Origin of the sequence: Streptomyces sp. NPDC000345 (assembly GCF_042898825.1) — a bacterium.
Classification (GTDB): domain Bacteria; phylum Actinomycetota; class Actinomycetes; order Streptomycetales; family Streptomycetaceae; genus Streptomyces.
Genome location: NZ_JBIAZE010000015.1, coordinates 56,652 through 112,951, shown reverse-complemented (window position 1 = coordinate 112,951; position 56,300 = coordinate 56,652). Strand labels below are relative to the sequence as shown.

The following is a 56,300-nucleotide window of genomic DNA, read 5'->3' as shown; positions in this document are numbered from 1 at the left end:
GCTCCCTGGACAGCGGAAACGACCAGCACCAGGGCGCTGACCAGGGCCCTCGTCCAGGGCACCAGGTGCGAGGACGGCAATGGTGGTGAGGGCCCAGAACCAGTGTCGCGCGCCGGACGGCAGCGCGGTCATCAATGCCCCTTCGGATTGGCGATCCAGACCTGGAGGGTGATCGCGGCGAGCGCAGCGCCGTGATGGCCGTGGAGACCGACCGCACCTGCGTCGACGCCGAGACGGAGGGCTGCTGCTGACCATGACCGCCGAGATATCGATATCCCTCGGGCCGTCCCCGGCCCGCCGCGAGGCGCTCGCCAAGCGCATACACCTGCTGGTCGCCGCGACCATCACCTACAACGTGATCGAGGCGATCGCCGCCCTCACCGCCGGCACGATCGCCTCCTCCACCGCCCTGATCGGCTTCGCCCTGGACTCGATCATCGAGGTCTCCTCCGCCACCGCGGTCGCCTGGCAGTTCTCCGCGGCCGACCACGCCGTCCGCGAAGCGCGCGAGCAGCGCACCCTGCGGATCATCGCGGTGTCGTTCTTCGCGCTCGCCGCGTACGTCGCCTTCGACGCCGTCGTTGCTGATGCCGATGGCGAAGTCCCGGCACAAGAAGCCGGAGAACGTCTCCCGGTACTTCAAGCCCTCCCCAAAGGCCATCGCGGAGCTGACCAGCCTGCTCGCCCCGGGGGACGCCCGGCGCTGATCCGCAGGCATCAGGGCTTGCAACCGGTACCCAGGTACAGGTTTACCGTCGGAGGTGTCCCCACCACCGGGGATTGACGACGGGAGCGAGCGCGATGAGTGATCTTGCGTGGGTGCCGCAGTCCTGCACCCTGCCCACCGAGGAGCAGCCCCTGCGGGTCGCCGAGTGGGACGCGCTCTTCGCCGAGCAGCTGACCTCGCTGTCCCGACCCCAGCCACTCCACCTGCGCCTCGACCTGGCCGACGAAGAAGGCGTGGAGGACCGGGTCCGTGACCTGGTGGAGCGCGAGAGCGGCTGCTGCTCGTTCTTCACCTTCACCACCACCCCCGGCCCGGACCTGATCCGGCTGGACATCTCCGTGGACCAGGCGCACGAGCCGGTCCTGGACGCCCTCGCCGCCCGGACCGCTGCCGCCGGGGAGCAGCGGTGAGCTCGGGCCTGCGCAGCGGACAGGTCGCCGAGGCGGCCGGAGTGAACATCCAGACGCTGCGCTACCACGAGCGGCGCGGCCTGCTGGCCGAGCCGGAACGCAGCAACGGTGGCCACCGCCTGTACGGCGAGGACGCGGTGACCGCGCTGCGGGTGATCAAGGCCGCCCAGCGGCTCGGGTTCACGCTGGAGGAGGTCGCCGAGCTCCTGGAGGCCGGCCGTCACCGGCACGGCCGCCCCGTGGCAGGGCTCCAGGACCGCGCCGCGGCCAAGCTCGCCGAGGTCGACGCGAAGATCGCCGACCTCACCACCATTCGCACCACCCTGGCCGCCGCCGTCGAGGCGGGCTGTGACGACCTGACCGTGTGCGCGTCCAGCACGTGCTGCCCCCCGAAAGCGCTCGGGGGGCTTGCCGCGCTGGCCTGTGTGGCGTGCTGCGCGCTGCCCGTCCTGATCACAGCCGGGGTCGTCGGGGCCGGGGCCGGGGTGGTGGTGGGCTGGCTGCCCGCCCTCGCCGTCGTTCTGGCCGTGCTTGCCAAGGCATCCGCGAGCACAAGGGCTGGATCTGGATCGGCGCCGGCGTCGTCGCCCTCGGTCTGTACGGCGTGGTTGCCACCTGGCAGCACGACGACAATTTCGGCCGCATCCTTGCCGCCTACGGCGGGATCTTCGTGGCCGGGTCGATCGCCTGGGGCATGGTCGCCGACGGCTACCGCCCCGACCGCAACGACGCCACCGGCGCCCTGGTCTGCCTCGCCGGGATGGCCGTGATCATGTACGCCCCCCGCAGCCACTGACCGGGCAGCAGCACCTCTAGGCTGCCCAACGACGCGTGGACGGCTTCCTACTCCTCCTCGCCGGCGTCCTCGACGGCATCCGGGTCCCGGAAGGGCCGCAGCCCCTGGCCGGGACCGCTGGCCTTGTTGTTGAACAGGTAGCGGCCCAGGAAGTCGATGTGCCGGTCCTTGAGCGGGGAAAGGCGGGCGACGTCCTCGTCCTTCAGGTCGTGACCCTCGGCGCGCAGCCGGGCAACGGCGGCGTCCAGGTAGCGGGTGTTCCACAACACGACGGCGTTGAGGACCAGGCCGAGCGCGGCGAGCTGGTCCTCCTGGCCCTCGCGGTACGCCTGGCGGATCTGGCCCCGGCCGCCGTGGCAGATCACGCGGGCGAGCCGATGGCGGGACTCCTGCACGGTCAGCTGCCGGTTCATCAGCCACCGGTGGGTGTCGTCGACCGGGTCGACCAGGGCGAGCAGGTGCACGGTCTTGTCGATGCGGCCGTACTCGGCGAACGCGGCCCCCCTGGCGGGGTCGGGTGGCCCTCGCGGCCGCACATCCGCAGCAGGTCGTAGACGCGGACCTGGTTGGTGATCAGCGATCCGGCGACGCGGAGCATGTCCGGCCAGTGGGTCTCGATCCTCTTGAGGCTGACCGTGTTGCAGGCGATGGCCTCCAGCGGCCCGTACCCGCCGACCGGCTCCTCGCCGTCCGGCAGGTCGGCGTGCCAGAACCGCTGATCGGCCAGGTCGCGAAAGCGCGGGGCGAAACGGAAGCCCAGCATCCTGTACAGGCCGAAGGCCATGCCGGAGTACGAGGCGTTGTCGGTCGCGACCATCTCCGGCTTCACCCCGCCCTCGAGGTTCAGCAGCGTGTCCAGCGTGTAGAGGCTGTCGCGCGGGGTGCCGCGTACGACCATCGCGCCGATCCCGGCGACCTGGTCGTTGACGGCATTGAGCCAGGTCACGCCTCGCTTGTGGCCGTAGTTACTTGGGCGAGGGCCCGGTGTTGATGCTCTTGACGAAGCGCAGGCCGTCTACGGAGGCAAGCAGCCCGCCGCCCCACAGCTGAGCCAGCTCGATTGCGGACTGCGCGCCGATCAGCGCGGCGTTGGCCGCGGCGATGGTGTCGGCGCGCACGTAGTTCTGGTCGACGTGCGAGAGGCGCGAGCGGGTCAGCAGGACCGTAGCCAGCACCGCGACCGTCCAGGATCCACACGAACAGCACCAGCACGGTGCCGTTGACCGAGCTGGTGACGAGGGTGCCGATCAGTGCCCCGATCGCCAGGTAGATCACCGCGTACATCAGTGTCCCGGCCAGTACCCGCCCCGGATCGTCACCGGTACCGGTCCGCGCCGTGAGGGCCAGCAGGGCCGCCGCTGTGGCGATCAGCGCCAGGGCCAGGCCGGTGGCCATGCGGGCCGCCACCAGCCGTGAGGGGGCGAGCCCGGCCAGGACCAAGCGGCGGTCGGCGGCGCGGGCGGCGCGGATCTGGAAGTACATGGCGATCGCGGCGATGAACCCCGCGGCCCAGCCGGCCGTGGCGGTCTGCACCGCCGGCCCGCCGGGGCCGCCGAGCAGTTCGGCCGCGTCCGCCAGTGGGCGGGCGGCGACCACGACGAACACCACCGGCACCAGGATGAGCACCAGCAGGTTCACCGGGGTGCGGGCGGCCTCGGCCAGAAAGCTGCGCGTGAACAACAGGGTCGTCATCTCGGCACGGCCCGTCCGTCGCGCAGTTCGATGATGCGGTCAAAGCGTTCTTCGTCGGTGACGAAGTGACTGATGATCAGTACTGAGCGTCCCGCCTCGCGGCGTTCGCCGACCAGCTCCCAGAATTTCAGGTAGGTGTCGAAGTCGAAGCCGGCATAGGGCTCGTCCAGCAGCAGCACCTCGGGGTCGGCCAGCAGCGCCAGGCCCAGGTTCAGCTTGGACAGGGTCCCGCCGGAGATGAGGTCGGCCCGGGTGGCGGCGTAGCGTTCGAAGCCCAGGAAGGCGTAGATGTCCCGGCGTGAGTTGCGCTCCGCCTCCGGGGGCAGACCGTAGGCGCGGCCGAACAGTTCGAAGTGCTCGTCGCAGGTGAGGCGTTCGTAGACGACCGGCTCCTGCGGGCAGTAGCCCAGCCGCCCGCTGCGGGTCACCGTACCGGCGTCGGAGGACAGGGCCCCCACCAGGATCTTCATCAGGGTGCTCTTGCCGGACCCGTTCTCCCCGACCAGGCCGACCACCTCGCAAGGGGCGAGCGCCAAGTCAACGCCGTGCAGAACCCGCACCCGCCGCTGGGCGGGCCACACACCGCGCCGGTAGGTCTTCTCCATCCCGGCCGCCGCCAGCACAGCCCGGTCGCCAGGTGCCCTGTCGTCACGACGGGCGCCCACTGCTGCCACGTGCCACCTCCCCATACGGGATGACGTCGCCGACCCTTCACAGGCCAGGGGCGCCCCACAAGGGGAACCAGCGGCTCAGGTCCTGTTCGATGCGCAGGTCGTCCTTGATCACTGCCTTGACCTGGAGTTCCAGCGGGTTGTCGCGTTTCTGCCCGGGCAGCGGAGCGAAGGGGTAGAAGGTGCCGCGCTTGTAGAGGTAGACCAGTGCCAGGGGGCGCAGCTCGGCATCGCGGAAGGAGACCAGGGAGCACAGGAGTTGGGGGCCGAAGCCGCTGTCCTGCAGGGCGGTGTTCACCGCGTGCAGGTCGCTCACCAGCGAGGGCAGGCTGTCGGGGTCGCGGCGGGAGAGCAGCCATGAGTACCCGTAGTCGTCACGGCTGAACTCCACGGGCATACCCGCCCGTTCGGAGTCGGCGTCCAGCAGGGCCCGTACCTCCTGCTGGACTTGGGCGAACGCCCCGCCCTCGATGGAGGCGAAGCACACCGAGCCCGCGCCGGTGGGGGTGAAGCCGATGGCTGCCTGCAGCGTGATCGCCGCGGAGGGCAGGCCGAAGAGCTGGTCCAGATCGGGTTTGACCGGCCTGGACCGGCCGAGCAGGGAATCCAGGAAGCCCACGGGGTCTCAGCTCCTTCTCATGGCGTCCGGCTGCCCGGTTCGCCCAGTTCGGCGGAGATCTCCGCGAGGGCTTCGAGGCGGCGTTCCAGGCTGGGGTGGGTGGAGAACAGATTGGCCACCGCCGTGCCGGGGCCGAGGGCGGGGGTGAAGAAGAACGCGTTGAACGCCTGGGCGGTGCGCAGATCCTGGGTGGGAATGCGGGCGATGTCGCCGCTGACCTTGGTCAGCGCCGAGGCCAGTACGGAGGGTTTCCCGGTCAGCATGGCCGCGGCGCGGTCGGCGGCCAGCTCGCGGTAGCGGGACAGTGCCCGAATGAGCAGGAAGCTGAGGGCGTAGACGAGCGCGGAGACCGCCATGACGAGCGCGAGCAGGGCGGCGGTGTTCTGGTCGCGGTTGCGTCCGCCGAACAGCTGGGAGTAGAAGGCGAAGCGGACGATGAGCCCGGCGATCACGCCCAGGAACGAGGCGATGGTGATCACCGCGACGTCGCGATGTGCGACATGGGAGAGCTCGTGGGCGAGGACGCCTTCCAGTTCATCGGTCTCCAGGCGGCGCAGTAGCCCGGTGGTCACGCAGACGACGGCGTGGTCGGCGTTGCGGCCGGTGGCGAACGCGTTGGGCAGGTCCATCTCGGAGACGGCCACCCGGGGTTTGGGCATGTCCGCGGTGGCGCACAGCCGGTCGATGACGCCGTGGAGCTCGGGTTGTTCCTCGCGGCTGACGAGGTGGCCGTGCATGGCGTACAGGGCGATCCGGTCGGAGAACCAGAACTGCGCGACCAGCAGGGCGGCGGCGATGACGACCACCAGGACGACGGACTTGAGCAGCACGATCAGCGCGGCGATGAACGCCACGTACACCAGCCCGAGCAGGAACATCGTGACCGCCATGCGGGCGGTCAGCTGCCGGTCTGGCTCGAAACGGCTGCGCATCGTCATCACCCCGGGATCAGGCCCTCGTCGGAGAGCAGTTCGCGCACCTGCGTGAGGCTGGTGTCCGCATCGGGCAGCACCAGATCGGACGGTGTGATCCTTTCGTCCGGTAGTGGTGTGCCCAGGCTGCGTACCGCGTCCAGCAGGTCTGACAGGGCGGCGGTGAACGCGGTCTCGTCGTCCGCGTCCGCGGCCGACTGCAGCGCCGCGTCCAGCTCGTTGAGCCGGTCCAGGTGCTCTTCGGTGATCTCGTACTGGCCTTCGCCGAGAATCCTCATGATCATGACGTTGCCTCCTGGTCCGGCGGTGCCTGCCTGGCCCCGCCGCCCTCCACGGCCGGCGGGGTGGAAGCCGCCGGGAGCTGCGCCTTCATCATGGCCAGTTCCTTGTCCACGTCGCCGGCTGTGGTGACGCGCTCCAGTTCGGCCTGGATGTCGTCACGGCCGGCGGGCAGGGTGGCGTCCTCCAGCGCGCCGGAGGCGAGCAGTTCGTCCAGCGCACCGGCACGGGCCTGCATCTGCTCGGTCTTGTCCTGGGCGCGCTGCATGGCCAGGCCGACATCACCCATCTCCTCGCCGATGCCGGTGACGGCCTCGGTGATCCGGGTCTGGGCCTCGGCCGCGGTGTAGGTGGCCTTGATCGTCTCCTTGCGGGTGCGGAAGCTGTCGACTTTCGCCTGCAGGCGCTGCGAGGCGAGGGTGAGCTTCTCCTCCTGGTCCTGCAGCGACGCCTGCTGGGTCTGCAGGTCGGTGATCTGCGAGGTCACGGCCGTTCGGCGGGTGAGCGCCTCGCGGGCCAGGTCCTCACGACCGGCCGCGAGCGCCTGCTGTGCCTGGTCCTGCAGCTTGCCCGTGGACTGCTGCAACTGGTTCACCTGCAGGTCGACGCGCTTGCGGCTGGTCGCGACATCGGCAACGCCACGCCGTACCTTCTGCAGCATCTGAAGCTGCTGTTCGTAGGAGTAGTCCAGGACTTCGCGTGGGTCCTCGGCCCGGTCCAGTGCCTTGTTGGCCTTGATCCGGAACAGGGCGGCGATACGGTGAGTGATGCTGGTCATGACGACCGCCTTCCTCTCGCCTCTCGGATGGTGGGTGATGCGGGAGAGAGTGGCCGGGCCGTCTGCGGGCACGTGTGCGACAGCCTCCCCCGCCGCAGGTCACAGCCCCGACCATGGTTCATCCATTGTCCGGGCACACTCCCGGCCCGGCAGCTCCACCCGCCCCGGGCCGACGCCTGCCGCGGGCCGGTCACGGCATCCTCCCGGTGTGGGACTGGGAGGAGCCGGCCATGTGCGACGGCTGCCGCTCCTGCCCGGATGCGGCGTGGGGGCCCGGTGGGGGCGTGGTGTTGCGGAGGGGGCGGTGGCGCGGAAAGAACGCCGGGGTGCGGGCGGCGTAGGCGTCCCACTGCTCGCCGAACTCCCCTGCGACCTCGCGTTCCTCGTTGCGGGCCAGGCGTACGTACACGTACACCAGGACCGGGAACATGAACAGAGTGGGGATGGTCGGCCACTGCAGCAGGAACCCGATCATGATGAGCAGGAAGCCGTCGTACTGCGGGTGGCGCACCCACGCATACGGGCCGGTGGTGGCGAGTTCGTCATGCTGGGCGGCCTCGTGCAGGCGTTTCCAGGCGGCGGCGATCAGCCAGAACCCGGTGCCGATCGCGACGTAGCTGGCCAGGTGGAAGGGACTCAGGTGCGGGTCACCGGACCAACCGGTCAGGTCGTTCCACAGATGCCCGCCTGCGTGGGTGTCCTTCAGCAGCGGGAACTGGGAGCCGAGCCAGCTGCCCAGCAGACAGATGGTCAGCGGGGTGCCGTACATCTCGGTGAACAGCGCCACCAGGAATGCGCCGTAGGCGCCCATCGCACGCCAGTCCCGCTTGCTCTTGGGGTGGAAGAAGCTGGCGGCGAACACCACGAAGAGCAGGGTGTTGAGGATCACGAGCGGCCACAGGCCGTATGCCGCGTCAGCCATGACGCCCTCCTGCGGCGTTGCGGTTGGCCGGTCCGGTGGTGGTGCGGCGCTGTCCGCGGGCGAGGGTGCTCATGCGGCGCTGGTAGGTGGCCGCGTCGACACGGTTGTGAAGGCGCAGGCCCACAAGCCACCGTTCGGCTTCCTCCAGCGCGGCGCGTCGTCCGCGCAGGCGGGCCAGCGGCGGGCGGCGCGCCTCGTCGGGGGTGATCAGGCGGGCGATGTCGTATCCGATGCCTGCCAGGATCAGCGCCCCGACCATCGAGGCGATCACAGCGGCCATGGTGCTCACCCCCTGCCGGGCCGGGGCGGTCAGGGCCGCCCGGGACCGGTGTGGTGGTCGTGCTTGCGCAGCGGGTCTTCGTCCTGGTCGTCGCGGTGTTGATCGCGACCGTCGTGCATGCCCTGGCCGTGCATGCTCTTCATCATGAAGAACATCATCAGCGGACAGGCGGCGACGAGGGCGAGCCAGACCAGGCTTTGCAGGGACGCGCCGACGACGAGTGCTGCGACGACGACGATCGCGGCGGCGAGAGCGTACATGCCGTAGTTGCGCTTGTTGTCGTGCATCACGGGCCTCCTTCAGCGGAGGGCAGAGGCCGCAACGGTGTGCGGCCGGTGTTCAGGGTTTGGTGAGAGGGCCGGCATGGAGCGCGGCCACGCGGCGCCGGTACTCCTCCTCGTCGATCTCACCGCGGGCGAACCGCTCTTCGAGGATCTGCTGGGGTGTGGGTGCGGCGGGGGTGTGGGTGTGTTCGTGGGGCCGGTTGGCGGCACGGAAGACCAGGACAAGGGCTGTGATGATCAGCGCCCAGAAGAGGACCATGCCGACCGACATCCCGAACCAGCCCCACCCGCTGACATCGTGGTCGTACCAGAACATCATCGCCACTCACCTGCTTCGGCTTTGTTCGGCGGCTGGTACGGGCGGCGGAGCCCGTCGCTTGGGCGGGTTGCCGCCCTCACCTCCATTGTTCCCCTGCACGGGAGGCTGTCTGGGGCCGGACGGTCCAGGACCAGTGGACCGTGCAGCCCCTACCCGGCAGGGGTAGCCGGTCGCAGGCTGGACGTGGACTGAAGTGGGAGGCGAGCGAGTTCATGAGTGCCGTCGACGTCGTTGTGGTTCTGGCCTCGGCCGTAATGGTCGCTGTGCTGGGGTGGTACTTTTTCGGGCCGCGCCGGGCCGGTGCCGCCCGGCTGGAAGACGGCGTGCAGCGGGTGGAGGTGACCGTACGGGGCGGCTACAGTCCCGACGTGATCAAGGTCCGCCAGGGCACGCCGGTGGAGCTGGTCTTCGACCGGCAGGAGGCCGGCGAGTGCACCGCCCGTGTGGTCTTTCCCGATCTCAAGGTCGGCGCGGGGCTGCCCGCCCATACCCGCACCACCGTGCGGCTGAGCCCGGACCGGCCGGGCACCTTCGGCTTCGCCTGCGGCATGAACATGATCCACGGCACGCTGCTCGTCGAACCCGCGGAAGGCACCGCACCGCCCGCCGGGAACGGCGCCGGCGCCACGGCCGCGCCTCCTGCTGCCCCTGCTGCCGCGACCGGCGGGCCGCCGCCAGGTGAGGAACGGACGGCGGCCGAGGCGGAGGCCGCGGACGCCGCCGAGCGGCAGGCGGAGATCAAGGACCTCACCCGCAGGGTGCTGACGGGCGCGGTGCTCACCGCTCCGGTGCTGTTCGCCGTGATGGCGCACGAACTCTTCGGCGCGGACTGGGTGCCCGGCTGGATGCTGAACCACCGGCTGCAGCTGGCGCTGATCACGCCGGTGATGTTCTACACCGGGTGGCCGATCCACGTGACGGGCTGGCTGACCCTGCGCCACCGGGCCGCCGACATGAATTCCCTGATCGCCCTCGGCACCAGCGCCGCCTACGGCTACAGCCTGCTGGTCACCCTCGCCCCCGGCCTGCTGCCCGAGGACCTGCGGGAGGTCTACTACGAGGCCGTCGGCGTCATCCTGACCCTGATCCTGCTCGGACGGCTGCTGGAGGCCCGCGCGAAGGCCGGCACCGGCGAGGCCATCCGTGCCCTGCTGGGTCTGCAGGCCCGTACCGCACGGGTGGTGCGCGACGGGGCCGAGTCCGAGATTCCCGTCGAGGACGTCGTGGTCGGGGACGAGATCGTCATCCGGCCCGGCGAGAAGATCCCGGTCGACGCCGAGGTTCTCTCGGGTTCTTCGGCGGTGGACGAGTCGATGGTCACCGGCGAGCCGATGCCCGTCACCAAGCACAGTGGGGACGCCGTCATCGGGGCCACCGTCAACGGCACCGGGTCCCTGCGGGTACGGGCGGCCAAGGTCGGCTCCGACACGATGCTCGCCCAGATCATCCGCCTCGTGCAGCAGGCCCAGGCATCCAAGGCCCCCATCCAGCGGCTCGCCGACGCCGTGTCGGCATACTTCGTGCCCGCGGTCATCGCCATCGCGATCGGCACCTTCGCCGTCTGGTTCACCCTGGGCCCGTCCCCTGCTCTGACGTTGGCGCTGGTCTCCGGGGTCGCGGTACTGATCATCGCCTGCCCCTGCGCGCTGGGGCTAGCCACTCCGCTGTCGGTCATGGTCGGCACCGGCAAAGGCGCCCAGGCCGGCATCCTGATCCGCTCCGCCGAAGCCCTGGAAACCGCGCACAAGCTGGACACCGTGGTCCTGGACAAGACCGGCACCGTGACCGAGGGCAAGCCCGTCCTCACCGACGTCCACACCGCCGAGGGGTTCGACGAATCCGAACTGCTGCGCCTGGTGGGCACGGCCGAGACCGACAGCGAACACCCGCTCGCCCAGGCCATCGTCACCGGCGTCCGCGACCGCGGCATCCGCCCGTCCGCGGCGACCGGCTTCGACTCGGTCACCGGCAAGGGCGTGCAGGCAACCGTCGACGGACGCGCCGTCCTGGTCGGCTCCGGCCGGCTGCTGGGTGACGTCGGCATCGACACCACCGCGATGGCCGCCGTCGCGGCCAATCTGTCGGCCGAGGGCAAGACCCCCGTGCTCGCGGCCGTCGACGGACGCCCCGCAGGCGTCCTCGCCGTCGCCGACACCGTCAAGGACGACTCCACCGCCGCCATCGCCGCCCTCCAGCGCCTCGGCATCGACGTCGTCATCATCACCGGAGACAACGCCCGCACCGCCGCGGCGATCGCCGCCCAGGTGGGCGTGGACCGGGTGCTGGCCGAGGTGTTGCCCGAGCACAAGGCGGATGAGATCCGCCGCCTGCAGGGCGAGGGCCGCACCGTCGGCATGGTCGGCGACGGCATCAACGACGCCCCCGCCCTGGCCGCCGCCGACGTCGGCCTGGCCATCGGCACCGGCACCGACGTGGCCATCGAGGCGGCCGACATCACCCTGATCTCCGGCTCCCTCGGCGGAGTTGTCACGGCCATCCAGTTGTCGCGGGCCACGATGCGCAACATCCGGCAGAACCTGTTCTTCGCCCTGGTCTACAACGCCGTCGGGATCCCGCTCGCCGCGGGCGCCCTGTACCCGCTGTGGGGCCTGCGGCTCAGTCCGATCATCGCCGCCGCGGCCATGGCGCTCAGCTCGCTGTCGGTCGTCACCAACGCCTCCCGGCTGCGCCGCTGGCACACCCAGCCCCTGCCCGAGGCACACCCGGCCTGCGTGCAGCCCCGGGTCGAGTCCGCCTCAGACCGGGCCCCGGCCGACAGCACGGATGCCGCGGCGGACCCCGGACACCACCCCGCCTCCCACGGCGGCGACACCATGGTCACGGACCCGGTGTGCGGCATGCACGTGGACACGACCACCGCCGCCGAACACCGGCAGACCGAGCGCGGGACCTACTACTTCTGCTCCGCCCACTGCGCTACCGCGTTCGACGCCGACCCGGGCCGCTACATGGCCCCCACGTCCGGCAGTACGCGCGACGAGGGAGGTGAACACCGATGACCACCGCTCCGGCCGCCCGTGGCCACGCCCACGAACGGCACACCCCGGCGCCCGGTTACGCCGACCACAAGGCCGACCACCTGGCCCGCCTGAACAAAATCGAAGGCCAGATACGCGGCATCTCCCGCATGGTCACCGACGACCGCTACTGCATCGACGTCCTCACCCAGATCAGCGCCGCCGGCCGCGCCCTGCAGGAAGTCGCCCTCGGCCTCCTCGACGACCACGTACGCGGCTGCGTCACCGACGCCGCCCGCACCGACCCCGCCCAAGCCGAGGAGAAGTTCGCAGAATTCAGCGACACCTTGCGCCGCGCACTGCGTCTCTAGCCACCCTGCGGTGGGCACTGCGTCTTGCCATCACCGCGGGTGAGTACCGCGTCGAATTACCCCACCCGGGTATATTGACGGAGACGGCCGTTTCAGCTCGAGCACGGATGGAACCCATGGCGACAGTCGCTCACCGAGGAGGCGCCACTCACGGCGCCGTGCTCCGGTGGACACAGGCTGCCGTCATCGCGCTGGTGACGGTGCTTGCCGTTCTCGTCCATCACGAAACGGCCGCGGCCATCACTCACGTGGCGCCAACGGAGGTCCCGGACACGAGCAGCCTCGCGGGCATGCACCACTCGCCCCCGTCGGCCGTGCTCCTGCACGCGAACGGGCACATCGAGCCGCCCAGCGCCGCGGCCTCGACTATGACCCACGATGACGGGGCATGCTCCGGCACGGCATGGCAGCACTGCTCCGCCGCCGGCGTCGACAGCCTGAAGCTCGCGCCTCCCCACCAGCCCTCCACCGGCTGGGCTCCGGCCCTCCACCCCAGAGCAGCCGCCGGCCGGGATGTCCCGGGAACGACCGGCCGAGCCCCACCCGATCTTTCGGTTCTCTCTCGATTGCTGCTGTAGGCCGCACCCACGGCTGCGCGCGTCCACACCCGCGCTCAGCCATGCCCACGCGACCGAACTACAGCGATATCGAGACAAGGACACCCTCTGTGAACAGCATGAACCGCCGCTCCGTCCTGCTGGCCGGGCTCGGCGTCGCGGGCGCGGGCGCGCTCGCCGCCTGCAGCAGCTCCAGCAGCACGCCCGCCCTGATCAGCCCCTCCGGATCGGCCGTCGCCGCTGCCGACAAAAAGCGCAGCAGGACCGGCAGGACACACGGACTGACTCTGACCGCAGCACAGGCCAAGGTAGACCTGGGGGCCGGGATCACGGCCAGGACCTGGGCCTTCAGCGGCCAGACCCCGGGCAAGGAACTGCGCGTCTCGGCCGGTGCCACCCTCGCCGCCACACTGTCCAACCAGCTGCCCGACCAGACCACCACCTCCATCCACTGGCACGGCATCGCCCTGCGCAACGACATGGACGGCGCACCGCCGGCCACCCAGACCGCCGTCCGGGCAGGACGCAACTTCACCTACCGGTTCACCGCGGACGCCCCCGGCACCTACTTCTTCCACCCGCACGTCGGCGTCCAGCTCGACCGGGGCCTGTACGCCCCCTTGATCGTGGAGGACCCGAGGGAGCCGCTGTCGTACGACGAGGAGTGGGTGATCGTCCTCGACGACTGGCTCGACGGCGTCACCGGCACCCCGGACGAAGCCTTCGCCGAGCTGAGGCAGGGCATGGGCGGGATGAACATGGGCAACGGCTCCGGCAGCACGTCCAGCTCCTCCGGCCACCAGGGCCACGACATGGGAGACATGGGCGGGATGGACATGGGCAGCGGCACGGGCGCGACGAGCAGCTCACCGTCCCCGTCCTCCAGTGGCGGCATGTCGATGAAATTCATGCTGATGGGAGCCCGGAGCCCGCTGCTCGGGGGCGACGCCGGCGACGTGAAGTACCCCTACCACCTGGTCAACGGCCGTGTTCCGGCCGACCCGGAGGTCTTCCGCACCAAGCCCGGCAAGCGGGTCCGACTGCGCCTGATCAACGCCGGCGGTGACACCGCCTACCGCGTCGCACTCGGCGGCCACAGGCTCACCCTCACCCACACCGACGGATTCCCGATCCGGCACCAGCAGGTCGACGCCGTGCTGATCGGCATGGGCGAACGCTACGACGCCCTCGTCACCCTGGACGACGGCGTCTTCCCTCTCGTCGCACTGGCGGAAGGCAAGAACGCCACCGGCATGGCTCTGGTCCGCACAGGCTCGGGCGGTGCGCCGAAGCCGACGACCCGCCCGAAGGAACTGGACGGAATGATCACGTCCGCCCCGCAGCTGCGCGCGGCGGACGACGTGCGGCTCCCGTCGAAGAAGGCAGATCAGGTCCACCGTATCGAGCTGACCGGCGGCATGATGACGTACAACTGGGCCATCAACGGCAAGCGGTTCGACATGAACAACCCGACCGCGAACCCGATCACGGTCGAGGAAGGCCAGCGGGTGCGGCTGGACTTCGTCAACACCACCACCATGTGGCACCCCATGCACCTGCACGGCCACACTTACCAGATCGGCGGCAACGGCCCACGCAAGGACACCGCGATCGTCCTGCCGAAGAAGAAGCTGTCGGTCTTCTTCGACGCGGACAACCCGGGGCAGTGGATGCTGCACTGCCACAACGCCTACCACGGCGAGGCAGGGATGATGGCCCTGGTCGGTTACCAAGGCTGATCCGACGTACCGCGGGCCGCCCGGGTCCGCCCGGGCGGACCGGCTGGCGGCAAGCCGGCCGAGGGCCGACGTAGGGGTGGCGAGTGGACCACCGGTGGCTTCTTCGCTCGGTTGGAACGCCTGCCGGTGAAGAGGCGCCGCCACCTACCACAACGCAGAGGTCCCACCCCACTCATCCCGGCGCCGTGACAGCCGTCCTGGCCGGCCCCCAGGCCCGCGTCGCTCTCATGGGCCTGGAGGCAGTCGACTGGACCGTCGCCGCCGACAACGTCCTGATCCTGGCCCTCATCGATCATGAGGAGCCCTATCGGGCCAAGGAGGCAGCCAGGGCGTCTCGTAGGCGGCTCCGGTCCACGCGGTCTCGTGGGCCTGGATTTCGTGGACGCGCTCGATGCGCAGAGTCTGCGACTCGTGGATGGCGTGGGTTGTCTCATCCGACCAGGTCCGCCACTTCTCCGAACTCGCCGTGCGCGTCGAGGAGAGCGTCGTGGTCGCCGGCATCGGCCACGTAGACGGACGGTCTCCAAGCTCACTGTCGTCATCCGGTCGGCGGCCGCTCATTTGGGCTTGCGCACTGCTGCCGTCAGCCCATCCACCGACTCCCGCTGCATGTGGCCCGTGCTCCACTGGCCCGGGAAGCCAGCTTGGCCATATACCCCCCAGGGGTATATGGTTCGACGTGGTTGGGCACCGGAACGGGAACCACACCTCACTGGAATAGGGATGAAGGTCATGGACCACACCGCTCACGACAGCTCGCACGACCACGCCCTGCACGAAGGCAATGCGCACGCCGACCACCCGACTCACCACGGTGCCCATGCGGGGGCGTCCTGGGGCACGGCGGTGAAGGCGACGCTGCACTGCCTGACCGGGTGCGCCATCGGCGAGATCCTCGGCATGGTGATCGGCACCGCGCTGTTGTGGGGCAACGTGCCCACCATGGTCCTGGCGATTGCGCTGGCGTTCCTCTTCGGCTACTCGTTCACCCTGTTCGCGGTGATCCGGGCCGGCCTGGACCTCAAGTCTGCGATCAAGGTGGCGCTGGCCGCCGACACCGTCTCGATCGCCGTGATGGAGCTGGTCGACAACGCGATCGTTGCCCTCACGCCGGGCGCGCTGGACGCTCACCTGTCCGACGGACTGTTCTGGTCGGCCCTGCTCGGCGGGTTCGCGGTCGCCTTCCTGATCACCACGCCGGTCAACAAGTGGATGATCGGCCGCGGCAAGGGCCACGCCGTGGTCCACGCCCACCACTGACGCACCTCACAGGCCCGTGCGATCGGGGCGCCCCTGACGGAACAGGGGTGCCCCGTTCGAGTTTGTGCCTCCGCCCGGGGCCAACTCGGGATGGGCTGCGAGAGGGAGAGGCGCGGCCGTCCCGGCCCGTCGCCCTCCGGCACCGATTGGGAGGAGGCGACCGGTTATGGCATCGGTCAAGGACATGCTCGCCACCTATCCGGCCGACCTGGGCCAGGTCGACCGCGACAAGCGCACCCGCCGCATCGAGGAGTGCATCGCCTGCGCCCAGGCGTGTACGGCGTGCGCGGACGCCTGCCTGTCCGAGGGCATGGTCGGCGAACTCACCAAGTGCATCCGCACCGACATGGACTGCGCCGACATCTGCAACGCCACCGCGTCCGTACTGTCCCGGCACACCGGCTACGACGCCAACATCACCGCGCGATCCTCACCGCGCGCGCCACCGCCTGCAAAGCCTGCGCCGACGAGTGCTCCGCGCACGCCGACATGCACGAGCACTGCCGTCTGTGCGCCGAAGCGTGCCGCTCCTGCGAGCAGGCGTGCAACGACCTCATCCAGGCCCTCGGCTGACCAACCGGTCAAGGCCGACAGGGTCGCCGGAACAACGATCCGGCGACCGTCCCGCCTCCACGACTCATCGCACGACGGTGCACCAGGGGAGGCGGGCGTCGGGCAAGACCCCAACCGGGGCAGGCGCATAGGTGACCGCCCCGGCGTCATCTACGGGCCGGTATCAAACCGTGGCGGGCTGCTGCTTGGGAACCGGATCCCTCAGACGGCCCGCGGCGTGCAGGCCGTACAGCGCCGCCGCGCAGGCAAGGCCGAGCGCGGTCAGCGCGATCCACGGCAGCGCCGGCATCCCGGCAGCGCGGGCCGCGTCGAGTGCGGCGCCGGTGAGCAGGTTCCCGAGCGTGATGCCGACGCCGCAGATGGTGTTGTAGAGCCCGTAGTGGGTGGCGACGAGCCGGTCACCGGAGAGTCGGACGATGGTGTCCATCTCGAAGGGATAGGTGATCATCGTGCCCACCGCCAGTAGTAGTGCGGCGAGCGTCGGCGGCAACGCTGCGAGCAGCCACAGTCCCGCGCCGGACTCGGGTACGGGCACGGCGGTGGCGAGCAGCAGGGGCACAAACGCCAGGCCCGTCGCCGCAAGCCCCCTCACGAGTGCCTGGCCGGGCTCGTAGCGGGCCTTGCACCAGGCGGTGACCCTCGTCTGGCCGAGGATGGTGCTCAGCCCGGACACCGCGAAGAGCACCGCCACGGCAGCGGTCCCGAACTCCCCGTCGCCGCCCAGCCGTCGCACTTCCAGCGGCAGGGACAGGTAGACCTGGAAGGTGAGGACGTACGAGCCGATCATGGCGGCGGAGAAGAGCAGGAATGGCCGGTTGGCGAGGATGCCCCGCCACTGGGCGAGCACGCTCTCGCGCGTTCCACCCCGCTCCTGCCCCCCGTCCTTGCGCCGGGCCGGCAATGCGCGGATCTGGACGATGCTGAGCAGGCCGAAGATTCCGGCTGACACCAGGCAGGTGACGCGGAAGTCCACTCCGGTGAGCACCATTCCCGCCAAGGGGCCGAGCAGGATCCCGGCCTGGTAGAAGACGTTGAACAGTGCGAACGCCTCGACCCTGCGCTCCCCCGCGTCTGCCGCGAGGTAGGCCCGTACCGCCGGGTTGAACAGCGCCCCGGCCAGTCCCGTCGCCGCCGAGGCGGCGAGCAGCGCGGCCAGCGAGTCCACCAGCCCGAGCGTTGCGAAGCCGACGGTGCGCAGCACACACCCGGCCACGATCATCGGCTTGTAGCTGAGCCGGTCGGCGAGCGTCCCGCCGACCAGGAACATGCCCTGCTGGCTGAAGTTGCGTACGCCGAGGACGAGTCCGACGACCCAGCCGGCCAGCCCGAGGGTGCCGGAGAGGTGGGCCGCCAGATAGGGCATCAGCATGTAGAAGCCGAGGTTGATGGTGAACTGATTGACCATCAGCAACTGGACGCTGCGCTCGTACGAGCGGACCTGCGTGAACAGCCCCTTCACCGGTCCGCCTCCGGGGAGTCGGAGGCGGCCCTCGTGTCCTCGTCCAGGGTGACGTCCTGCTGCGTGTCCTGAAGGGTGAGGGGATCGACCACGGCGGTGCACCGGGTCCAGCGAGTGACTTCCTTCTCGTCCAGGCGGCCGATCACGTCCGGCTCGGGGGCAGGAGGCGCGTCCAGCAGACCGTGCGCGGCGCAGTAGTCGTCGTCGTACACGGTGCCCAGGTAGCGCTGGGGGCCGTCGGGGAAGATCGCCGCGATGCGGGCATCCGCGGGCATCGTGCGGGCGAACCAGCCGGCCACCAGGGCGACCGCGCCCACGCTCCAGCCGCCGGTGGCGTAGTGGGAGGCGGCGAGCTGGCGGCAGGTCGACACCGCCTCGTGCGGGGCCACCCAGTGCACCTCGGAGAAGTTCTCGTAGGCGACGTTGCGCGGGTAGATGCTGGAGCCCAGGCCACGCATCAGGCGGGGCCGGGCGGGCTGGCCGAAGATCGTCGAGCCGATCGTGTCCACCCCGACGACCGTCACTTCCGGGTAGAGCTGCCGCAGAACCCGGGAGACGCCCGCGGAGTGGCCGCCGGTGCCGACGCTGCACACCAGCACGTCGATGTGGCCCATTTCGGAGGCGAGTTCCAAGGCGAGCGGGGTGTAGGCCGCGACGTTGTCCGGGTTGTTGTACTGGTCCGGGCACCAGGAACCAGTGTGCTGCTCCACCAGTCGCTGCACGCGCTCGCGGCGGGCCTGCTGCCAGCCGCCCGCGGGATGGGGCTCGGAGACAACGTTGACCTGAGCGCCGTACGCGGTCAGCAACCGGGTCATGGACAACTCCAGCCCCGGGTCGGTGACCAGGGTGACCGGATGGCCGTAGACCATGCCGGCCAGTGCGAGCCCCAGCCCCAGCGTTCCGCTGGTGGATTCGATGATCCGTCCGCCAGGCCGCAGATCGCCCCGGGCCCGGGCCCGCTCGACCATGTGGAGCCCCGGACGGTCCTTGATGCCGCCGGGGTTGAAGCCCTCCAGCTTGGCCCAGAAACCGCGCCCGGCCGGAGCGAGCGGCTCCGACACGCGCAGCAGCGGCGTGTTCCCGACCAGCGCCGACAGTGCGGACTGGCCGGAGGGGAGGGGGTTCTTCGTCAGTGACGTGAGTGACTGCATGCTTCGCTCTCGCTCGATGAATGCACGGTGGGGGGTGATTCATCACGCGCCACGGCGACCGGCCCGGACCTTGGTCCGCGCTCGGCACCGTCAGGACGCGGCAGCCGGCCGTGCCGACTGCGGGGCGAGAGATCTAGATGCGCCACCGGGACGTACGAACAAGCGCCGCCCGGCCGCTACGTGGTCGTCGCCGTCTGCGCGCTGCGTCAAGGACAAGCGGACGCCCCAGGGCAGCAACACCGGCAACCATGACCGCCGGAGCGTCCACATCGGCGACTGGCTGCTCCAACGTTGGGGCCGTCGTGCGGACGACCGCATCCGACGCGCACTCGTGGGCATCGTGCGGCGCATGCGGCTGCGCCCCGCCCGACGCCACCGCCGAAGCAGCAACGGCCTCGGGCATCAACCTGTGGTGTTGTCCGGCGGTCCCGCCGTGCCCTACGACGCACAGGATGATCGCCAGCAGCAGGACGCCATGGATCAGGGTGACGATTTGGCGCGGCCCCAACGAGCCGCTCGGAGCGCTCCGGGCGTGCAAGACCGTATGGGAATGGGGTGGCACAGGTCCTCCGTGCGTCCGGCGCCCTCAAGACAGGAGGAGGGAAGCCGGCGGGCATGGGTGGTGGGGGAAGGACGGCGTCGACGAACCTGACCGGGATGCGAGTCGCCTCGGGCACTCCTCGGGAACACCGGTTGGTCTCTTCGGGCAGGCACCGGCCGAGCCACCCCAGCTGCCCGTCCAGCGTGGAGGGGGGTGGTGGCGGAACGGCCGAGTGGGAGGACTCTGCGGTTCCTAGACCTGCTGGACCACGGAAGCTCTCATGGCCTCCGCCGACGCCCCGTGGAGTTCGGCACCGGAAGGACCCGGCTTCACAGTGGAACGGACGGCAGTGACCGGTTCGCGAACCGACACGGCAAAGCAGGGAGCCGCCGCTGTTGTTCCCTGTTGAGGCTGTCCGGAAGCGCAATGCTCGACAGGGTGTGGCGAACCATGCCCGTCATCGTTGCCGTCCGTCGCCACGACAGCAAAGGGGGCTATTTCTCCCTTGGCTCCGTGTTCTGTCTCGGTCAGGTCCGCCAGGACGGCTGCGGCGCTGGTCGACAGGTGCCCCCTGATGCCCTCGACGTGCACCCCGTGAGCGAAGAGGACACCGAAGAGCACTACGGCAAGGGCCAGTACACGCGGCAGCCCGGCAGACACGCGGTCCCGCGCGATACACCGGGGCGACCAAGCCGTAATCATGCCGTGATACTAACGGCTCAACGACGTTGATCCACCGACTCCCCGGAAATGTCGAGTCAATCAGCCATGCGGATGGCCTGTTTGCTTCGGCGACGCCGTAGTGGGCTCTCGCCGCGTCGTTCCGAAGCGCTGGCCTTGCGCCGAGTCCCCCCGCAGTCCACGTTGCGGCGCAGCACCCGTTGCCGTTCACGACCGTGTCCTCGAACAGTCCGACTACGTACCCCATGGGGGTAAGGGTCGGGAGAGGCCGTCGGGATGCCGAGCCGCGCATCCGGCGGTCTCGCCCGCGACCCGAGGCCCCCTTCCCTTGAGCACCCCTCCACCGCGTCACGTACTAAGAGGAATAGCAGATGATGGAAGGGCGAAGATGGGAAATCTGGCACTGAGCTGGGGCATGGCGACAATCGCCGCCCTGGTGGCCGCCGTCAGCGCGGTCCGGATGCTGACCACCGATGGCGAAGCACGTTTCGCGGCCGGCGGGGACCTGCTGATGGGACTGTGCATGGCCGCCATGACCCTGCCCGCGACGGCCGCCTGGTACGCCGGGTACGGCATGTGGTGGGCGGCGGCGTTCGGGCTTCTCGGTCTCGGCGGCATCACGCTGGCCGTCCGGCAGACGCGCGAGTCCGGGTGGAAGCAGGGCCGCCACTGGGTGCACCTCGTCGTGGGCAGTCTCGGCATGGTGATCATGACGCTGGCCATGACGAGCACGCCGTCCGGGCCGGTGCTCGCGCTGGGCGGCGGACACTCCATGGCCGGCATGCCGGGGATGGCAGGCACGGACAACACGACGGACCAGCAGCACACAGCAGGAATGGAGGGCATGGACCACACCGGAGGCATGGACCACACGGGAGGCGTGGAGCCCATGCCGGGGATGGGCTCGTCCGGCACGACAGCCCATGCCGCCACCGTCGACGCCGCCGGATCCTCGACTTCCGTCTGGCGTTTCGTGATAGCAGCGCTTGCCGTCTACTTCCTGCTCTCGATCGCCGCGTCCGTCTGGGCGCGCGTTCGCGGCACCGGCAGGAACAGCGTCACGGGCGGTCGGCGTCGCGGCTGGAGCCGCTGGCTGCTGAGCATGCCGGACACAGTCGTGGTCTTCCTGACATCACTGGCGGTCTCGGTGTGGGACAGGGCCCGCACGGCGGAGCGAGGGCGTCACGGCCGGCGCCGCAGGCTCGGCGCCACCCCCGAGGCGGCCCTCGCCGCCCACATCGGAATGGGCGGGACCATGTCGGCGATGCTGCTGCTGATGGTCGTGTGAGGAGCAGCGAGTTATCGAGATCCATTAAGGAACCTAGCGATACGGGAGCTTCCGAGCTCGGGTTCAGAGTGGGCCGCATCACAAGGTTTGAATACCCCAGGGGGGTATAGTGTTCTCATCATCGGGACGACCGGTAACCAGGTCCTCCCGACAGCGGTCCCACGCATCCACACCCCGAGGAAGCACTCATGACCTCCCAGACGAACACCAGCACCGGCTCCTGCTGCGGGTCCGGCGGTTCCTGTGGCTCCGACACCACCACCGAGGTACAGAGCCTCGGCGTCACCACCGTCTACAAGGTGTCCGGCATGACCTGCGGCCACTGCGAAGGCGCGGTCTCTCAGGAAATATCCGCCCTGGCCGGTGTCAGCGCGGTCAAGGCGGTCGCCAAGACGGGCGAGGTCACCGTCACCTCCGCCGCCCCGCTCGACGAGGAGGCCGTCCGCGCCGCTGTCGACGAGGCCGGCTACGAGCTCGTCGGCCGCGCCTGACGCAGCCCCTGGGTCGCTTCCCCCGTAGATACGCACGACGCGAATTCACTCCCGCGCCGGGACGTACCGCTCCGCTGATACGGACGCTGTGCGTCCCGGCCTCCCGTAGGAGACACGCAATGACCAGCACGGCTACCGAGAAGACGCTGCCGGGCACGGCGTCGGTGCCCGCCTCTCAGGTTGAGCTCTCCATCGGCGGCATGACGTGCGCCTCGTGCGCCGCCCGCATCGAGAAGAAGCTCAACCGCATGGAGGGCGTCACGGCGACCGTCAACTTCGCCACCGAGAAGGCGAAGGTCACGTATCCGGAGGGCGTCGAGGTCGCCGACCTCATCGCCACCGTCGAGAAGACCGGGTACACGGCCGAGGAGCCCCCGCCTCCGGTCACCGAGGAGACAGTGGAGGCCGAGGCCCCGAGAGCGGCCGACGGCGAGCTGTTCTCCCTGCGGCACCGGCTGTTGGTGTCGCTGGCGCTGTCCGTGCCCGTCGTTCTGATGGCGATGGTCCCGGCCATACAGTTCGACAACTGGCAGTGGCTGTCGCTGACGCTGGCCGCGCCGGTGGTCGTCTGGGGCGCTTTCCCCTTCCACAAGGCCGCCTGGACGAACGCCCGGCACGGTGCCGCGACCATGGACACGCTGGTGTCCATCGGCACCCTCGCCGCGCTCGGCTGGTCGCTGTGGGCACTGTTCTTCGGGCACGCCGGAATGCCGGGCATGCGGCACGGCTTCGAGTTCACCATCTCTCGTTCGGACGGCTCCTCCTCCATCTACCTGGAGGCCGCGGCCGGCGTGACGACGTTCATCCTCGCCGGGCGCTATCTGGAGGCGAAGTCCAAGCGCAAGGCGGGCGCGGCACTGCGGGCGCTGCTGGAACTGGGCGCCAAGGACGTCACCGTGCTGCGAGGGGGCAGGGAAGCGCGCATCCCTGTCGGGCAGTTGGCGGTCGGGGACCGGTTCGTCGTACGGCCCGGTGAGAAGGTCGCGACCGACGGAACCGTCATCGAGGGCGCGTCGGCTGTGGACGCCTCCATGCTGACCGGCGAGTCCGTGCCGGTGGACGTGACCGTCGGCGACGCGGTGACCGGGGCCACCGTGAACGCCGGTGGGCGGCTGGTCGTCGAGGCGACGCGAGTGGGCGCCGACACCCAGCTCGCGCGGATGGCGAAGCTGGTGGAGGACGCGCAGAACGGCAAGGCCGAGGTGCAGCGGCTCGCCGACCGGATCTCCGGGATCTTCGTGCCGGTGGTGCTGATGATCGCCGCGGGCACACTCGGCGCCTGGCTCGGCGTCACGGGTGACGCGGCCGCAGCCTTCACGGCCGCCGTCGCTGTCCTGATCATCGCCTGCCCGTGCGCGCTCGGGCTGGCCACCCCGACCGCTCTCATGGTGGGAACCGGCCGTGGCGCCCAGCTCGGCATCCTCATCAAGGGTCCCGAGGTCCTGGAGTCCACCCGGCGCGTCGACACGGTGGTCCTGGACAAGACCGGCACGGTCACCACGGGCCGGATGACCCTCCAGGACGTGTACGTCGCCGAAGGGGTCGATGAGGGTGAACTGCTACGGCTGGCAGGGGCGTTGGAGCACGCTTCGGAGCACCCGATCGCCCAGGCGATCGCGGCAGGGGCTGTGCAGCGGGCCGGAAGCCTGCCCGTCCCGGAGGGCTTCGAGAACGTCGCCGGGCTCGGCGTCCAGGGGGTGGTCGACGGACACGCCGTGCTCGTCGGGCGCGAGAAGCTCCTGGCGATGGGGGTCCCCCCGCTCGAGCGAAGTCGAGAGTGGGGGAGGGTCATCCCACTGCCCCGTGAGCTGGCCGAGGCCAAGGCAGCGGCGGAGGCCGAGGGACGTACGGCGGTCGCCGTCGCCTGGGACGGCGAAGCGCGCGGTGTCCTCACCGTGGCCGACGCGGTCAAGGAGACCAGCGCCGGTGCGGTGGCCGAACTGCGCAAGCTCGGTCTGAAGCCGATCCTCCTGACCGGCGACAACCGGCTCGTCGCCGAGTCCGTCGCCCGCAGCGTCGGCATCGACGAGGTGATCGCCGAGGTCCTGCCGCAGGACAAGGTGGACGTCGTCAAGCGGTTGCAGGCCGAGGGCCGTACGGTCGCGATGGTCGGCGACGGCGTCAACGACGCGGCCGCCCTGGCCACCGCCGACCTGGGCCTGGCCATGGGCACCGGAACGGACGCAGCGATCGAGGCCGGCGACCTTACCCTGGTCCGAGGTGACCTGCGGGTGGCGGCGGACGCGATCCGGCTCTCCCGCAAGACGCTGGCCACCATCAAGGGCAACCTCTTCTGGGCCTTCGGCTACAACGTCGCCGCCCTGCCGCTGGCCGCCGCCGGCATGCTCAACCCGATGATCGCGGGCGCCGCGATGGCGTTCTCATCGGTCTTCGTGGTGACGAACAGCCTGCGGCTGCGGTCCTTCAAGTAGGCGCACGGTAACGTCCCTGAACGCGAGGCGCCCGGCTTCCGGCCGGGCGCTTCGACGTGGTGCCGTGCATCGAGGATTCGGGAATGATCACCCGTTTTCCCGCCCAACTCCTCGGTGGCGCGTGACGAATCGGCGCAGGGCCGTGAACTTCGCCAGGATGGCAACGGCCATTGCCGCCACGACCACCAGCACTCAGCGACCTGCCGAGCGCACTCCGGTAGGCGTGGACGCCTCGCCGCCGGCCTCGGCGGACTGGGCGACGGGCGCTTCCACACGTTCCAAGGTGACCGTCAGCGGGTCACGCCTGCTGAACCGCGCGGCCGACGAGGTCCTGGACCCTCTGTAGATTTTCCTCGTCGGGCGCCTCGGCGCGCAGTACCAATGCATCCGCGCCGCCGCCGTCCCGTCTGTGTCGGACCATTCGACCTGGCGGCCGCCCGGCTTCGCCACGGACCGGAGGCTGTCGACGTAGGCCGCCCGGTCTGCGCCGTCGAAAATGTGGAAGAGTCCGCAGTCGAGCACGGTGTCGAAGGACTCCCCCAGGTCCGCCAGCCGCAGGGTGTCATGGCGGAGAAACCGCGCCTCGTGGCCGCGCTCACGCGCCTTCCGCTGGGCGGTCGTCAGGGCGTTGGAGGCGAGATCGATGGCGTCCAGGCCGACGTCAGCACACATCAGGACGTGCTCGCCGGTGCCGCAACCGGCATCCAGCACCCGGCCCCGGATGGCTCCGGCCTCGGCGAGCGCGAGGAGGGGCGTCTGAGGTCGGCCGATGTCCCAGGGGGGCCGAGTGGCATAGAGGTTCCCTGGACCGCTCGGGGCCTGGTGACAGATGGGTTCGCGTGAGCCGGCCATGGGCTGTCCCTTCCCGTCAGCAGCGTCCACACGTGGCTCTCGTTGACTAACGGACTCCTACTTTTCCATAACGTAACCCTCCATCAAGCCATCCTGTCGCCCGACGGCCGCCACGCGTTCATCGACAACCCCGAGCGTCAGGATCGCAGGCCACATGGAACTACCGAGCCGCTAAGCGATTTAGCAGTACGATCCAGGTGCACCTCGCGATCGGCAGTCCCTGCTCGCGCGCTGGCTCCCCGGCGTATACAGGAAGGCGGCTGGGGACTCCGGTGGGGTGCTCCTGCTGTGCGACATGCACAACTGTGGGGATGGTGCGGGTCCTGGAGGAGTCAGGGCCCGCACGCCACCAGGGGCACCAGCGGAGCTGCGACAGTGGCCACCACGACGGCCCACCATGTCGCACGGTGCGGCCTGGGCTGAGGAGTCAAGACGCGGCGCAGCCGGATCAGGACTCCCGATCCGCCGGCGCCCAGGGCCGCCTGCGGCGCCCGGCCCGCCGCCACCTCGCATATCGCGGCCGCCAGCGTCTCTCTGGGGTGGAGCCGCAGGGCGTGGTCGTCCGCGATCATCTCCAGCAGCAAGTTCGTCTGCTCCTTGGCATGCCGGGCGAGCGGAAGACCGGGGAACGCGCGGGAGAACGCGTCGACGAGCACCTTCAGCAGGTGGTGCCTGCCCGCGATGTGAGCGCGCTCATGCGCCAGGACCGCCTTGAGTTGGCTCTCGGACAGGACGTCCAGTGCCGCCCGGGTGACCACCACACGAGAGCGACGTCCCGCCAGGCAGTAGACGGCCGGAACGCCGTAGTCCACGATCGTGGCGCTGTACTCGGGCGCCGGTTCGCCGACCAGCGCGAGCATGTCGAGCTGGCGTCGGCGAGCACGCCGTACCTGCCGGACACAGCGGACCAGCCAGCCGGCCGGCAGCAGCACGACCGCGACGGGCGCCGCGAGCACCAGGAGGTCGCCGAAGGTGAGGGGGTCGCCCGCGGGCGCTCCGGGGACCAGACCGCACGCGCTGAGGAACCCGGCGAGCCCGCCGTGTGCGTGCTCCTCGCCGAGGCCCAGGTGGTAGACAGCCAGGGCGATAGCGATGACGAACGTCACCATCAGCCCCAGCCACGCGAAGACCGCCGCGGCCGGGGCACGGTGGGCCCAGCTCGCGCGAGCCAGCAGGGGTGGTGCCGCGACACTCACCAGGGCCGCGTACGCGGCCAGCGCCACGGCCTCGATCATGTCTCGCTCCGCCTCTTCGCCGCCCGGAGGGCCGAGCGTAGTGCGTCCGCTTCCTCGGGTGAGATCTGTTCCACGAAACTCGCCAGGGCCCCCGCCGGGTCCGGGTTGCCGCCGAGCACCTCGTGCATCAGGGAGGCCGTGTACTGCTGGCGCGTGCACGTGGGCGTATACACCCAGGCCCGGCCCTCCTTGTGCCGGGTGAGCATGCCCTTGCGGTGGAGGATGTCGGCCACCGTCTTGACCGTGCTGTAGGCGAGGGGCCGCTGCTTGTTGATGTCGGTCAGCACGTCACGAGCGGTGGCCGGACGCCCCCAGGTCCACAGGCGGTGCATGATCTCCGCCTCCAGCTCACCCAGCTGACGCACGACCGCTCCCTTCGCCTCCGGAGTAGGGGACTTCCGGAACCAGTGAACGTTCATCCTAGAGGGCGGTTTTCCTGCCAAACAGCTTAGAAGTCATCCGGATGCCTGCCCCCTCACAGCATTGCCTCCTCCGCTTCGGTACTGTCGGGCACGGAGGTCCGTGATGAACGTGAGCCGGCACGTACGAACAGGAGGCGCCCTCGGGCACCTACTGCTCGTCGTCGTGCTCGCACTCGGGGTGTTCGTCATGCACACCGTGGGCCATCCCGGGGACTCGGCCGCCGCCGGGATGAGCGGCGCGTCCCACGCATCGACGTCCACGATGGACGCCGCCCCCTCGGGTCACGAGCCCGCCATGGCGCTGGCATCCACGGATACGGCTACACCGGCAGCAGCCCTGGATCACCCCTCGTCCCCGCACATGCCGGGCGCGGCGATGGACATGATGTCGCTGTGTCTGGCAGTACTGCTCGGCGCCTGGGTGCTCGCCGCGCTGCTGCGCTCGGCACTCTCCCGCCGCCCGGACTGGCTGGCGAACCTCCTCGCCCAGGCTCCCGTCCTGCTGCGACCCAACCCGCCGCCACGCGGCCCTGATCTCACCCAGTTGTCGGTCCTGCGGCTGTAGGCCGGAACGCCCCGCGGGCGCGCACCACGCGCGACCCCGCGGTCTCGCGTACGCCAAAACAGCCGACGACCTTCAAGAACCGACACGCAAGGTGAATCGACCATGACTGCCTTCACGCGCATCCTGCACCCCAAGTCCGCCCGCCGCATTGCCGCCGTCAGCGTCGTGGCGGCTGGAACCCTGCTGCTGTCCGCCTGTGGCGACGACGGCGACGACATGGCCGGCATGGACCACGGCCGCAGCAGCTCCTCGGCCGCCGCCACCGCCGAGGCCGGGGCGGCCAAGTCGGGGGACTTCAACGACGCGGACGTCACTTTCGCGCAGATGATGATCCCGCACCACGAGCAGGCCGTGGAGATGGCCGAGCTGGCCGACGGCCGCGCATCCGACTCGGAGATCAAGGACCTTGCCGGGAAGATCGAGCAGGCCCAGGACCCCGAGATCAAGACGATGAAGGGGTGGCTCACGTCCTGGAACCAGCCGACGGCCATGGAGTCCATGCCCGGCATGGACCACGGCAGCATGAACGGGATGATGTCCGACGAGGACATGGACGAGCTCAAGGGCATGAAGGGCGCCGAGTTCGACAAGATGTTCGCCCAGATGATGATCGACCATCACAACGGCGCGATCGCCATGGCCAAGGACGAGCAGAAGAACGGCCAGAACGCCGACGCCAAGAAGATGGCCAGCGACATCGTCACGGGCCAGTCCGCAGAAGTGAAGCAGCTGCAGAGCATCCTCGACCGGCTCTGAGTCAGCTCCCCGCCCGCCCAGGCTGCGCGGCTCGCTCGCCACGCAGCCCGGGCGGCGGCACCCCCTCTCCCCTGCTGGCCCAGCCCTGCGGCCTTTTGCGCCGACGCGCCCACACAAACCCGAGGAACCATGAACAAGCGCCACGCCGCCGTGACTGCCACGGCCCTGGCCCTCGCCCTTACACTGGCCGCCTGCTCCAGCGATGACGACGACACGCCCTCGTCCGCTGATCCGGCTGCCGCCATCAGCCACATCCACGGCCTCGGCCTGGCCGGCGAGCGCCTGTACGTCGCCACCCACCAGGGCGTGTACACCCCCACCGCAAAGGGCGAGCCCGAGCTGGTCGGTGACAGCAAGGACGACTTCATGGGCTTCACTGTGGCCGCCGACAGCACGTTCTACGCCAGCGGCCACCCCTCCGAAGGCGGCAACAAGGGCCTCATCAAGAGCACCGACGCCGGAAAGACCTGGACGTCCCTGTCCCTCAACGGCCAGTCCGACTTTCATGCCCTGGACTTCGCTCACGGCACGATCTTCGGCCTCGACGCCACCAACGGCCTGCTGCGCACCAGCACGGACGGCAGGTCCTGGAAGGACGGGGCTACGCTCCAGGCCCTGGACATCGCGGTCAGCCCAGAAGACCCCGGCACCGTCCTTGCCACGACGGCCGAAGGGATCGCCCGGAGTACCGACGGCGGCAAGACCTTCACCCAGGGCAAGGAGCCGGTGATGGCCTTCCTCTCGTGGCCCGCCAAGGACGCCCTGTACGGCATCGACACCTCGGGCGGACTGAACCGCAGCAGCGACGGCGGCGCCACCTGGAAGCCGGTCTCCACCGTGCCAGGCGGCCAGCCACAGGCACTCACCGCACTCGACGCCGAGCACGTCCTGGCCGCCACCCAGGACGGCGTGTACGAGTCGAAGGACGGCGGCCGGACCTTCACCAAACAGCTCGCCGTCGAATCGAGCAGCGGGTACTGACCCGTCGAACACCCCTCCGGCGCCCACTGCCACTGCGAACCCCGGGAGGCAGCGACACCCGCCTTATCGCCTACGTTATGCAGCTGGAGTCTCGATCTTCGTGACGTTCGTGGTCGGCACGGTGGAGCTGGTCTCGCTGCTCGCGGAGCAGTTGGGCGCGGCCGACCGTGCGCCCTGGTACTGGCTGGCGGCCGTCGATCTCAACACGATCGGCATCGTCATCGTGGTCACCTTCCTGGTGACCTGGATCGGCACCGTGACGCTGTGGAAGCTGCGCCGCTACGACGAGCGGTATCCCGCACGCACGGACGCGGAGCCGGACTCCGCGTCCGTGTGACGCCTCCGGGCTCCCGGTTCGCTAGGACTTCCCGCCGGTGCACGCGGCGCCTGGCTCGGGCGTCTGGGACAAGGGTCTGCGCGATCGTCCGCGGGACGGGGCGCGCTTTGGCACGTCGCCCGTCCGCGTCCGGTCTCAGTGCACGTGCGGGCCGCCGGTCGTCTGCGGCTTTCCTCGCGGTACGAGGAACAGCGCCGCCAGCGTGCCGGCGGCGGCCACAGCCGCACTCAGTGTAAAAGCGTCCGTGAATCCATCGATCGCTCCCCGCTCGATGCCGGCTGCGGCGGTGGTGGACATCACGGCCACGCCGATCGAGGCGCCCACCTCGTGGAAGGTGTTGATTACGCCCGAGGCGAGCCCGGCCTCCTCGTGGGCGACCATGGCCAGCGCGGTGGTGGTGGCCGTGACGAACACCGCGCCGATGCCGAACGTGGCGATCACCAGGCCGGGCAGCAGCCGCGTGTACACGCTGTCGTCCGCCGACAGGCGGGCCAGCGGCACGGTCCCGGCCGCCGCGATCAGCATGCCGGCCACCGCGGTGGGGCGGCTGCCGATCCGGCCGACCAGCCGGGAGCCGAGGTGGGCGCCGATTCCGGTGGCCACGGCCACCGGCAGGAACACCAGGCCGGTCTTCAGCGGGCTGAAGCCGCGTACGTGCTGGAGGTAGACCGAGCCGAGGAAGAAGAACGCGATCAGCAGCGCGGTGGCGATCAGCATCAGGAACGCTCCCGCGACCACCGGACGCCGGGTGAACATCCGCAGGTCCATCAGCGGGGCCCGGCCGGCACGCTCGACGGCGACGAACGCGCCGTACAGGACGAGCGATCCGAACAGCGGCAGGACAGCGGCGGAATCGCCCCACCCGGCGTCGCCCGCCTTCACCAGACCGTAGATCAGCGATCCGGTGCCCGCAGTGACCAGCACCGCGCCTGGCACGTCGAGTCGGGCGGGCTGCGGTGCGCGGCGCGGGAGCAGCGCGGGCAGGGCTGCCAGGGCGAGGACACCGATGGGCACGTTGATGTAGAAGACCCATTCCCAGCCGGGGCCGTCGGTCAAGGCGCCGCCCAGCAGGACGCCGACCGCCGATCCGGTGCCGCCGATCGCCGCCCACACGCCGAGGGCCTTGTTGCGCTCGTCGCCGTGGAAGCTGGTGGTGACGATGGACAGCGCCGCCGGGGACAGCAGGGCGGCCCCGATGCCCTGCAGGACCCGACCTGTCAGCAGCAGCACCGCACCGGTGGCGAGCCCGGTGAGCAGCGATGCGGCGGTGAAGACCGCGAGGCCCGCGAGGACCGTGCGGTGGGCGCCGAGCACGTCGGCGAGGCGACCGCCGAGCAGCATCAGTCCGCCGAAGCAGAGCGTGTACGCGGTGACGACCCAGGTGAGCGTCTCGCGGCCGAGGTCGAGGTCGACGGCCATGTCGGGCAGAGCGACGTTCACGACGGTGACGTCGAGGATGAGCATGAACTGGGCCAGGCAGAGCAGGGCCAGCATCGGCCAGCGGCGCGGCGTGACCGGCTCGGGGGGCGCGGGTTCGTGGTGGGTGTGGGTGCTGAGGTGCGGGTGGGTCATGACGACTCCTCCGTACGGGCGGCAGACGGTGTACCGGTGGTGGTGGAGGCCAGGCAGGAACCTGGCGAGAGGGCGAGGACGGTGCCCCGAGGCCCGCGTGCCATCGCCAGCCCCAGCCCCTCGGCGAACCCCTCGCACACAGCGCGGTGACCGAAAGGGTGATCGACGACATGGGCTGCTCCCCCAGGGTGTATGCCGTGCGGGCGACCCCTCCGGCATAAATGAACTGTACGGTGCAGTTCAAATGAACTCAACCGTACAGTTCAGATCCTGGGTAGAATGCTGCCGTGACCTCCGAATCCGCCGAACCGTCCGTGAAGCAGCCGCCCGCCGGGCCGCGGGCCGAAGCCAAGCGGCAGGCCATCGTGAAGGCGGCCCGGGAACTCTTTCTGCGCGACGGCTTCGACGTCAGCGTCGAGCTCATCGCGGCCGAAGCAGGCGTGTCCAAGGTGACCGTCTACAACCACTTCGGCAACAAGGAGGCCCTGTTCATCGGGGTCGTCAAGGACGCACTGGACGCACCGCTGGGCGACACCCTGGTCGCAGCCATCGACCGCCTCGCCGACTCCGACGACCTCCGTGAGGCCCTGACGGCTGCCGCCCGGGCCTGGGTGGACGGCACCCGCGCAAACCCGGATGTCCTCGCCCTGCGCAATGTCGTCGCGCGCGAGCTGCACCGTTTCCCCGAACTCGGCACCGTCTGGCATGGAGTCGGCGCCGACCGGCACCATCCGGCCGCGGCAGGGGCCCTGCGGCAGCTGGACGCCAAGGGCCGTCTCGATGTTCCGGACATCGAGGTGGCCATCATCCAGCTCTACTCACTGCTGCTCTATCCGCACCTGGTCTTCAGCGCGTACGGCACGAGCGTCGACGACAGCCTCACCGAGCGCCTGATTACCAGCGGCGTCGACATGTTCCTCAGTTACTACGCCCCGAAAGGCGTTCTGCCCCGGTAACGCGGTCAGCTCTGTGGACGCAGCCCGGCCAGCGTGACTCCGACCAATCGCCGCACCGCGGCCTTGGAGGTCAGGGCACCGGCTCCGGCGAGGGCGTGCAGGCAATACCCGGCCAGCTCGTCCGGAGTGACATCGTCGCGGGCCTCGCCTGCCTGCACTCCCTCGGCCAGCAGCCCCCGGATGAAGTGCCGCAAATGCTGCTCGGCGTGCGCTACATGGCCGTCCCGGTGCAGGAGGGCAGAGAGCTCTCCGCCATGGCCGTGACGCTGCTGCTGGATGAACGCGTGGAGTGGACCGTTCCCCTCCCCGTCGGCAACGACTGAACCTCCCCGAACGGTCCGCGGCACACCGGGGCCGTTCGGCCCGAGCGGCAGCCGCGCGCGGCGAGGGATGCTGGACGTACGGCGGGTCCGCGGCCGGTACCGCAACCCGCGCCCCGCTCGAGTGACAGCGCGGCTCTCACGGCGGCCCGGGCACATGGACAGCGTCCCGGCGCCACGCGGCTCACGCACCGCCGCTCCATCCCCGCCCCCGGGACCTCGCGCGGCAACGACGTGGTCCTCCTTCTGAGGAGCAGCACATGGGAGTCCTGATCTTCGTTCTGGTCCTCGTTGCGGTGCTTGTCGCCGTGCTGCTGGCGATGGCCGTGAAAATCGTCAAGCAGTACGAGCAGGGAGTGCTGTTCCGCTTCGGCCGCCTGGTGGGCACCCGGGATCCGGGGCTGCGGTTCATCATCCCGTTCGTCGACGTCCTGCACCGGGTGTCGCTGCGGATCGTCACCATGCCCATCCAGTCCCAGGGCATCATCACCCGGGACAACGTGAGCGTGGACGTGTCCGCGGTCGCCTACTTCCGGGTGGTCGACGCGGTGAAGTCGGTCATCGCGGTCGAGAACGTGAATGCGGCGATCAACCAGATCGCCCAGACCACCCTGCGCAAGGTCGTCGGACAGCACACCCTCGACGAAACGCTCTCCGAAACCGACCGCATCAACCTCGACATCCGCGAGATCCTCGACGTCGCCACTGTCGAATGGGGCGTGGAGGTAACCCTGGTCGAGCTCAAGGACATCCAACTGCCCGACAGCATGAAGCGGGCGATGGCCCGCCAGGCCGAGGCCGAGCGGGAGAAGCGAGCGAAGATCATCAACGCGGAGGGCGAGTCCCTGGCCGCTGCCGCGCTCGGCGACGCCTCCGACACGATGATGGCCCACCCGCTGGCCCTCCAACTGCGCAACCTGCAGAGCCTGGTGGAGATCGCCGTGGACAAGAACAGCACGGTCGTCTTCCCCGCACCCCTCATGAGCACCATCGGCGAACTCGGCGCCTTCCTCGCCCGGGAAACGGCATCGGCAACCACCCACGCGATGCCCGCCGACCTCACCAAGACGATCCCCGCCCCCGAGCCGAACGGGGTGCCCGAGCCCCTGTGACCGCCGCAGGCGCAGCGGAGCCGCCCACCACGCAGCACGGCCGGGCGGCGCAGCTGCGACCGCCGGCCCTCGGGCGCACGAACGCGCCGAACCATTGAGATTCGCGTGTTCCCGGGTCGGTGCGCGGGTCGAGCATGCGATCGGCCTGCCGACACGCGTCAGGCGGAGTCCTGGATCGTCCCGACGGCCCTCAGCGTACGTGCCGCCGCGCGCTTCAGAGCGGAGTGTCCGCGCACCAGCCGGTGCGCTGCCCGTAGCGGCTCGCAGCGCAGCCAGTGCAGCCAGTGCAGCCAGTGCAGGGCGGCTCCCGGGCCGGACGTACGCAGCGCCCCTTCGTGGACCACGAGGTCACCCGTCTTGAAGGTGTTCTTGCAGGCGGCTTCCCTCTGCCGAAGTCGACGAGCGGGATCCCGGACGCCGCCACGGATTGGATCATGCGCAGGTAGAGGATCCGGCCGGGTGACGCGGCGGTGCGGTCCCCGGCGGTCGGCGGCCGGCAGCACCCGTCCTGTCAGCGCGAGCGCCGTGTGGTCGCCCACGGGCATGTCGACGTCCGCGTCCTCCGGCCGCTCCACGGGTCGTCCCGTACCCGCACGCCCCGCGCAGGTCCAGGGCGTCACGTCGCTCTCCCGCTCCAGCAGGGCCACCGATTCCATGCCGAAGGTCTCGCGGACCCGCTCCAGCAGCTCCTCCAGGCCGGTCTCACCGCGCAGCACGTTGCCGGCGAGGAAGGAGAGGATCTCCGACTCGGCGCGCAGCCGTGCCGCCTGGTGTGTGCGCCGGGCTGCCAGGTCCACCACCGACGCCACCGACACGGCCACGGCCACGAAGATGGCGATGGCCACGATGTTCTTGGGGTCGGCGATCGTCAGCGTATGGACGGGCGGCGTGAAGAACCAGTTGAGCAGCAGCGATCCGACCACCGCCGAGGCCAGCGCGGGGAACAGCCCGCCGAGCAGGGCCGCCGCCACCGTCAAGGTCAGATAGAGCAACATGTCGTTGGCGAGCCCCACTTCGGGCGCGACACTGCTCAACAGCCAGGTCAGCAGCACGGGCCCGCCAAGACCGACCAGCCAGCCCCAGACGACCCGGGACCGCCCGAGCCGGGCTCCCCGGGCCGCCGGCAGCCCGCGCCCCTTGCCCGCCTCGGCGTGGGTGATCAGGTGGACGTCCAGGTCGGGACCTGACTCCCGCGCGACCGTGGCACCGACACCCGGCCCGAAGACGTACTGCCATCCCTTGCGACGGGACACGCCGAGGACGATCTGGGTGGCGTTCACCCCGCGGGCGAAGTCGAGCAGCGCGACCGGGACGTCCTCGCCCACGACGTGGTGGAAGGTGCCGCCCAGGTCCTCGACGAGGGTCCGCTGGACCGCCACTTCCTTGGGTGAGGCGGAGGTCAGGCCGTCGCTGCGGGAGATGTAGACGGCCAGCACCTCGCCGCCCGCGCCCTTCTCCGCGAGCCGGGCCGCCCGGCGGATCAGCGTGCGCCCCTCCGGACCGCCGGTCAGACCGACCACGATCCGCTCACGTGAACCCCAGATCGCCGACACCTGGTGTTCGCTGCGGTACTCGGTGAGATAGGCGTCGACCCGGTCGGCCACCCACAGCAGGGCCAGCTCGCGCAGAGCGGTGAGGTTGCCGGGCCGGAAGTAGTTCGACAGCGCCGCATCCACCTTGTCCGGCTTGTAGACGTTGCCGTGCGCCATCCGGCGCCGCAGTGCCTGCGGCGACATGTCGACCAGCTCGATCTGGTCCGCCCGCCGCACCACCTCGTCCGGCACGGTCTCCTGCTGCCGTACGCCAGTGATCGACTCGACGATGTCGCCGAGGGACTCCAGGTGCTGGATGTTCACCGTCGAGACCACGTCGATCCCCGCGGCCAGCAGCTCCTCCACGTCCTGCCAGCGCTTGGTGTTGCGGGAGCCGGGGACGTTGGTGTGGGCGAGCTCGTCGACCAGGGCGACCTGTGGGCGGCGCGCGAGAACCGCGTCCACGTCCATCTCCGTGAACGTGCCGCCGCGGTATTCCAGCTCCTTGCGCGCGATCTGCTCCAGCCCGTGCAGCATCACCTCGGTGCGCGGCCGGTGGTGGTGCTCGACGAAGGCGACCACGCAGTCGGTGCCGCGTTCGACACGGCGATGCGCCTCGGAGAGCATCGCGTACGTCTTGCCGACGCCCGGTGCCGCACCGAGGTATATCCGAAGCTTGCCGCGTGCCATGTCCTCGTCTCTTCGTCTGTGCGGTCGGGGGCCGGGGTGCGGGTGCGGGTCGGGCGGGACCGCGTTCAGATCTCGAAGCGGTAGCCCATGCCGGGCTCGGTGATGAGATAGCGGGGATGGGCGGGGTCCGCTTCCAGTTTGCGGCGCAGTTGGGCCATGTAGACGCGCAGGTAGTTGGTCTTGTTGCTCTGCGAGACCCCCCAGACCTCCTGGAGCAGGTGCTTCTGGGTGATGAGCCGGCCCGGGTTGGTGATCAGTATTTCGAGCAGATGCCATTCGGTCGGGGTGAGACGGACGTCGTGGCCCGCGCGGGTGGCCTTCTTGGCGAGCAGGTCGATGGTGAAGCCGTCGGTGGTGACCAGCGTCGTCTCGGGTGCGAGCGGCACATCCTCGGTGCGGCGGACGGCGGCGCGCAGCCGGGCGAGGAGTTCGTCCATGCTGAACGGCTTGGTGATGTAGTCGTCGGCGCCGGCGTCGAGCGCGGCGACCTTCTCGTCGGAGGCCCGGCGGGCGGACAGCACCAGGATCGGTACGCGGGTCCAGCCGCGCAGCGCCCTGATGACGTCCGTGCCGTCCATGTCGGGCAGACCCAGATCCAGCAGGACCACGTCGGGCTGACGGGCGGCGGCCAGCCGGAGCGCGGTGGTGCCGTCGGGCGCCGGGTCCACCCCGTACCGGCGGGCCTGCAGGTTGATCACGAGGGCCCGGACGAGCTGAGGGTCGTCCTCCACCACCAGTACCCGGGTCATCGGGGTACGCCTTCCTGCTTGTAGGGAGGGGCCGGATCGCGCGGAACCGGCCTCGTGGCAGCGGGAGTCGACGAATGAGGGTGTCTCCCCGGCCGCCGACTCCCGCGTGGTGTGCGTAACGCCATCAGCTCTTCGCCACGAGGTCCTTGAGCGCGATGTTGAGCTCGAGGACGTTCACCCGGGGCTCGCCGATGAAGCCGAGGGCGCGGCCGTCGGTGTGCTCGTCGACCAGCTTCTGGACCTGGGCGACGGACAGGCCGTTCTTCTCGGCGACCCGGTGGACCTGGATGTCCGCGTAGTCGGGGGAGATGTCCGGGTCCAGGCCGGAGCCGGAGGACGTGACCGCGTCGGCGGGCACGTCGGAGGGCTTGACCGTGTAGCCGCCGACCGAGTTGTCCTTGACGACGGCGGCCTTGGCGGCGGTCACCCAGTCGATCAGGTCCTTGTTGTCACCGGAGCGGTTCGTCGCGCCGGACAGGATCAGCGCGTACTGGGTGTTGACGCTGTTGCTGCCGAGCCCGTTCTGCGGGCGGCCCTGGAACCACTTCAGGTCGGGTTCCGGCGTCTCCTGGCCCTTCTTCAGCGGCAGGTTGTACGACTGTCCGATCAGGGACGAGCCGACGACCTTGCCGTCCGCCCTGATCTCCGAGCCGTTCGCCTGGTCGCTGAAGAGCGCCTGTGCCACACCGGTGACGGCCAGGGGGTAGATCACGCCCGTCACCACCGTCAGCACGAGCAGCGCGCGCAGCCCCGCCCACAGCAACCGGGCGGTGTTGGATACCGAGTTGTTCATGGGATCAGCACGCTTTCAAATCGTTACAGCCCGGGGACGAGGGAGATGAGCAGGTCGATGAGCTTGATGCCGATGAACGGGGCGATCAGTCCGCCGATGCCGTAGATCGTGAGGTTGCGCCGCAGCATCCTGTCCGCGCTGACCGGCCGGTACTGCACGCCCTTCAGGGACAGCGGGACCAGGGCGATGATGATCAGCGCGTTGAAGATGACGGCGGACAGGATCGCGGAGTCCGGGGAGGACAGTCCCATGATGTTGAGCTTGTCCAGGCCCGGGTAGACGGCCGCGAACAGCGCCGGGATGATCGCGAAGTACTTCGCCACGTCGTTGGCGATCGAGAACGTCGTCAACGCGCCCCGGGTGATGAGCAGTTGCTTGCCGATCTCGACGATCTCGATGAGCTTGGTCGGGTTGGAGTCGAGGTCGACCATGTTGCCGGCCTCCTTCGCGGCCGACGTGCCCGTGTTCATCGCCACGCCGACATCGGCCTGGGCGAGGGCCGGGGCGTCGTTGGTGCCGTCGCCGGTCATCGCGACGAGCTTGCCGCCCGCCTGCTCCCGCTTGATGAGCGCCATCTTGTCCTCGGGGGTGGCCTCCGCGAGGAAATCGTCGACGCCCGCCTCGTCCGCGATCGCCTTCGCCGTCAGCGGGTTGTCGCCCGTGATCATGACGGTCTTGATGCCCATGCGACGCAGCTCGTCGAACCGCTCGCGCATGCCGTCCTTGACGACGTCCTTGAGGTGGATCACGCCCAGCACGCGAGCGCCGTCGGCGTCCTCGACCGCGACCAGCAGCGGGGTGCCGCCTGCCTCGGAGATACCGTTGGCGAGGGTGTCGGCGTCCTCGGAGACCGTGCCGCCCTGCTCCCGCACCCAGGCGACGACCGAACCGGCGGCGCCCTTGCGGATCCTGCGCCCGTCGACGTCGACGCCCGACATCCGGGTCTGGGCGGTGAAGGCGATCCATTCGGCGCCCTTGAGCTCTCCCTGCCGGCGCTCGCGCAGCCCGTACTTCTCCTTCGCCAGGACGACGACGGAGCGGCCCTCGGGTGTCTCGTCGGCCAGCGACGACAGCTGGGCGGCGTCGGCGAGTTCGGCCTCGGTGGTGCCGCGCACCGGCACGAACTCGGACGCCTGCCGGTTGCCCAGGGTGATGGTGCCGGTCTTGTCCAGCAGCAGGGTCGAGACGTCACCGGCGGCCTCGACGGCCCGGCCGGACATCGCCAGCACGTTCCTCTGCACCAGCCGGTCCATTCCGGCGATGCCGATCGCCGACAGGAGCGCGCCGATCGTGGTGGGGATGAGGCAGACCAACAGCGCCACCAGCACGACCATCGTGAGGTGGGTGCCCGCGTAGTCCGCGAACGGCGGGAGGGTCGCCACCGCCAGCAGGAAGACGATCGTCAGCGAGGCGAGCAGGATGTTCAGCGCGATCTCGTTCGGCGTCTTCTGCCGGGCCGCGCCCTCGACCAGGGCGATCATGCGGTCGATGAAGGTCTCGCCCGGCTTCGTCGTGATCTTGATGACGACGCGGTCGGAGAGGACCTTGGTGCCGCCGGTGACGGCCGAGCGGTCGCCGCCGGACTCCCGGATGACCGGCGCCGACTCACCGGTGATCGCCGACTCGTCGACGGACGCGACGCCCTCGACGACGTCACCGTCGCCGGGGATGACGTCACCGGCCTCGCACACGACCAGGTCGCCGATGCGCAGCTCGGTGCCGGGCACCTGCTCCTCGCGGTCACCCACGAGACGGCGGGCCATCGTGTCGGTCTTGGCCTTGCGCAGGGTGTCCGCCTGCGCCTTGCCCCGGCCCTCGGCCACGGCCTCAGCCAGGTTGGCGAAGACCACGGTCAGCCACAGCCAGGCGCTGATGGTCCAGCCGAACCAGTCGCCCGGGTCCCTGAACGAGAAGGCGGTGGTCAGCAGGGAGCCGATCCAGACCACGAACATCACGGGCGACTTGACCATCACCCGCGGGTCGAGCTTGCGGAAGGCGTCCGGCAGCGACTTCAGCAGCTGCTTCGGGTCGAACAGACCCGCGCCGACACGTCCTTCGTCCTTGTGACCGGTCGGCACATCACTGTGCGGCGCCCGGGCCGGGGTGGCTGTGGACATCGAGTCCTCGTGCTTCTCTGTACGGGTGGTCATGACGCCAGCCCTTCGGCGAGCGGTCCCAGCGCGAGCGCCGGGAAGTAGGTCAGACCGGTGATGATCAGGATCGCGCCCACCAACAGGCCGGTGAACAGCGGCTTTTCGGTGCGAAGGGTGCCCGCCGTCTCCGGGACGGGCTTCTGCCCGGCGAGCGAGCCGGCCAGCGCCAGTACGAACACCATCGGCAGGAAACGGCCGAGCAGCATGGCCAGCCCGATCGTGGTGTTGAACCACTGGGTGTCCGCGTTCAGACCGGCAAAGGCCGAGCCGTTGTTGTTGGCGCCTGAGGTGTAGGCGTAGAGGATCTCGGAGAACCCGTGCGCGCCGCTGTTGGTCATCGAGTTGCCCGGGGTGGGCAGCGCCATGGCGGCAGCCGTGAAGACGAGAACCAGGGCGGGGGTGATCAGGATGTAGCAGGCCGCGAACTTGATCTCGCGGGTGCCGATCTTCTTGCCCAGGTACTCGGGCGTGCGGCCGACCATGAGCCCGGCGATGAACACCGCGATGACCGCCATGATCAGCATGCCGTACAGACCGGAGCCGGTACCGCCGGGAGCGATCTCGCCGAGCTGCATGCCCAACATGGTGATGCCGCCGCCGAGCCCGGTGAAGGACGAGTGGAAGGAGTCCACCGCACCGGTCGAGGTCAGCGTGGTCGCCACCGCGAAGATCGACGAGCCGCCGACGCCGAAGCGGTTCTCCTTGCCTTCCATGGCGCCGCCGGCGATGTCGAAGGCAGGGCCGTGATGGGCGAACTCGGTCCACATCATCAGGGCCGTGAAGCAAAGCCAGATGGTGGCCATCGTGGCGAGGATCGCGTAGCCCTGCTTCAGGTTGCCGACCATCCGGCCGAAGGTCCGCGTCAGCGCGAACGGGATGAGCAGGATCAGGAAGATCTCGAAGAGGTTCGAGAACGGACCGGGGTTCTCGAAGGGGTGGGCGGAGTTGGCGTTGAAGTAGCCGCCGCCGTTGGTGCCCAGCTCCTTGATGGCCTCCTGCGAGGCGACCGCGCCGCCGTTCCACTGCTGGTCGCCGCCCATGAACTGGCCGACCTCGTGGATGCCGGAGAAGTTCTGGATCGCGCCGCACACGACGAGCACGATCGCGCCGATCACCGCGATCGGCAGCAGGATGCGGACGGTGCCACGCACCAGGTCCGACCAGAAGTTGCCCAGCTCACCGGTACGGGAGCGGGCGAAGCCGCGCACCAGCGCGACCGCCACCGCAATACCCACCGAGGCGGAGACGAAGTTCTGCACCGCCAGGCCGCCGGTCTGCACGACGTGGCCCATGGCCTGCTCGCCGTAGTACGACTGCCAGTTGGTGTTCGACACGAAGGACGCGGCGGTGTTGAACGCCTGGTCCGGGTCGATCGCGGCGAAGCCCAGCGAACCGGGCAGGTGCCCCTGCAACCGCTGGAGCAGGTAGAGGAAGAGGACGCTCACGGCCGAGAAGCCGAGGACACCGCGCAGGTACGCGGGCCAGCGCATCTGGGTGTTCGGGTCGGCACCGATGCCCCTGTAGATCCACTTCTCCACACGCCGGTGCTGGTCGGAGGAGTAGACCCTGGCCATGTAGTCGCCGAGGGGGACGTAGGCGAGCCCCAGGGCCACTATCAGAGCGCCCAACTGAAGCACACCGGCAAGGACAGGACTCATGTCGCTTCTCAGAACCTCTCGGGGAAGACCAGGGCGAGGACGAGATAGCCCAGCAGGGCGACGGCCACGATCAGGCCGACGATGTTCTCGGCGGTCACAGCTTGGTCACCCCCTTGGCGACGAGGGCCACCAGCGCGAACACCGCGACCGTGGTGACGACGAAGGCCAGATCGGCCATCGCGAGCTCCTAGATGAGGTTCGAATGGAACGGACGGTTAGAGGAAACCGCCTCCGTGGCCGGAATCGGTCGCCGTTGACACCTCCCTGACGGCAACGAGCCCGGCTTTGACGGAACTCTTACGGCCGGCGCCTCCATCTGCGGGAAGGGCCCCCGTCCACCTGAACACGCGCCTGAACACGCCGACGGCCCGCCCCGGACAGGGGCGGGCCGTCGTGAGACGTAAGAGGTGGGTGATACGCGGCGACGTCGAGATCAGGAGACCCGGAACCGCAGTCGGCAGATCACCGCGTCCGTGTCCCGGCTCCCTGCTCGCCGAACCCGGCCGACCGCACCCGAACCTGGACGTCGCCATCAGCTACCTGCCCGTGGGGCAGCGCGCCCTGGCCGGCGGCGACTGGTGTGAGACCGTCCGGCTGCACTTCGGCCGTACGCTGCTCGTCGTCGGCGACGTCATGGGGCACGGCCTGGAGGCCGCCGTCGACATGGCGGCCTACCGCTCGTCCCTGCGGTACATAGCCTCCGCCGACCTGCCGCCGCACCGCGTGCTGCGCCAGCTCGACGACATCGCCTCCAGAGAGCCGGACCGCCGCCCGGCCACCTGCCTCATCGCGCGCGTGGACCCAGTCCACGGGCTGGTGACCCTGGCCAGTGCCGGCCACCTGCCACCGGCCGTGATCGATGGGCAGGGCCGGGCCTCACTGCTTCAGGTGCAGGTCGGCCCGCCCCTGGGCACGGGCCTCGGCGGCTACGAACCTGCGACCTGCCGCTTGGACCCCTCCCAGGCACTGATGCTGTTCACCGACGGGCTCGTCGAGCGCCGTGGTGAGGACATCGACCAGTCCCTGCAGCGGCTGGCCAGTCTCAGTTTCTCGGCCGCCACAGGTGTCGAGGACATCCTCGACACGGTCCTCGCCCGCCTCGACGCCCGGCACGCCGAGGACGATGTCGCGGTCATGGCCGCCCGGCTGCGGCACCGCCCCGCGCCCGCACAAGACTTGCGGCGCTGAAAGTCAGCTCGCCTTCCAGACCGCGTCCACGTGACCTTCCCTGGCAATGCCACCCTGTGCGCCTCTGCCCGTTGGCACCGTTCGCCGCGAGCAGCTCCTCGTGGGTGCCCTGCTCGACGACGCTTCCGCGGTCGAGAACGACGAGACGGTCCATGCCGGCGACGGTGCTCAGACGGTGGGCGACGACGAGGGCCGTACGTCCGACCATCAACCGCCACAGGCATCCTGGACGAGGAGCTCACTCTCCGAGTCCAGCACGCTGGTCGCCTCGTCGAGCAGCAGGATGGGGGCGTCGCGCAGGATGGCCCTGGCGAGGGCGACGCGCCGGCGCTGGCCGCCGGAGAGTTCAAGGGCGTCAGCAGCGCCAAGCTCATGGAAGTGGCCGGGCTCTCCCGCGAGGTCGGGGTCCTGTTCGTTCAGCGCGCGGAAGCCGCGCGGCCAGTTTCCCGAGGACGAACGCCATCTGCACCGGCGCGGGCTTCTCGACCCACAGGGTTCCGTCGTCGTCGAACACGGCGGCCCGGTCCATCGGCGCGACGAAGCCCGGTGAGCCTTCCACCGCCGCGGATGTCACGAAGCCGACGATCGCCCGCTTCGCGGAACCGTCGTTCCAACTCCCGAGCGGGGTCGTGCCCATGCACCTCGCCGTCCAGACCGTCGTCCCTCCGAAGCGCTGTCGGGCGAGGTCGAGCCACCGCCCCGATCTCGCCCGGCCGCCAGGTCTTGTCGAAGAACGGCTGCATCGGGCTGTAGAGCCGCAGCACCACGAACCATCCCCGGCCCTGCGTGGTCTGGATCCAGTTGCCTTCCGGCACGCCGTCGGGCCGGTCGGGCCCGAAGTGCGCCGTGGTCGTGCCGTCCGCGTCAGGGACCGCTGCCGGGGTGGGACAGGCCTGACCGCCGGCCCGGGGGAACCGTTGTGGGGTGCCGGGCATCGACCGCGTCCGGTTGTCGTAGACGGTGACCGACCACGCTCTCGCGGCGGGGATGTCCGGCGGAAGTACCCGTCGGTGGTACCTGCCGCCGGCGAGGACCCGGCCCTCCTGACCCACCCGGGAGAACACGTACTGCGAGCCGACGCCGGGCAGGGGCGCGCGGTGCGCCCCCTCGGCCGGACGCGGACGGCAGGCGAGGGTGCGGGCCGTGGCGTTCCTGGAAGACGGCTCCTTGCCTGCTTTGTGCAGGTCAAGGGCGGTCTTCACTTCACACGGGCGCGCCTCGGTGCCGAGGAGTCTTTACGACATCGCTCCACTCCGGCGAGCAGGCTCCCTGCCCGGGCTTCCGTGCGGACGAGTCGCGCACGAACAGCGCGGTACAGTGCGCGAGACGGCAGCCTGGTCAGGAAGGGCAAGCGTGACCGACACCAGCGACACCCGACCCGTCGACAGCGCAGCGCGAGCGCCACGGCAGAGCCGACTGCTCCGCCTGGTGCGCTACGTCCCCCTGATCGCCCCCGTCCTGCTGTGGGCCGTGCCGTGCTGGGTGCTCCTGCACACCGGCCAGCACTGGCCGCTGCCCGTCACGCTGGTCGGCACCGTCCTGTTCGCCCTCGGCCTCATAGGTATGCCGCTCGCGATGGTGCGCGGCCACGGCAGGCGTCAGCAGGACTGGGCGGCAATCGTCGGTGACACTCTGCTGGGCACCAGCTGGGTGCTGTTCACCTGGTCCGTTCTGCTCGGCGTCCCGCTGCGGCTCGCCCTGGGCGTGACCGGCGTCGGCGAGGGCCAGGACCGGGCCCGGATCGTCACCTGGGCCGTCCTCGGCGTCACCGCCGTACTGCTCGCCTGGGGGTACGCCGAGGCCCGCCGTGTGCCACGCGTGCGCCGACTCGACGTGCGGCTCCCGCGCCTGGGTGCCGGTCTGGACGGCGTCCGCGTCGTCCTCATCACCGACACCCACTACGGTCCCCTCGATCGCGCCCGCTGGTCGGCACGGGTGTGCGAGACGGTGAACACCCTGGAAGCCGACCTGGTCTGCCACACCGGCGACATCGCGGACGGCACGGCCGGACGCCGTCGCGCCCAGGCCGCCCCACTCGCAACCGTGCGGGCGACCCGGGCCCGTGTCTACGTCACCGGCAACCACGAGTACTACAGCGAGGCCCAGGGCTGGGTCGACCTGATGGACGAGCTGGGCTGGGAGCCGCTGCGCAACCGTCATCTGCTGCTGGAACGCGGAGGCGACACCCTCGTGGTGGCCGGCGTGGACGACGTCACCGCCGAGTCCTCCGGCCTGGCCGGCCATCGCGCCCACCTCGCCGGAGCCCTGCACGGCGCCGACCCCGACCTGCCCGTCCTGCTCCTGGCGCACCAGCCCAAGTTCATCGACCGGGCGGCCGCCGCCGGCATCGACCTCCAGCTCTCCGGCCACACCCACGGTGGCCAGATCTGGCCCTTCCACCACCTGGTCCGCCTCGACCAGCCCGCCCTCGCCGGCCTCAGCCACCACGGCCCCCGCACCCTCCTCTACACCAGCCGCGGCACCGGCTTCTGGGGCCCGCCGTTCCGTGTCTTCGCCCCCAGCGAGATCACCCTGCTCGTACTCCGCTCTCCGCACGCGCCCACCTCGCCGTAGCGGCGCGCGGGCCGACGGCTCCCACGAGCCACACGGCCGCGCAGAGCCGTGGGCCGGTGAAGTCTTCGTCCGGCGTGACCATGAGCTGATGACCGACCGCCCGGAGCGCCGGCCGGTCACGCGTCAGTCGGGGCCGCTCCAATCGAAGGGGAAGTACTTGCTGGACTTGCCGCTGCGGCTCCAGCTGAAGCCGAAGGCGTCGGCCTGATCGGTGGTGGCCCGTCCCCAGGTGGCGATCTGTCCCGGGCCGACCTCGGCACCGGGGGCGTTGTGGACCTGGACCCGTGCCCCCTCGGCTGTGGTGGGACCGGTGAGAGCCTCGGCACGGGCGGTCACCCGGCCGGGAATCTCAGCGCGCCACGCCCCCAGGTCCTCGTCGACCTCGACGGTGATCGGAGCGACGTCCATGCCGCGCATCTCGGGCCCGAAGACCTCGGCGAACTGCTGGGGCCAGCCACCGGCCTCCCCGCCGAAGATCGCGCCGAGTGCGGCGCGCTGCTGCTCGTCGGCGCGCTCGTCGACGAAGACGGCGGCATAAGGGTCCGTGTGCTCGCCGGTCCACACGTTGCCGGTGAAGGACGCGAGCATCAGGACATTCAGGTCGTCGAGCCGGACATCCCCGAACTGTCCCTCGCGTATGTGCCAGGCAAGCACGCCCTCGCAATCGCCCTCGGACGGGGGCTGGGCGAATGTGCACGGGCACGGTATGGCGCACTTGCAGGTGTCGAACCAGTCGCCGGCCACGCGCCAGGGCGGGCTGCTGGTGGTCTGCTCGGCCATCTCGCTCCTCCTCTCCCCGGTATACGGAGCGGCGTCACTTCCAGGGTGCTCCTCGCCGACGCGAAAGCGAAGCGGCCCTCGGAGGCGAGGGGAGCCGGGAGGTCATGAGGGCTGCCGCCCGGGTCCCGGTCCTCCGCTTTTGAGGCCGGTGATTCTGTGATCTGCTGGAGATGTCGTCGAAAGCACTCATCGCGGCCACCTGAGCGGCGGGCGTCCTTGGGAGGCATGCCGTGCCGCATCTCCGGCTCGCCCCGCCGGAGCCCACCCGGCCCGGGGTCCTGCTGCCGAGGCGTGATCTGGCCCTCGGCTGGCTTCTTCTGACCCTGATCGCCGCTCTGGCGTGGGTGCTCACGGCCGCGCAGTCCCGCGACATGGGGATGGAGCCGGGCACCATGGGGCTGGCGCTCCCGCTCTTCCTGCTCCTGTGGGTGGTCATGATGGCGGCGATGATGCTGCCGTCGCTGGCACCCGTGGCTCTCACCTGGGTACAGGCGATCAACCGCAGCACCGCGGGCCGCGTCCGTGCGCTGCGCCTCACCGAGTTCGTCGGCGGCTATCTGCTGGCCTGGACCGGCTTCGGACTGCTGGTGTACGGGGCCCTGGCGGCGACGGGGCACCTGCTCGACGCCCACCCCGAGTCGGGGCGCTGGATCGGCGCGGGCGCGTTCCTGCTGGCGGGCGTCCAGCAGTTCGGGCCGCTGAAACGGGTCTGTCTGCGGCACTGCCGCAGCCCGATGTTCCAGCTGGTGCGGTACGCGCGGTTCCGGCCGTGGGCGAAGGATCTGCGGGTGGGCGCGCACCACGGCCTCTACTGCGTCGGCTGCTGCTGGGGGCTGATGATCGTCCTGATCCCCCTCGGTGTGATGAACGTGGCGGCGATGGCGGGCCTGGCGGCGGTGATCTTCCTGGAGAAGCTGTGGCGGGGCGGTCCCTGGCTCAGCTGGGCGGTGGGCGTCGCCCTCCTCGTACTGGCCGTGCTCGCCCCGTTCCAGGACTGGCTGCTGCCGGGTTTGCAGATGTCGGGGGCGTCGATGGACCAGATGCTGGGTGCGGCGCTCTGACCGGCTGTCGATCATCGCGCCAGGTGGCCCTCCGGCGGCTGGAGTACCCGCCGCTCGACGAGCGGAACGGCATCGGGAAGTTCCTCCTGTGAGCATCACGCGGAGGCGCCGATGGAGGGGTCGGCCCCGCGCCCGTGCCCGCCCGGGGCCGGGGCTCCGGGCGGGCACGGGGTGGAGGGCTGTGCGTGCGCGGCGGTCGGACCAGTCCCACGGCCTGGAGCAGGTTCAGGGTCTCCTGGACCTGCTCCGGCCCGGCCGGGGTGACGTCGGAGGAGCCGGGCGGCTTGCGGTCGCTCGGATCAGGCGAACGGGATGGTCAGGACCGAGCCCGTGCCCACCTGGAGGGTGGACGGGCCGTTGCCGAGGGCGCTCCAGACCTCCACGCGGACGGTGCCGCCGTTCAGGTCGCCCGGGGTGCCCGAGGCGGAGTGCGGACCCTGCCGGGCGGAGGAGTACTCCTCCCAGCCGGGGATCGGGTCGGTGGCGAAGTAGCGGAACGTTTCGACACGGTCGAACGTGCCGTCACCCGTCAGGTCGTACGACACCCGGGCCTGCTGGGCGTACCCGACGGAGTCACCGGCGTCCACCTTGAACGTGAAGGCCGTGCCGGAGCCCGGCTTCAGGGTGCCCTTGACGTTCTTCACCTCGTAGACGAGCGGGTTCTTCGGTGTGCCGTCGTTGTTCGTGCCGCCGGCGGACGGGACGGTGTCGGAGGAGCCCGTCGCGGCGGCCTCGGTGGCGAGGGCGCCGCCCGGCCGCAGGTAGAAGGTGTCGCCCGTGACGTACGGCGGAGGGGCGTCGCCGGTGGTGGTGACGGTCAGGGTGCCGCCGGCCGGACCGACCTGGCCGGCGGTGTCGCGGGCCCTGACCGCGTAGGTGTACCCGGTGCCGGGGGTCAGTCCGGTGTCGGTGTACGTGGTCCCGGTGACCGTGGCGACCTTCGTGCCGCCGCGGAGGACGTCGTAGTTCTTGACGCCCTTGTCGTCGGTCGCGGCGTCCCAGGTCAGTTCGACGGAGGTGTCGGTCACGTCGGTCGCGGCCGGGGTGCCGGGCGCGGTGGGCTTCTCGTCGGCCGGCGGGGGTTCCTCACCGCCGCCCGCGGCGCCGCAGAGCGTCCCGAGCCGGGCGTCGTCGCCCGCGCCGGACGCGGTGGACTTCGCCGGGACGTTCAGCACGCCGCCGTCGGAGAAGAGCACCGAGCACTCCTCGGCCGCGTAGTTGTGGGCCGCGTACGTCCTGGTGCCGTTCTTGTCGAAGGCGACGGCCGTCGGCACATCGGCCGTGACGGTCATGTCCGGCGCACCGATCGAGTTCATCGTGCCGACCCAGTGATAGGTGTGCGCCTTGGTCTCGCCGGCCTCGGGAACGTAGCCGCCGTCCCACTGGTTCCAGGCCGCCATCGCCTTGGCGGGGTCGTACAGCGCCTGGACCTGCCAGAAGATGTCCCGCCACTCGACGGCCGGGCCGCCGTTCTCCCTCTCCATCTCGGCCACGCTGCGGCGGAGCATGTCCTTCTCCCGGGCCAGGTGCAGCGAACCACCGGTCACGGGGAGGAAGTTGATGCCGTGGATCTCCTCGGGGTTGGCGGTCCACCAGGTGGCGTAGGCGCCGCCGCTGCTCCAGACCATGCCGACGACGTCGTGGGTGAAGTCCTCGGGGTAGACCTGCTGGTCTGCGTCGAACCAGTACTGTGCGATCGACTCCGACTCGGTCGTCATCATGTAGACGCCCTGGTCGCGCAGCGCCTTGTCGCCGAGGGCCGAGCCCCACATGATCAGGCCGGCGCTGAGGTTGATCGACTCCGAGGACGACTCCTGGTTGTTGCCCGCCGCGAAGGCTTCGTGGCCGGCCGCCCAGCTGTGGCCCGCGTAGACGTCGAAGCCGCGCAGGAAGGGGTACTTCTCGTCGTCCCTGGCCGGGTTGGCGGCGTCCTTGACGAGTTCCCCGACCATGCCGCCCCACTCGGAGCCGGCGGCCCACTGCGGGTCGTACTGCGCCACGACGGCGGCGGCCAGCACGTAGTAGGAGTAGTGGAAGTGGTGGTCGTTCAGCTCCTGGTCGCTGCCGTACGAGGCGGGGTAGCCGATGAGGGTGCGCCAGTCCTTGTCGTAGGAGAACTCCGACGGGCCGCCGACGGTGAACCACTCCTCCATGCGCCCCTTGATCAGCTGAAGGAGCTTGTCGCGGGCGGCCGTGTCGCCGATCTGGTCGGCGATCGGCACGAGCTGGGCGAGCTTGCCCAGGGCCTTGCCGGTCCAGTAGGTGTCGACGGCACCGCTGAACGGATCACCCTGCGTCAGCACGTCGTTGATGTAGGTCCTGAGCTTCGTCCTGTCGACGCCGGGGGCGCTCGGCAGCCCCGGCAGGACGCCGTTGACCTTCTGCGTGGTGGTGAACGAGGTGCCCTCGCGGACCTTCATCTCACCGCGCGGCGAGACGTAGGTGTAGCCGGTCAGCGGGTCGGAGGTGTGCAGCCACTGGTGGCGGTAGAGCGCCTGGAGGGTACCGGTCTCCTCGCCCTCCTTCGCCTGAGTGGTCAGCGTGTAGGTGGCCTTGATCTCGCCGTCGCCCTCCCGGTAGTCCCAGTCCACCTCGGAGCCGGTCACGAAGCTGAAGGCGTACTTCTCGTAGTCGGCGAGCGCCTCCTTGCCGGGGAGGACCGCCAGGGAGAAGTAGTCCTTGGTGCCGAGGTCGGCACGGATCTCGTTGCCCGAGACGGTCCAGTCGCTGCTGCTCGGGGCGAACAGCGCGTAGTGGTGGCCGGAGATGGTGACACCGAGGACATTGCCCCGGTCGGCGAAGACGGTCGGCGGGGCGGCGGCGCTGATTTCTGCCGCGCCGCCGGTGCCCTCCGCGTAGACGTACGGCAGGCCGTGGCCGATGGTCGCCCGGAGGGTGCGCGCACCGTCGTTCCAGTACGGCGTGACGGTCCAGTCGCTCCACCCGTCCGCCTTGGCGTCGGGGGAGTCGAGGCCCGCGAGGCCGAGGGTCAGGTCGGCCTTGTGCGGGAACTCGTACTGGCGGCCGGCGCCCACGATCTGATGGGACGTCGGGTAGCCGACCTCCAGGCCGCCGGACACCGCCTTGTAGGTGAGGGGATGTCCGTACATGTTCTCCGACCACGGGTTGCCGGCGAACCGCTGGAAGACCAGCGAGGACCACCAGTCGTTGGTCGGCACGGGCTTGTCCGCCACGGCGGGCGTGACCTTGGGCGTGACCGGCCGGCCGCCGTTGTCGGAGGGACCCTGCCTCCCGGCCGGGCGCACGTCGCTGTAACTTCCCTTGCCCACCTCGACGGTGGCGGCGAAGGCGGCGCCGCCGCCGACAGTGGCGGCCAGGCCTGTGGCGGCCACGGCGGCCGCCGACAGAAGCGCCAGACGTCTACGGAATCTCATGCGCGACCCTTCTGAGAGCGCTCTCAAGACGCCGTCAACGTAGGTTCGCGACACGGGGCGGTCAATACCTGAAGCAAGGGTCCGTCCCGACGGTGCGGGCGGGTGCCGGCGACGTCCGAGGACCGATCCGCCGAGGACCGGGCGGCCCGGAAGGCGCGTCCGGACGCCGGCCCGCAGCCGGGATCCGGCGACGGGAGCCCGCGCGGCCACCCGAAGGCCGCAACCGCTTGCCGGGGCGTGCGCCCGGCGGCGTCGCACCGGCGGAAGGAAGATCGGCCTGACGGTCGATGCCCCGCTCACGGGCGGCCCTTCGACCCACCGGCGGGCAGTCCCGGCGCCGGCCGGTGCGCTCCGCTCCGTCATCCCGGTCCGGCGCAGGTCCGCGGATCCTGAGAGCGCTCTCTGCCATCTGCTGTGGCTTGTAAGGAAGTTGACGGGGTGGAAGAAAGCCGGGGTGCGGCGCGGGCGTCGCCGCCTCTCCGGTGCGTCCGGAGTATTGACGGTCCATGAAACAACTCAATATTTTCAGTATCTTCGACTCACAGGGGGTGCTCCCTATGGAATCCGGCACAGCCGACACCACCACGATCCGCTCCGGAGAGGGCCGTACGCGCGGGGAGCGCAGCTCCGTGAGACGCGTCCGTGGCGCCGTCGGCGACGCCGCCCGCGACCCGCGCGGCACCCCGTAGCCACCTCGTCCGGCTCACCGGCGGCACCGTCGTCCCGACGGTCCACCTCGCTGACACGACCGCTCGCACCGCGAGCCGGTGGCCGCGATTCCGACAGGAGGGATCACCCATGGGCCGCTACAGCCGACTCCGCCGCATCCGACAGATGGATCCGCAGCGGGACTTCGAGCAGATGGCCGGCGTCTCGGGGTGAAGTTCGGCCGTCTCGTCGCGCGGGTCGACGAGGCGGTCCAGCGCGAGCACCCACGGCCCGACGAGCGCCTGCGGGCCATGGCGGCCCTCGGTGCGATCGGGTCCATCACGATGCATCACACCTCCATCGCCGGGCGCCGGGCCAAGGACCTGCTGCTGGCGTCCGCGCTGGGCGTGACCGCGAGTGATCCGACGGCGGGCCGGCCGGGCGCGCACCCCGTCGAGCTGCCCGCCCGGCCGGTGCCGCGCACGCGACGCGCGGAGATCCTCGCGGCCTCCGTCCCGCTTTTCGCTCGGGACGGATTCGCCAACGTCACGAACGGACAGATCGCGGAGGCGGTGGGGCTGACCCCGTCCGCGCTCTACCGCCATTACCCCGGCAAGATCGACATCCTGGCGGCGGCCTGCCTCCAGGCGGCGGGACTGCTGGCCCAGGGGGTGGAGCAGGGTCTGCGCGAGGTGTACGGGCCGCGCGACGCCGTGGTCGCGCTGGCAGCCACGTATGTCGCCTACAGCTTCGAGTACACCGAGCTCAACAGCGTCGCCGAGGCCGAGCTCGGCGGCTTGCCGGCCGATCTGCGGCGGCCCGTGGTCCTCGCGCAGCGGGAACACATCGCCGTCTGGGAGCAGCAGTTGCGGCTGGCCCGTCCGGAGCTGGACCCGCGCCAGGCCCGGGTGCTGGTGCACGCGGGGTTCGGTGTGGTGGTGGCGCAGACTGCGGTGGCGGGACAGCCCTGACCATCGTGAGGCCGTGACCGCTCTGCTCCTGGGCGCCCTCGGTCTCTGAACGCCGTCGGACCCCGGCAGCGGCGAGGCGCCGTGTCGTGCGGCGCCTCACGGACGACTCCGCACGAGTCCCCCCGGTGCCCGCCCCTCACGCGCTGCCGCCGTGGGGCGGGCACCGGCGGGACGGGATCGACGGCTCAGGCCGCCCTGTTTCCAGTGTGGATGGAGCGTTGCCCTGGGCAATGGTGGTGACGGAGGGCGCGTCGCACGGGGTGGTCCACGATCCGCCGGCACCTCTTCGGCGCGGCGTCGACAGCATCCGCGCTCAGCGGTCGCTCCGCTCACGGTTCGAGCGGCTGATCACCGCGCACCAGCCGGATCGCTCGGCTCGCTGATCCCGGTCTTCCTCGTGGGCCGCTTCCGCCCGACGACCGAGACCACTGCCCCGTCCGACTCGGTCGACCAGAGCATCGCCGAAGCACTCCGCTGCCTGTGGCAGCAGCCCCTGCTCCGCCTGACGGCGCTCGCCCTGACCGTTCTGTGCGCCTGCTGGGGCGCCTGGCTCGCCCTCATGCGGATCGTAGGCACCGGCGCCCTTTTCGGCGGCATGGGCGGCATCCTGTGGACCGTCGACTCCCGCACCCTCGGCCAACGCCTCGTCCACCCGGCATGCTCGGCTGCTGCAACGCCGCCGCACGCCTGTTCAACTGAGACGCCATGCCCCTGGGAGCCGCGCTCTTCAGCGCCCCCGCCCCCTGGCTGGGAATGCGCACCGCCTTCGCGCCCTTCGCCGTCGCGGCCCCGGCCACCATCGTGCCGTTCCTCAAGACAGCGACGCCCGCCGCCCTGGCAGCGACCGGCTCACCCGGAACGACCGCCTGACCGGGTCCCGGCCACCACAACGGGGAGCGGCATGGCCAACTCGGCCTACCAGCACGTCCAGCCGCCTCCGTCCTTCTCCGGGTCACACCCCAAGGAGATACCGGAATACCGATCCGGAGTTCCGGGAGCGGATGCGACGGCCGGTCCGGTCCATGGAAAGCCCGATTTCCGGACGACAGGGAGAAGGATTCCTGCTCGGCAATTCCTCTGTCCGTGCGCAAGCATCCGCGGTAAGCGGGCAGCTCTGCCGTGCATGCGGCGCCGGCTCATTTCCCCACGATATTCAGGCCCTGCCGGTCCGCCTCACCTCCGCGCGCAGTCCGTCAGTCCGTGAATTTCCGGAAGTACCCGGTCAGCACCTCGGCCACGTCTTCGTCGGGGACGATGTGCCATTGCCCGACCAGGCTGCTGCGCGTCGCGTCCGGCAGGGCGCCCGCGACCGCGCGTGCCCATCCCGTGGTGAGTCCGCCCGTGCCGCGCTCGCTGTCGATGACCAGGGTCGGGGTCCGGACGGAGGCGATGACGTCGAGCGTCGTGGCGTCGGAGACACGGCAGTCGTAGACGAAGGTGTGCGCGATCTCCACCAGCGCGGGCCAGGTCTCCGACTCGCGCATGCCGGCCACCAGCTCCGCGGGGACGCCGATCGCCGTGTGGAAGAGCTCGACGGCCTCGGGCCGCTTCCCCTGGGCGATCAACTCCGCCAGTTCGCCGGTCAGGTCGCGCTTCTCGACCGGGCTGCTGTCCGTCCAGATGGGCGGCTCGAAAACGGCGAGCGCCGGGATGGGCAGGCCGGCCGCTGCGGCGTGCAGGGCGAGCAGCGCGCCCGAGGTCATGGCGTAGACGAAGGCCGACCCGCCCGCCGCGTCGACGAGCGCGGCCAGGTCGTCGATCTCGCGCTGCAGGGCGTAGGGCTGCGGGTCGGAGCTGGCGCCCCGGCCGCGCCGGTCGTAGACGAACACGGTGAAGTGCGGCGCGAGCAGCTTCGCCAGGGAGCGGTACGATCCCAGCTCCCGGTAGCGTCCGGCCGGGTCGACCATGATCAGCGCCGGGCCGGTCCCGCTGCGTTCGTAGGCGATGCGGGCACCGTCCGCCGAACGGACGGAGCCTGTCAGGGGTTCGAGCATCGTTTCCTCACCCTCCGTCGGAGACAGTCGGACACACCGGAACGGCTCCTTGCGGAACTCAAGCAGCGCGTCCCCGCGCACGCAAGATCGCTTCGAGCCGTCTGGAGCCGCGCTCGAGTGCCGTTCGAGCGCGGATCGAGCGGGGCTCGAGGCGGGACGTGGGGGAAAGGCCGCCGGAGCACGGCCCTCCGGCGGCCGCTCGCCGCTTGTCCCCCCGTCAGGCGGTCTTCGAGCGGCGGCTGTGAGCTTGAGGCTCGCCGGACGGGCGACGAGCGAGGGGGCTGCCATGCGGGTGCTGGTCACGGGAGGTGCCGGGTTCATCGGCCGGAGGACCGTGGCCGAACTGGTGCGGCTCGGCCACGAGGTACGTGTGCTGGACGCGCTGCTGCCCGAGGCGCACCCGGAGCCGGTCCCGCCGCGACTGCCTGGCGTGACCCGGTTCGTGCACGCCGATCTGCGGGACGAGGCCGCCGTGCGCCGCGCCCTGGACGGCGTCGGGCTGGTGGTGCACCTGGCCGCCGTCGTCGGCCGGGGCAGGGAGATCCTGGACGCCCCGAAGCACGTCGGCTGCAACAACCTGGCGACCGCGGTGCTCCTCGCGGCGATGACGGAGGCGGGCGTCTCCCGCATGGTCCTGGCCAGTTCGGTGGCTCTGTACGGCGAGAGCGGCTACGTGTGCCCGCGGCACGGCCGGGTGCGCGCCCCGGCGCGGTCGAGGTCCGACCTGGACGCGGGCCGTTTCGACCCCCGGTGCCCGCACTGCGGGGCGGGGGTGCGCGCCGAGCCGGTGACGGAGGACGACCCGGTCGATCCGCCGCGCAACGTGTACGCCGTGACCAAGCTGGCCCAGGAGTATCTGGTGGCCGCCTGGGCAAGGGAGGCGGCGGGGCGGGTGGCGGCGCTGCGCTACCACCATGTGTACGGGCCGGAGATGCCCTACGACAGCCCGTACGCCGGTGTGGCCGCCGCCTTCCGCTCCGCGGTGGCCCGGGGGGAGGCACCCGAGGTGTACGAGGACGGTGCGTCACAGCGGGACTTCGTCCATGTCCGGGACGTCGCCGCGGCCAACGCCGCCGCGGCGCGCTGGGCCGGTGCGGAACGCGCCGAGGGACTGCGGGTGTTCAACATCGCGAGCGGCGAGCCGCGTTCGGTGGGGGAGCTGGCGGCCGCCGTCGCCGCGGCGGGCGGTGCACCGCCGCCCGTGGTCACCGGGCGGTACCGGATCGGGGACGCACGGCACATCGTGGCCTCGCCGGCGCGCGCGAGACGGGAGCTGGACTGGCGGCCCCGCGTGCCGTTCCCGTCCGGGGTCAGGGAGTTCGTGTCCGCTCCGATGCGCGGTGCGGCGCCGTGAGGCACGGCTCGGGTCCGGCGCGCTTTCCGGGCCACCCCATTTACTTTCTCTTTGAGGCTCCTTTACCTCCGTCAAGATCGAGGGAACTAGACTGACCGTAAATACGCCAGCTTTTAGGAGTTGATTTCACACAGAAGGTTCACAGGCTCTACCGCGTCTCCAGATCTGATTCCTGATTTCGTAACCCCTCACATCCCTTCGCCGCTCGTTTCGTTGCGTGGGGAAAACGTACGACGTTGAGATCGGGGAACCGCATTGATGACTGACCAGAATTCGCCGGCCGACGCCCCGAATGCCACCCCCCACAACCCCCACCCCTCCCACACCCCCGCTGAATTCGCCGTCCTGGGCCCGCTCCGCGTCGTCCGCGACGGCGTCGACATCACGCCGACCGCCCCCAAGCTCCGCCAGGTGCTCGGGCTGCTGCTGCTCCGCCGCGGACAACTCGTCCGCACCTCGGACCTGATCGAGGAGCTGTGGGGCGAAGCGCCGTCCGGCAGCGCCGTCTCCACACTCCAGACGTACATCCACCAGATCCGCAAACTCCTCGTCGAGGACCCCCTCGCGGACGACCGTCCCGTCCTGCACACCACCCAGTCCGGCTACCTGCTCACCCTGCGGCCGTCGCAACTGGACCTGGGCGAGCTGAAGACCGTGGTGCCGCTCGGCGGCATGGCCCTGTCGCGCGGCGATCTGCACGAGGCCGAGCGGCTGCTGGGCCGGGCCCTGGCCCTGTGGCGCGGACCGACCCTCGCCGACGTGGCCACCGGACGGCTCCTCACCATCCATGTGGAGGCGCTGGAGGAGACCCGGCTCAGGCTGCTGGAGCTGGTGCTGGAGACGGCGCTGCGGCGCGGCTCGTACCCGCTGGTCATCAGCAGGCTGCGCGCGCTGCTGCCGGCCCACCCGCTGCACGAGGGCTTCCACGCGATGCTGATCCGCGCGCTGCACCGGAACGGACGGCGCAGCGAGGCGCTCGACGTGTACGAGGGGCTGCGCGACACCCTGGCGGACCGGATGGGGCTCGACCCCTCGGAGGAACTGCGCAGACTGCACGAGGAGATCTCCCGCCGGACCACCACGGCACGGTGCGCCCCGCCGCCGGAGGCACCGCATCCGGTACCCGCCGAACTCCCGCCGGATCTGGGCGACTTCGAGGGGCGGGAGGCGGTGCTCGACCGGATCGGGCAGCATGTCGCGGTGCCGTGCGGGGAGAGTGCGCCCCGCATCGCCTGGGTGACGGGCATGCCGGGGGTGGGCAAGAGCGCGGTGGCGGTCCGCGCCGCACACCGGGTGAAGGACCAGTTCCCCGACGGTCAGCTGTACGCCGATCTGGCGGGCACCCGCGAACCGGCGCAGCCTGCCCGGGTACTGCTGTCCTTCCTGACCGCCCTCGGGCTGCCCCGCGCGCAGATACCGGAC

47 protein-coding genes and 11 pseudogenes (1 of these 58 only partly in view) are annotated in these 56,300 nt (G+C 70.3%); 28 read left to right on the top strand and 30 right to left on the bottom strand.

Features of this window, described 5'->3' with window-relative positions:
* Positions 1-253: 253 nt before the first annotated feature.
* From ACFY30_RS30480 to ACFY30_RS30460, 5 genes and pseudogenes are all read left to right on the top strand, one after another.
* A pseudogene (locus ACFY30_RS30480) lies at positions 254-607 on the top strand (cation transporter); the annotation flags it as partial.
* Positions 579-707 (top strand): annotated as a pseudogene (locus ACFY30_RS30475) (site-specific integrase); the annotation flags it as partial. The pseudogenes ACFY30_RS30480 and ACFY30_RS30475, both read left to right, overlap by 29 nt.
* 94 nt (positions 708-801) lie before the next feature.
* On the top strand, positions 802-1,137 hold the full coding sequence (locus ACFY30_RS30470; protein ID WP_390848357.1) for a hypothetical protein: 336 nt from the start codon (positions 802-804) through the stop codon (positions 1,135-1,137).
* Positions 1,134-1,457, top strand: a pseudogene (locus ACFY30_RS30465) (MerR family transcriptional regulator); the annotation flags it as partial. The gene ACFY30_RS30470 and the pseudogene ACFY30_RS30465, both read left to right, overlap by 4 nt.
* Positions 1,458-1,672: 215 nt before the next feature.
* Positions 1,673-1,933: pseudogene (locus ACFY30_RS30460) on the top strand (YnfA family protein); the annotation flags it as partial.
* 47 nt (positions 1,934-1,980) lie between these two features.
* Here ACFY30_RS30460 and ACFY30_RS30455 read toward each other — a convergent pair.
* Positions 1,981-3,135: pseudogene (locus ACFY30_RS30455) on the bottom strand (transposase); the annotation flags it as partial.
* Positions 3,136-3,269: 134 nt separating this feature from the next.
* Between ACFY30_RS30455 and ACFY30_RS30450 the strand changes: the two are divergent.
* The gene (locus tag ACFY30_RS30450) at positions 3,270-3,659 is read left to right on the top strand and encodes a hypothetical protein (protein WP_390848356.1); all 390 of its coding nucleotides are present in this window, start codon (positions 3,270-3,272) and stop codon (positions 3,657-3,659) included.
* Here ACFY30_RS30450 and ACFY30_RS30445 read toward each other — a convergent pair.
* The 9 genes from ACFY30_RS30445 to ACFY30_RS30405 all read right to left on the bottom strand — a co-directional run bounded on the left by ACFY30_RS30445 (position 3,622) and on the right by ACFY30_RS30405 (position 8,709).
* Entirely contained in the window at positions 3,622-4,299 is a 678-nt protein-coding gene (locus ACFY30_RS30445; RefSeq protein WP_390848355.1) for an ATP-binding cassette domain-containing protein, read from the bottom strand. The two genes, ACFY30_RS30450 and ACFY30_RS30445, sit on opposite strands and share 38 nt — an antisense overlap.
* Positions 4,300-4,336: 37 nt before the next feature.
* Positions 4,337-4,915, bottom strand: a complete 579-nt coding sequence (locus ACFY30_RS30440; protein ID WP_390848354.1) for a hypothetical protein — start codon at positions 4,913-4,915, stop codon at positions 4,337-4,339.
* 17 nt (positions 4,916-4,932) lie between these two features.
* Positions 4,933-5,847, bottom strand: a complete 915-nt coding sequence (htpX, locus tag ACFY30_RS30435) for a zinc metalloprotease HtpX (protein WP_390848441.1) — start codon at positions 5,845-5,847, stop codon at positions 4,933-4,935.
* 5 nt (positions 5,848-5,852) lie between these two features.
* Positions 5,853-6,131 (bottom strand): hypothetical protein, encoded by a 279-nt coding sequence (locus ACFY30_RS30430; RefSeq protein WP_390848353.1) that lies wholly within the window; start codon positions 6,129-6,131, stop codon positions 5,853-5,855.
* Complete coding sequence (locus ACFY30_RS30425; protein ID WP_390848352.1) at positions 6,128-6,904, bottom strand: PspA/IM30 family protein; 777 nt, start codon at positions 6,902-6,904, stop codon at positions 6,128-6,130. Before ACFY30_RS30425 ends, ACFY30_RS30430 begins: the two co-directional genes overlap by 4 nt.
* A gap of 190 nt (positions 6,905-7,094) precedes the next feature.
* On the bottom strand, positions 7,095-7,826 hold the full coding sequence (locus tag ACFY30_RS30420; protein WP_390848351.1) for a methyltransferase family protein: 732 nt from the start codon (positions 7,824-7,826) through the stop codon (positions 7,095-7,097).
* The gene (locus tag ACFY30_RS30415) at positions 7,819-8,106 is read right to left on the bottom strand and encodes a hypothetical protein (protein WP_390848350.1); all 288 of its coding nucleotides are present in this window, start codon (positions 8,104-8,106) and stop codon (positions 7,819-7,821) included. Before ACFY30_RS30415 ends, ACFY30_RS30420 begins: the two co-directional genes overlap by 8 nt.
* Before the next feature lie 29 nt (positions 8,107-8,135).
* Positions 8,136-8,393 carry a DUF2933 domain-containing protein gene (locus ACFY30_RS30410; protein WP_390848349.1) on the bottom strand — a complete coding sequence of 86 codons (258 nt, stop codon included), beginning with the start codon at positions 8,391-8,393 and terminating at the stop codon, positions 8,136-8,138.
* A 52-nt stretch (positions 8,394-8,445) separates the two neighbouring features.
* Positions 8,446-8,709: an SHOCT domain-containing protein gene (locus tag ACFY30_RS30405; RefSeq protein WP_390848348.1), complete on the bottom strand. Its 264-nt coding sequence runs from the start codon at positions 8,707-8,709 to the stop codon at positions 8,446-8,448.
* Positions 8,710-8,921: 212 nt separating this feature from the next.
* On the opposite strand from ACFY30_RS30405, the gene ACFY30_RS30400 reads away from it, so the two are divergent.
* The 3 genes from ACFY30_RS30400 to ACFY30_RS30390 all read left to right on the top strand — a co-directional run bounded on the left by ACFY30_RS30400 (position 8,922) and on the right by ACFY30_RS30390 (position 14,354).
* Positions 8,922-11,729: a heavy metal translocating P-type ATPase gene (locus tag ACFY30_RS30400; protein ID WP_390848347.1), complete on the top strand. Its 2,808-nt coding sequence runs from the start codon at positions 8,922-8,924 to the stop codon at positions 11,727-11,729.
* Positions 11,726-12,058 carry a metal-sensitive transcriptional regulator gene (locus ACFY30_RS30395; protein ID WP_390848346.1) on the top strand — a complete coding sequence of 111 codons (333 nt, stop codon included), beginning with the start codon at positions 11,726-11,728 and terminating at the stop codon, positions 12,056-12,058. Before ACFY30_RS30400 ends, ACFY30_RS30395 begins: the two co-directional genes overlap by 4 nt.
* Before the next feature lie 667 nt (positions 12,059-12,725).
* Positions 12,726-14,354: a multicopper oxidase family protein gene (locus ACFY30_RS30390; RefSeq protein ID WP_390848345.1), complete on the top strand. Its 1,629-nt coding sequence runs from the start codon at positions 12,726-12,728 to the stop codon at positions 14,352-14,354.
* A 327-nt stretch (positions 14,355-14,681) separates the two neighbouring features.
* Here the strand turns inward: ACFY30_RS30390 and ACFY30_RS30385 are convergent.
* Positions 14,682-14,868, bottom strand: a pseudogene (locus ACFY30_RS30385) (hypothetical protein); the annotation flags it as partial.
* 209 nt (positions 14,869-15,077) lie between these two features.
* Here ACFY30_RS30385 and ACFY30_RS30380 point away from each other — a divergent pair.
* On the top strand, positions 15,078-15,614 hold the full coding sequence (locus ACFY30_RS30380; protein ID WP_390848344.1) for a DUF4396 domain-containing protein: 537 nt from the start codon (positions 15,078-15,080) through the stop codon (positions 15,612-15,614).
* Positions 15,615-15,780: 166 nt separating this feature from the next.
* Positions 15,781-16,187: pseudogene (locus tag ACFY30_RS30375) on the top strand (four-helix bundle copper-binding protein).
* A gap of 163 nt (positions 16,188-16,350) precedes the next feature.
* Here ACFY30_RS30375 and ACFY30_RS30370 read toward each other — a convergent pair.
* Entirely contained in the window at positions 16,351-17,646 is a 1,296-nt protein-coding gene (locus tag ACFY30_RS30370) for an MFS transporter (protein ID WP_390848343.1), read from the bottom strand.
* The gene (locus ACFY30_RS30365) at positions 17,643-18,797 is read right to left on the bottom strand and encodes a PLP-dependent cysteine synthase family protein (RefSeq protein ID WP_390848342.1); all 1,155 of its coding nucleotides are present in this window, start codon (positions 18,795-18,797) and stop codon (positions 17,643-17,645) included. The genes ACFY30_RS30370 and ACFY30_RS30365 overlap by 4 nt, the downstream gene beginning before the upstream one ends.
* Before the next feature lie 1,610 nt (positions 18,798-20,407).
* Between ACFY30_RS30365 and ACFY30_RS30360 the strand changes: the two genes are divergently transcribed.
* The 3 genes from ACFY30_RS30360 (at position 20,408) to ACFY30_RS30350 (ending at position 24,230) form a co-directional block, all read left to right on the top strand.
* On the top strand, positions 20,408-21,307 hold the full coding sequence (locus ACFY30_RS30360) for a DUF5134 domain-containing protein (protein WP_390848341.1): 900 nt from the start codon (positions 20,408-20,410) through the stop codon (positions 21,305-21,307).
* Between the two features lie 188 nt (positions 21,308-21,495).
* Complete coding sequence (locus tag ACFY30_RS30355) at positions 21,496-21,798, top strand: heavy-metal-associated domain-containing protein (protein ID WP_390848340.1); 303 nt, start codon at positions 21,496-21,498, stop codon at positions 21,796-21,798.
* Positions 21,799-21,917: 119 nt separating this feature from the next.
* Positions 21,918-24,230 (top strand): heavy metal translocating P-type ATPase, encoded by a 2,313-nt coding sequence (locus tag ACFY30_RS30350; protein ID WP_390848339.1) that lies wholly within the window; start codon positions 21,918-21,920, stop codon positions 24,228-24,230.
* Between the two features lie 192 nt (positions 24,231-24,422).
* Here ACFY30_RS30350 and ACFY30_RS30345 read toward each other — a convergent pair whose 3' ends face one another.
* From ACFY30_RS30345 to ACFY30_RS30335, 3 genes are all read right to left on the bottom strand, one after another.
* The gene (locus ACFY30_RS30345; protein ID WP_390848338.1) at positions 24,423-25,082 is read right to left on the bottom strand and encodes a class I SAM-dependent methyltransferase; all 660 of its coding nucleotides are present in this window, start codon (positions 25,080-25,082) and stop codon (positions 24,423-24,425) included.
* 332 nt (positions 25,083-25,414) lie between these two features.
* Positions 25,415-26,317, bottom strand: a complete 903-nt coding sequence (locus ACFY30_RS30340) for a M56 family metallopeptidase (RefSeq protein WP_390848337.1) — start codon at positions 26,315-26,317, stop codon at positions 25,415-25,417.
* Complete coding sequence (locus ACFY30_RS30335) at positions 26,314-26,682, bottom strand: BlaI/MecI/CopY family transcriptional regulator (protein WP_390848336.1); 369 nt, start codon at positions 26,680-26,682, stop codon at positions 26,314-26,316. Before ACFY30_RS30335 ends, ACFY30_RS30340 begins: the two co-directional genes overlap by 4 nt.
* A gap of 160 nt (positions 26,683-26,842) precedes the next feature.
* On the opposite strand from ACFY30_RS30335, the gene ACFY30_RS30330 reads away from it, so the two are divergent.
* From ACFY30_RS30330 to ACFY30_RS30315, 4 genes are all read left to right on the top strand, one after another.
* On the top strand, positions 26,843-27,304 hold the full coding sequence (locus tag ACFY30_RS30330; protein WP_390848335.1) for a hypothetical protein: 462 nt from the start codon (positions 26,843-26,845) through the stop codon (positions 27,302-27,304).
* Between the two features lie 102 nt (positions 27,305-27,406).
* On the top strand, positions 27,407-28,060 hold the full coding sequence (locus tag ACFY30_RS30325) for a DUF305 domain-containing protein (protein WP_390848334.1): 654 nt from the start codon (positions 27,407-27,409) through the stop codon (positions 28,058-28,060).
* A 129-nt stretch (positions 28,061-28,189) separates the two neighbouring features.
* Positions 28,190-29,041, top strand: a complete 852-nt coding sequence (locus tag ACFY30_RS30320; protein WP_390848333.1) for a F510_1955 family glycosylhydrolase — start codon at positions 28,190-28,192, stop codon at positions 29,039-29,041.
* 94 nt (positions 29,042-29,135) lie between these two features.
* Complete coding sequence (locus tag ACFY30_RS30315; RefSeq protein WP_390848440.1) at positions 29,136-29,378, top strand: hypothetical protein; 243 nt, start codon at positions 29,136-29,138, stop codon at positions 29,376-29,378.
* 135 nt (positions 29,379-29,513) lie between these two features.
* On the opposite strand, the gene ACFY30_RS30310 is transcribed toward ACFY30_RS30315, so the two are convergent.
* Positions 29,514-30,950, bottom strand: a complete 1,437-nt coding sequence (locus tag ACFY30_RS30310) for an MFS transporter (RefSeq protein WP_390848332.1) — start codon at positions 30,948-30,950, stop codon at positions 29,514-29,516.
* A gap of 287 nt (positions 30,951-31,237) precedes the next feature.
* Between ACFY30_RS30310 and ACFY30_RS30305 the strand changes: the two genes are divergently transcribed.
* Complete coding sequence (locus ACFY30_RS30305) at positions 31,238-31,906, top strand: TetR/AcrR family transcriptional regulator (RefSeq protein ID WP_390848331.1); 669 nt, start codon at positions 31,238-31,240, stop codon at positions 31,904-31,906.
* Between the two features lie 5 nt (positions 31,907-31,911).
* On the opposite strand, the gene ACFY30_RS30300 is transcribed toward ACFY30_RS30305, so the two are convergent.
* Positions 31,912-32,100, bottom strand: coding sequence for a hypothetical protein (locus ACFY30_RS30300; protein ID WP_390848330.1), 189 nt, complete (start codon positions 32,098-32,100; stop codon positions 31,912-31,914).
* A gap of 386 nt (positions 32,101-32,486) precedes the next feature.
* On the opposite strand from ACFY30_RS30300, the gene ACFY30_RS30295 reads away from it, so the two are divergent.
* Positions 32,487-33,338 carry a slipin family protein gene (locus ACFY30_RS30295; protein WP_390848329.1) on the top strand — a complete coding sequence of 284 codons (852 nt, stop codon included), beginning with the start codon at positions 32,487-32,489 and terminating at the stop codon, positions 33,336-33,338.
* Positions 33,339-33,817: 479 nt separating this feature from the next.
* Here the strand turns inward: ACFY30_RS30295 and ACFY30_RS30290 are convergent.
* The 6 genes and pseudogenes from ACFY30_RS30290 to kdpF form a co-directional block, all read right to left on the bottom strand.
* A pseudogene (locus ACFY30_RS30290) lies at positions 33,818-35,560 on the bottom strand (DUF4118 domain-containing protein); the annotation flags it as partial.
* A gap of 65 nt (positions 35,561-35,625) precedes the next feature.
* Entirely contained in the window at positions 35,626-36,309 is a 684-nt protein-coding gene (locus tag ACFY30_RS30285; RefSeq protein ID WP_390848328.1) for a response regulator, read from the bottom strand.
* Positions 36,310-36,433: 124 nt separating this feature from the next.
* The gene (locus ACFY30_RS30280) at positions 36,434-37,102 is read right to left on the bottom strand and encodes a potassium-transporting ATPase subunit C (RefSeq protein ID WP_390848327.1); all 669 of its coding nucleotides are present in this window, start codon (positions 37,100-37,102) and stop codon (positions 36,434-36,436) included.
* 23 nt (positions 37,103-37,125) lie between these two features.
* On the bottom strand, positions 37,126-39,252 hold the full coding sequence (gene kdpB, locus ACFY30_RS30275) for a potassium-transporting ATPase subunit KdpB (protein WP_390848326.1): 2,127 nt from the start codon (positions 39,250-39,252) through the stop codon (positions 37,126-37,128).
* Entirely contained in the window at positions 39,249-40,913 is a 1,665-nt protein-coding gene (gene kdpA, locus ACFY30_RS30270; protein WP_390848325.1) for a potassium-transporting ATPase subunit KdpA, read from the bottom strand. Before kdpA ends, kdpB begins: the two co-directional genes overlap by 4 nt.
* 8 nt (positions 40,914-40,921) lie before the next feature.
* Complete coding sequence (gene kdpF / locus ACFY30_RS30265) at positions 40,922-41,011, bottom strand: K(+)-transporting ATPase subunit F (RefSeq protein ID WP_055544543.1); 90 nt, start codon at positions 41,009-41,011, stop codon at positions 40,922-40,924.
* A 295-nt stretch (positions 41,012-41,306) separates the two neighbouring features.
* On the opposite strand from kdpF, the gene ACFY30_RS30260 reads away from it, so the two are divergent.
* The gene (locus ACFY30_RS30260; protein WP_390848324.1) at positions 41,307-42,101 is read left to right on the top strand and encodes a PP2C family protein-serine/threonine phosphatase; all 795 of its coding nucleotides are present in this window, start codon (positions 41,307-41,309) and stop codon (positions 42,099-42,101) included.
* Here ACFY30_RS30260 and ACFY30_RS30255 read toward each other — a convergent pair.
* From ACFY30_RS30255 to ACFY30_RS30245, 3 genes and pseudogenes are all read right to left on the bottom strand, one after another.
* Positions 42,046-42,449, bottom strand: a pseudogene (locus tag ACFY30_RS30255) (ATP-binding cassette domain-containing protein); the annotation flags it as partial. The gene ACFY30_RS30260 and the pseudogene ACFY30_RS30255 overlap by 56 nt on opposite strands.
* Positions 42,450-42,471: 22 nt before the next feature.
* Positions 42,472-42,738 carry a hypothetical protein gene (locus tag ACFY30_RS30250; protein WP_390848446.1) on the bottom strand — a complete coding sequence of 89 codons (267 nt, stop codon included), beginning with the start codon at positions 42,736-42,738 and terminating at the stop codon, positions 42,472-42,474.
* A 115-nt stretch (positions 42,739-42,853) separates the two neighbouring features.
* Positions 42,854-43,165: pseudogene (locus ACFY30_RS30245) on the bottom strand (DUF1214 domain-containing protein); the annotation flags it as partial.
* 289 nt (positions 43,166-43,454) lie between these two features.
* On the opposite strand from ACFY30_RS30245, the gene ACFY30_RS30240 reads away from it, so the two are divergent.
* A complete protein-coding gene (locus ACFY30_RS30240; RefSeq protein WP_390848323.1) occupies positions 43,455-44,675 on the top strand; it encodes a metallophosphoesterase in 1,221 nt (406 codons plus the stop codon).
* A gap of 123 nt (positions 44,676-44,798) precedes the next feature.
* On the opposite strand, the gene ACFY30_RS30235 is transcribed toward ACFY30_RS30240, so the two are convergent.
* A complete protein-coding gene (locus ACFY30_RS30235) occupies positions 44,799-45,455 on the bottom strand; it encodes a DUF1326 domain-containing protein (RefSeq protein WP_390848322.1) in 657 nt (218 codons plus the stop codon).
* A gap of 230 nt (positions 45,456-45,685) precedes the next feature.
* Between ACFY30_RS30235 and ACFY30_RS30230 the strand changes: the two genes are divergently transcribed.
* Positions 45,686-46,516, top strand: coding sequence for a DUF2182 domain-containing protein (locus tag ACFY30_RS30230; RefSeq protein WP_390848321.1), 831 nt, complete (start codon positions 45,686-45,688; stop codon positions 46,514-46,516).
* Between the two features lie 299 nt (positions 46,517-46,815).
* Here the strand turns inward: ACFY30_RS30230 and ACFY30_RS30225 are convergent, their stop codons facing one another.
* Positions 46,816-49,911: a glycosyl hydrolase gene (locus tag ACFY30_RS30225; RefSeq protein ID WP_390848320.1), complete on the bottom strand. Its 3,096-nt coding sequence runs from the start codon at positions 49,909-49,911 to the stop codon at positions 46,816-46,818.
* A gap of 557 nt (positions 49,912-50,468) precedes the next feature.
* Here ACFY30_RS30225 and ACFY30_RS30220 point away from each other — a divergent pair.
* From ACFY30_RS30220 to ACFY30_RS30210, 3 genes and pseudogenes are all read left to right on the top strand, one after another.
* Positions 50,469-50,600, top strand: coding sequence for a hypothetical protein (locus ACFY30_RS30220; RefSeq protein WP_390848319.1), 132 nt, complete (start codon positions 50,469-50,471; stop codon positions 50,598-50,600).
* Between the two features lie 165 nt (positions 50,601-50,765).
* Positions 50,766-51,579 (top strand): annotated as a pseudogene (locus tag ACFY30_RS30215) (TetR/AcrR family transcriptional regulator); the annotation flags it as partial.
* 656 nt (positions 51,580-52,235) lie between these two features.
* The gene (locus tag ACFY30_RS30210) at positions 52,236-52,400 is read left to right on the top strand and encodes a hypothetical protein (protein WP_390848318.1); all 165 of its coding nucleotides are present in this window, start codon (positions 52,236-52,238) and stop codon (positions 52,398-52,400) included.
* A gap of 323 nt (positions 52,401-52,723) precedes the next feature.
* Here ACFY30_RS30210 and ACFY30_RS30205 read toward each other — a convergent pair whose 3' ends face one another.
* Positions 52,724-53,524 (bottom strand): alpha/beta fold hydrolase, encoded by an 801-nt coding sequence (locus tag ACFY30_RS30205; RefSeq protein ID WP_390848317.1) that lies wholly within the window; start codon positions 53,522-53,524, stop codon positions 52,724-52,726.
* 286 nt (positions 53,525-53,810) lie between these two features.
* Between ACFY30_RS30205 and ACFY30_RS30200 the strand changes: the two genes are divergently transcribed.
* Together ACFY30_RS30200 and ACFY30_RS30195 are read left to right on the top strand one after the other, a co-directional pair.
* Positions 53,811-54,878 carry an NAD-dependent epimerase/dehydratase family protein gene (locus ACFY30_RS30200; RefSeq protein ID WP_390848316.1) on the top strand — a complete coding sequence of 356 codons (1,068 nt, stop codon included), beginning with the start codon at positions 53,811-53,813 and terminating at the stop codon, positions 54,876-54,878.
* 258 nt (positions 54,879-55,136) lie between these two features.
* A protein-coding gene (locus ACFY30_RS30195; protein WP_390848315.1) for a BTAD domain-containing putative transcriptional regulator crosses the window boundary here: on the top strand, positions 55,137-56,300 show its 5' portion. 711 nt of this gene lie beyond the right edge of the window; the window shows 1,164 of its 1,875 coding nt (coding positions 1-1,164); its start codon is at positions 55,137-55,139; its stop codon lies off the right edge, out of view.

Excerpts from the sequence above, each read along its gene's own strand:
- ACFY30_RS30470 (WP_390848357.1), top strand. The coding sequence starts at position 802 with ATGAGTGATCTTGCGTGGGTGCCGCAGTCCTGCACCCTGCCCACCGAG.
- htpX (WP_390848441.1), bottom strand. The coding sequence starts at position 5,847 with ATGCGCAGCCGTTTCGAGCCAGACCGGCAGCTGACCGCCCGCATGGCG.
- ACFY30_RS30430 (WP_390848353.1), bottom strand. The coding sequence starts at position 6,131 with ATGATCATGAGGATTCTCGGCGAAGGCCAGTACGAGATCACCGAAGAG.
- ACFY30_RS30425 (WP_390848352.1), bottom strand. The coding sequence starts at position 6,904 with ATGACCAGCATCACTCACCGTATCGCCGCCCTGTTCCGGATCAAGGCC.
- ACFY30_RS30420 (WP_390848351.1), bottom strand. The coding sequence starts at position 7,826 with ATGGCTGACGCGGCATACGGCCTGTGGCCGCTCGTGATCCTCAACACC.
- ACFY30_RS30415 (WP_390848350.1), bottom strand. The coding sequence starts at position 8,106 with ATGGCCGCTGTGATCGCCTCGATGGTCGGGGCGCTGATCCTGGCAGGC.
- ACFY30_RS30410 (WP_390848349.1), bottom strand. The coding sequence starts at position 8,393 with ATGCACGACAACAAGCGCAACTACGGCATGTACGCTCTCGCCGCCGCG.
- ACFY30_RS30405 (WP_390848348.1), bottom strand. The coding sequence starts at position 8,709 with ATGATGTTCTGGTACGACCACGATGTCAGCGGGTGGGGCTGGTTCGGG.
- ACFY30_RS30400 (WP_390848347.1), top strand. The coding sequence starts at position 8,922 with ATGAGTGCCGTCGACGTCGTTGTGGTTCTGGCCTCGGCCGTAATGGTC.
- ACFY30_RS30395 (WP_390848346.1), top strand. The coding sequence starts at position 11,726 with ATGACCACCGCTCCGGCCGCCCGTGGCCACGCCCACGAACGGCACACC.
- ACFY30_RS30380 (WP_390848344.1), top strand. The coding sequence starts at position 15,078 with ATGAAGGTCATGGACCACACCGCTCACGACAGCTCGCACGACCACGCC.
- ACFY30_RS30365 (WP_390848342.1), bottom strand. The coding sequence starts at position 18,797 with ATGCAGTCACTCACGTCACTGACGAAGAACCCCCTCCCCTCCGGCCAG.
- ACFY30_RS30360 (WP_390848341.1), top strand. The coding sequence starts at position 20,408 with ATGGGAAATCTGGCACTGAGCTGGGGCATGGCGACAATCGCCGCCCTG.
- ACFY30_RS30355 (WP_390848340.1), top strand. The coding sequence starts at position 21,496 with ATGACCTCCCAGACGAACACCAGCACCGGCTCCTGCTGCGGGTCCGGC.
- ACFY30_RS30350 (WP_390848339.1), top strand. The coding sequence starts at position 21,918 with ATGACCAGCACGGCTACCGAGAAGACGCTGCCGGGCACGGCGTCGGTG.
- ACFY30_RS30345 (WP_390848338.1), bottom strand. The coding sequence starts at position 25,082 with ATGGCCGGCTCACGCGAACCCATCTGTCACCAGGCCCCGAGCGGTCCA.
- ACFY30_RS30340 (WP_390848337.1), bottom strand. The coding sequence starts at position 26,317 with ATGATCGAGGCCGTGGCGCTGGCCGCGTACGCGGCCCTGGTGAGTGTC.
- ACFY30_RS30330 (WP_390848335.1), top strand. The coding sequence starts at position 26,843 with ATGAACGTGAGCCGGCACGTACGAACAGGAGGCGCCCTCGGGCACCTA.
- ACFY30_RS30325 (WP_390848334.1), top strand. The coding sequence starts at position 27,407 with ATGACTGCCTTCACGCGCATCCTGCACCCCAAGTCCGCCCGCCGCATT.
- ACFY30_RS30320 (WP_390848333.1), top strand. The coding sequence starts at position 28,190 with ATGAACAAGCGCCACGCCGCCGTGACTGCCACGGCCCTGGCCCTCGCC.
- ACFY30_RS30310 (WP_390848332.1), bottom strand. The coding sequence starts at position 30,950 with ATGACCCACCCGCACCTCAGCACCCACACCCACCACGAACCCGCGCCC.
- ACFY30_RS30295 (WP_390848329.1), top strand. The coding sequence starts at position 32,487 with ATGGGAGTCCTGATCTTCGTTCTGGTCCTCGTTGCGGTGCTTGTCGCC.
- ACFY30_RS30285 (WP_390848328.1), bottom strand. The coding sequence starts at position 36,309 with ATGACCCGGGTACTGGTGGTGGAGGACGACCCTCAGCTCGTCCGGGCC.
- ACFY30_RS30280 (WP_390848327.1), bottom strand. The coding sequence starts at position 37,102 with ATGAACAACTCGGTATCCAACACCGCCCGGTTGCTGTGGGCGGGGCTG.
- kdpB (WP_390848326.1), bottom strand. The coding sequence starts at position 39,252 with ATGACCACCCGTACAGAGAAGCACGAGGACTCGATGTCCACAGCCACC.
- kdpA (WP_390848325.1), bottom strand. The coding sequence starts at position 40,913 with ATGAGTCCTGTCCTTGCCGGTGTGCTTCAGTTGGGCGCTCTGATAGTG.
- ACFY30_RS30250 (WP_390848446.1), bottom strand. The coding sequence starts at position 42,738 with ATGGGCACGACCCCGCTCGGGAGTTGGAACGACGGTTCCGCGAAGCGG.
- ACFY30_RS30235 (WP_390848322.1), bottom strand. The coding sequence starts at position 45,455 with ATGGCCGAGCAGACCACCAGCAGCCCGCCCTGGCGCGTGGCCGGCGAC.
- ACFY30_RS30225 (WP_390848320.1), bottom strand. The coding sequence starts at position 49,911 with ATGAGATTCCGTAGACGTCTGGCGCTTCTGTCGGCGGCCGCCGTGGCC.
- ACFY30_RS30220 (WP_390848319.1), top strand. The coding sequence starts at position 50,469 with ATGGAATCCGGCACAGCCGACACCACCACGATCCGCTCCGGAGAGGGC.
- ACFY30_RS30210 (WP_390848318.1), top strand. The coding sequence starts at position 52,236 with ATGCCCCTGGGAGCCGCGCTCTTCAGCGCCCCCGCCCCCTGGCTGGGA.
- ACFY30_RS30205 (WP_390848317.1), bottom strand. The coding sequence starts at position 53,524 with ATGCTCGAACCCCTGACAGGCTCCGTCCGTTCGGCGGACGGTGCCCGC.
- ACFY30_RS30200 (WP_390848316.1), top strand. The coding sequence starts at position 53,811 with ATGCGGGTGCTGGTCACGGGAGGTGCCGGGTTCATCGGCCGGAGGACC.